Origin of the sequence: Acidovorax sp. SUPP1855, from assembly GCF_030158955.1 — a bacterium.
In the GTDB taxonomy this organism is placed as follows: domain Bacteria; phylum Pseudomonadota; class Gammaproteobacteria; order Burkholderiales; family Burkholderiaceae_C; genus Paracidovorax.
This window is the reverse complement of record NZ_BQXI01000004.1, coordinates 1-57,671: the sequence shown is the minus strand read 5'-3', so window position 1 is coordinate 57,671 and position 57,671 is coordinate 1. Positions and strand designations below refer to the sequence as shown.

Below are 57,671 nucleotides of genomic sequence, written 5' to 3'. Positions count from 1 at the left end.
GAGCTGTGCGTGACGCAAAGCGCCATCAGCCGCCACATCGCCTCGCTGGAGGACTACCTGGGCCAGAAGCTCTTCATCCGCCGCTCGTCGGGGCTGAAGCTGACCGATGCGGGCGCCACCTACCTCAACGCCACGCGCCCGGCCATCGCCGCGCTGGAATCGGCGACGGCCCAGCTCATGTCCTATGGGGGCGACGGCGGGGCGCTGAACCTCTCGGTGCCGCCCACGTTCGCGGCGCAGTGGCTGTTTCCGCGCCTGGGGCACTTCAAGCGCACGCTGCCGCAGGTGTCGCTGAACTTCGTGCGCTACCAGCACGCGCACGACTTCGCGGTGCCGCACGAGTTCGATGCCGCCATCCAGTACGGCTACGGCAACTGGCCCAGCGCCAACGCCCGCTACCTGATCGGGCAGGAGACCAGCATCGTCTGCAGCCCCCAGTTGCGCGACACGCTGCCGTTGCGCACCCAGGCCGACCTTCAGCACGCCACGCTGCTGCAGCACATCGAGGTGCCGCTGGCCTGGCACGACTGGATGGCGGCGAACGGCTGCGACACCGGCGGCAGCCGCTTCGGGCCGGGCTTCAACCTGTACTCGCTCATCATCCGGGCCGCCGTGTCGGGCTTCGGCGTGGGCATCGTGCCCACCTGCCTGGTGGAGGACGAACTGCAGGCCGGCACGCTGGTCGAGCCGCTGGGCCAGCGCTTTCAGAGCCCGCTGGGCTACTACCTGTGCGCGCCCACGGCCCGCACCAACCTGTCGGTGTACCGGCTGGTGAGCGGCTGGCTGGAGCACTGCTGCAGCCACGCGGCGGGCACCGATCCGGGCGGAGGCACCGCGCCCGCGGCCGGCTGCATCTTTTGCGCCAGCGGGTCAGCGGCGGCGGCCTGACTCAGGGGCATCGCCCTGCCCTGCGCCGCGGTGCTGGCAGTGACCCGCACCGCGCCGGTCAGGCCGCCCGGGCGCCGGGCCCGGCGAGGGACAGCACCGTGTTGCGCCCGGCCTGCTTGGCGGCATACAGCGCGGCGTCGGCGCTGGCCAGCAGGCCCTGGGCGTTGTCCGGCGCGCCGTCCGTCCAGTCGCAGCAGGCCAGGCCGCCGCTGACCGTCACGCACTCGAAGGGGCTTTGCGGGTGCGCGATCTGCAGCGCGCGCACCGCCGCGCGGGCTGCCGAGGCCACGAGGGCCGCGCCGGATGCGTCGGTCTCGGGCAGCACGATCACGAACTCCTCGCCGCCGTAGCGCGCCACCATGTCCTCCGGCCGGCGCACCGACGCCTCCAGCGCCTTGGCGACCTGGCGCAGGCATTCGTCGCCGCTGAGATGGCCGAAGAAGTCGTTGTACTTCTTGAAGAAATCCACATCGAACAGGACGACCGACACCGGCATGCGGCTGCGCCGGCAGCGGGCCATGGCGTTGGCGATGTGCTGGTCGTAGGCGCGGCGGTTGTACAGCCCCGTCAGGCCGTCGTGCTCGGCCAGGTGCTCCAGCTTGTCGTTGGCCAGCATCAGCGCATCGCGCGCCGCCGTCAGGTCGCGCTCGACGTCGCGGCGGTGCCGGATCGCCTGGATCACGCCGCCCCCCGCCAGCCCGATCACGACCACCAGCAGCAGGATGCCCAGGGCCTGCACCGAGGCCGAGCGGCGCCACTGGGCCAGCACCTCGTCTTCCGCGAGGGCCACGGTGACCAACAGGCCATTGTTGCGGGTGTGCTCGAAGCCCACCAGCCGGCGCACCCCGTCGATGGGCGATGGCGCGGTGGCGACGCCGGCGCGGCTTTGCATCAGCATCTGGAACAGCGGCGTGCCGCTCAGGCTGCGGCCCAGGTCCTCGGCGAAGAAGGGCCGCCGGGCCAGGACGGTGCCGTCGCCCAGCAGGAGCGCGATGGCGCCCTTGTCCCCGATCTGCAGGCCATTGAGCAGGCCGAGCACATAGTCCACGCGGATGGTGGCGAGCGCCACCCCTGCGAACTGCCCTTCGGCGTCGTCGATGCGCCGCGACACCGGAATGATCCACACGCCCGAGGACCGGCTGACGATGGGCTTGCCGATGGCGACGCGCGTACTTGGGCTGTCGCGGTGGTGGATGAAATAGGCGCGGTCCGCATTGTTGGCCTGGGGGTTCTGCACGGGCTGCGAATTGACCAGCCAGCGGCCATCCGGCCCGAAGACGAACATGCCGTGCAGGTGCTCCGACTGCGCCACGTGGGTGACCAGCAGGGGCTGCAGGCGTTCCAGGGCGTCGGGGGCCATCTCCGAGCGCTCCAGTTCGTACACCACGCTGCCGACCACGCGGCCGACCTCGGCGAACATGGCATCGGTCTGCTGGGCGACGGCATGCGTCAGGTTGCGCGCCGCATCGGCGGCCTGCTGCCACTCGGCATCGCGCGCCCGCCAGGCCAGCCACACGTTGGAGGCCACCAGCAGCAGCGCGACCAGCACGACGAACAGGACCGCCGACGCGACCGACCGGTCCTTGTCCGGCAGGTTCGGGGGGGCCGGGGTCGCCGGGGACCGGGGCAAGGCGGCAGGCATGCAGCAGGACTCCAGAGGGCAAGGGCAAGGGTCAGGTTAGCACCTGCCACCCCATCGGTGAAGCGGCTTTTCCCCCGCGTTCCGCGGCCCGGGCCCGCCGGGGCCGCGCCGGGTCAGGCGAACAGCCCCTTGTGCTGCTCGCGCAGCAGGTTCTTTTGCACCTTGCCCATGGCGTTGCGGGGCAGTTCGGGGGCGATGAAGCAGCGCTTGGGGATCTTGAAGTTGGCCAGCTGCGATTTGAGCCGCCCCACGATGGCGTCGCCATCGAGCTGCGCGCCGGGCTTGGGCGTGATGACGGCCACGCCGACCTCGCCGAAGTCCGGGTGCGGCACGCCGATGAGCGCGCTCTCGGCCACGCCGGGCATCTCGTTGATGTAGCCCTCGATCTCGGCCGGATAGACGTTGTAGCCCCCGCTGATGATGAGGTCCTTGCTGCGGCCCACGATGCTCACGTAGCCGCGTTCGTCCACGCGGCCCACGTCGCCGGTCTTGAACCAGCGGTGCCCGTTGGCATCGGTGCTGAACTCTTCCTGCGTCTTCTCGGGCATGCGCCAGTAGCCCTTGAACACGTTGGGCCCGCGCACCTGGATATTGCCGATCTCGCCCACGGGCAGCGGCGCGCCCGCATCGTCCACCACGCGCAGGCCCACGCCCGGCAGGGCAAAGCCCACGGTGCCGCCCCGGCGTTCGTCCTGGCCGCCGTGGCGCGGGTCGGCCGTGTAGGGGTTGGAGGTGAGCATGATGGTCTCGCTCATGCCATAGCGCTCCAGGATGGTGTGGCCCGTGCGCTGCTGCCATTCGCGGAAGGTCTCGATCAGCAGCGGCGCCGAGCCCGCGATGAACAGGCGCATGTTCCGCACCGCCTCGCGGGTGAGGCCCGGCTCGGCCAGCAGGCGCACGTACAGCGTAGGCACGCCCATGAAGACGGTGGCGCGCGGCATCGCGGCGACCACCGCGCGCGGGTCGAACCGCGCCAGCCAGATCATCTTGCTGCCGTTGAGCAGCGCCGCATGGATCGCCACGAACAGGCCGTGCACATGGAAGATGGGCAGCGCATGGATGAGCACGTCGTCCGGCCGAAAACCCCAGTATTCCTTGAGCACCTGCGCGTTGGACAGCAGGTTGCCGTGCGTGAGCATCGCCCCCTTGCTGCGGCCGGTGGTGCCGCTGGTGTACAGGATGGCGGCCAGGTCGTCGGCCGCCCGCGGCACGGGCAGGTGCGTGTCGCCGTGGTGCGCGGCACGCTCCAGCAGGGTGCCGGTGCGGTCGTCGCCCAACGTGAACACGTGCTGCGTGCCGGCCGTGAAGGCGATCTTGGACACCCAGCCGAAGTTGGCGGGAGAACACACCACCACTGCGGGCTCCGCATTGCCGACGAAGTATTCGATCTCGCCGCTCTGGTAGGCCGTGTTCAGCGGCAGGAAGGCATGCCCCGCGCGCAGCGTGGCCAGGTACAGCAGCAGGGCCTCGACTGACTTTTCGACCTGCACCGCGATGCGGCTGCCGTCCGGCAGGTCCAGCGACGCCAGCAGGTTGGCGATGCGCGCGCTGGCGCGGTCCAGGTCGCTCCAGGTGTAGTGCAGGGGCGTGCCGTCGGCCGCCGTGGTTTCGACGGCGACGGCATCCAGGTCGTCCGGAAAGGCCGCGCGCAGGGCGGTGTACAGGTTGTGTTGGCTCATACAAAAAAAAGGAAAACGGTCGGGTGTCAGAAGACGGGAGGACGTTTGGCCAGGAACGCCATGATGCCTTCGCGGTGCTCGGGGCTGTCCGCGTAGGCATAGGGATCGGGGTCGGCGAAGGGGCCCGGCCCCTGCCCCGGTGCGGTGGCCGCCGGGTCAATTGCTACATTATTCATAGCACCATGCCCTAGTGGAATATGCGCCGCAGGCCCTTTCAAGGCACGAAGCGTCTGCTTGTTCATGCGCGCCGCGGCGGGGGCGAGCGCGGCGATGCGCCGGGCGCTGGCCAGGGCTTCGGCGGCCAGCGCCTCGTCGGCCACCACGCGGTTCAGGAAGCCCCGCGCCGCCATGGCCTCGGCCCCGAAGGTGGCGGCCTCCAGCAGCATCTGCCGGGCGATCAGATCGCCCACCGCGCCGGCCACCAATTGCGCCTCGCGCGGGGCCATCGGAAAGCCCAGCCGCGCGATCGGCGCGCCGAAGCGGGCCCCCGCGCCGGCGATGCGCACGTCGCAGCAGCTGGCGATCTCCACGCCCGCGCCCATGCAGGCGCCGCGGATGCCGGCCACGATGGGCACGTCGCACGCCAGCATGGCCGCCAGGCCACCCCACACGTCGGTTTCGTGGAAGTCGCGCAGCGCCTCGCGGTCGAAGCGGAACGCCGGGTACTCGGAGATGTCGCCGCCCGCGCAGAAGGCATCGCCCTCGCCTTCGATGAGCACGCAGCGCGCGCCGGCATCGGCCTGCAGCTGCTCGAACACGGCGCGCAGCTGCCGCCACATGGCGCGGGACATGGCGTTGAGCCGCCCCGGGTGACGCAGCACCACGCGCACCACCCCGGGAGCGCCATCCGCCCCGTCGACCCGCTCCACCCCGATGTCACCCGCCATGTCCGCCTTCTCCACCATGTCCGCCGTTTCCACCGGCCGCATCGGCCGCCTTGCAGCCCCGCCCGGGGGCTCCGGTCAATCGAGCTTGGCGCCCGAATCCTTGACCACCTTCGCCCAGCGGCGAACCTCCGAGTGGACCATGGCGGCGAACTGCGTCTGGGACAGGCCGCCGTAGTCGGCGCCGTTCTTGGCCCACACGGCCTTCAGGTCCTCGGCCGTGCCCAGGCGCTGCGTCTCCTCGACGATGCGCGCCTGCAGGTCGGCCGGCGTGCCCTTGGGCGCCCACAGGCCGTACCAGGTGGTCACGGTGTAGTCGGGCAGGCCCACCTCGGCCGCGCAGGGCACGTCGGGGAAGGCCGGGTTGCGCCGGGCGCCGGCCACCATCAGCGCCTTGATCCGCCCGCCCTTGATGTGCGCGGCGGACGAGCCCAGCCCGTCGAACATCATGTCCACGTTGCCGCCGATCAGGTCCTGCAGCGCCGGGCCTGCGCCTCGGTAGGGAATGTGCGTGATGAAGGTGTTGGTCTGCAGCTTGAACAGCTCGCCCGCCAGGTGGTGCGAGGTGCCCGCGCCGGCCGAGGCGTAGTTGAGCTTGGCCGGGTTGCGCCGCAGGAAGTCCAGGAACTGCGGCATGGTGGTGGCCTGCACCGTGCGCGGGTTGACCACCAGCACCTGCGGCACGTTGGCCAGCAGCGCGAGCGGGATGAAGTCCTTCTCGATGTCGTAGTCGAGCTTGGGGTACATCGAGGGCGCGATCACGTGGTGCGTGCCGCCCATGAACAGCGTGTAGCCGTCGGGCTGCGCCTTGGCCGCGAAGCTGGCCCCGACGGTGCCGCCCGCGCCGCCACGGTTGTCGATGATCAGCATCTTGCCGGTGGACTTGGCGAACTGCGCCGCGAACGGCCGCGCGAAGGCGTCCGTGCCGCCGCCGGCCGGGAACGGCACGACGAGGTTCACCGGCTTGGCCGGCCAGGGGTCGGCCGCCAACACCCGGCCGGTGGCCAGCGCCAGGCCGGCCGCGGCCGCGCCACGCAGCACGCCGCGGCGCTGCAAAGGGGAATGGTTCATGGTGTCTGTCTCCTGTCGTTGTGGGTCTTTGTCATGCATGCAAGGAAGGCGCGCTCATGGCGCCGGTGCCATCTGACCCGCGGGGCGAAAAGGCTCGGGCGCTTTCATGGCGCGCACCGGCCTTTTTTCTTTCTGCCCCGCTCACACCGCCTCAGTCCCGGCACAGGCTCTCGATGTCTCCCGACATCGGCACGCGGCCCTGCGCCAGCAGGCCGCGGTGTTTGTCGATCCGCTTGAGATCGTAGAGATAGTTGACCATCAGGCCGAACGATTGCTTGAGGCCCTTGGACGACGGGTCGCCCGCCCAGTTCAGGCGCTCCACGCGCGCGCCGTTGCCCAGGTGAAAGCGCGCCACCGGGTCCACCGGCTTGCCCTCGTGCAGCTCGCGCCCCAGGTAGCGCGCGGCGCACTGCAGCAGCAGCTGGCGCACGGGCGACTTCGGGGGCAGCTCCAGCGCCTTGTCGGCCGCGGCCAGCACGTGGGCGGCCTGCGGCGGCTCGAACCCCACGGCCTTGCCCAGCTCGGCGCGGCGCTTGTCATCCAGCGCATCGAGCGCGGCGGCGCAGTGCTTGGACAGCCACGAACGGAACCCCGGGATCGGCGACAGCGTGGCGAAGGTGCGCAGGCGCGGAAACTCCGCGTTCAGCGTCTCCACCACGTGCTTGATGAGCGAATCGCCGAAGCTCACCCCGCGCAGCCCCGTCTGCGTGTTGCTGATCGAGTAGAAGATCGCCGTGGTCGCCTTCGACAGGTCGGACGGCGCCGCGCCCTCGTCCAGCAGCGGCGTGATGCTGCTGGACAGGTCGGCCACCAGCGCCACCTCCACGAAGATCAGCGGCTCGTTGGGCAGGCGCGGGTGGAAGAAGCCGTAGCAGCGCCGGTCGCTGTCCAGCCGGTTCTTCAGGTCCGCCCAGCTGCGGATGTCGTGCACCGCCTCGTACTTGATGAGCTTTTCGATCAGCGAGGCGGGCGAATCCCACGACAGGCGCTTCAGCTCCAGGAACGCCACGTCGAACCAGGTGGAAAACAGCTGCTCCAGCTCGGCATCGAGCGCGAGCAGCCGCTTGTCGCCCTTGAGCTGCGTCAGCAACTCGGCCCGCAGGTCGAGCAGAAAGCGCATGCCGTTCGGAAACACCGCAAAGCGCTGCAGCAGCCGCGTGCGCGGCGACACCAGCGCGCGGCGCAGGTGGATCTCGGCATGGGCTTCCTCGGCCGTGCCGGCCGCCGCCTCGTAGCGCTGGCGCGCCGACTTGAAGCGCGTGGCATCGGGCGCGAACTGCTCGCACAGCAACAGCCACATGTCGCGGCGCTCCTCGGGCTCGGCCGCGTGGTACCAGGCGGCGACGGCCTCGGCGCGGCGGCCGCCCTCGACCTCGCTCACCTGCGGCGCGCCCACCTCCTGCAGGTCGGCCAGCAGGCGCCGCAGCGCGCGTGGCGACAGCGCCTCCTGGCCGCGGCGCAGCGTGGCCTGCAGGCGTTCGTGCGTGGAGCGCGGCACCGGCGCCTTGGCCGGGCCGCTGCCCGCGCCGTCGGCCGATCCGGTGGTCTTGTCAGCGGGGCGCAGGCGGGAGACGCTGCGCGTGATCCATTCCGCAGTGGCATTCATGGCGTGATCCTCGATGGGGGGTTCCGGGCGATGTCGCGCAGCGCGGCGCGCTGGCGCACGAGGTGGGTGCGCATGGCCTCCTCGGCCACCTCGGGAGCGCGCAGCTTGATGGCATCGAACAGCTCCAGGTGCTCGGCCAGGCTCTGCTGCAGCCGCCCCGGGGCGCGCAATTGCTGCAGGCGGGCCAGCCGCAGGATCTTGCGCAGGTCGCCGATCACCTGGGCCAGCCAACGGTTGTCGGCCAGCGTGATGAGCGCCTCGTGGATGGCGTGGTTGGCCGCGTAGTACTCGCCGATGCGGCCGGCTGCGGCGTGCTCGCGCAGGCGCTCGTGCAGCACCTCCAGCGCAGCGAGGTCGGCCTCGCTGGCGCGCAGGGTGGCCTCGTGCGCGGCGCGGCCCTCCAGCAGGGCGATCACCGGGAAGATCTCGTCCAGGTCGCGCTCGGTCACCTCGGCCACGAAGCAGCCCCGGCGCGGCTCGTGGCGCAGCAGGCCCTCGGCCACCAGCACCTTGAGCGCCTCGCGCAGCGGGGTGCGCGAGATGGCCAGCCGGTCGCACAGCGCGATCTCGTCCACGAACCCACCCGGGGGCAGCTGCCCGGCAAAGATCAGCTCGCGGAGGCGCTCGGCCGCCTCGGAATGCAAGGACAGGGGGAGTGCGCGCGCGGTGGCGGGAAGGGAGGACATGAAAAAGAGCGGCGGTGGGCGGCGGTGAGTGGCTCGATCAACCTCGCAAGCGGTGGCAACGAAACGCAACCTGCCGGCATCGCGCGGCAATGTGCGTAATTTCACATAATTATGGCGATGGAGCCGCCACTTTCCCATCAGGGATTCCCTGGGCCGCGAAAACCCCCATGCGGTGGCGCCTGCGCGGCCGACTGGCTCCGCAGAAAGTGGCCGGATCTGTGCGATGGTTGTCATTGCAGCCACCGCCGCGCCGCGCGACACTGCAGCGCATGACCCCACCACGCCCCCGCCGCATCGCCTGCCTGCTGTACCCCGGCTTCATGAGCCTGGACGTGGTCGGCCCGCTGCAGGTCTTCGCCTCCGCCAATGTCGAGATGGAGCGCCAGGGCCGCGCGCCGGCCTACGCCCTGCAACTGGTGGCCGAGGCCGCCGGCCCGGTGGCGTGCTCCGCCGGCTTCGCCGTGGTGGCCGACGCGGCGCGTCGCGACGTGGCGCTCCCTGGCCTGGACACCCTGCTCGTGCCCGGCGGCATGGGCGTGGATGCCCAGCTGGACGACGCGGCCCTGCACGACTGGCTGCGGCAGGCCGAGCGCACCGCCCGGCGCGTGGGATCGGTGTGCTCGGGCGCGCTGCTGCTGGCCCGCGCCGGCCTGCTGGACGGGCGGCCCGCCACCACCCACTGGGACAGCGTGGACGGCCTGCGCCAGGGCCATCCGCAGGTGCGGGTGGCGGGCGACCGGCTGCACACCTACGACCCGGGCGGCATCGATGGCGATGGCCACGTCTTCACCTCGGCCGGCGTGACGGCGGGCATCGACCTGGCCCTGGCGCTGGTGGAGCACGACCTGGGCCGCGCCATGGCGCTGGCGGTGGCGCGCCGCCTGGTGATGTACCTGCGCCGGCCGGGCGGGCAGGCGCAGTTCAGCCCCCTGCTGGCGCCCGATGCGGCGCACGCGCCCCGCCTCACGCCGCTGCTGGAATGGATTCCCGGCCACCTGGGCGGCGACCTGTCGCTGGACGCGCTGGCCGCCCGCGCCTGCATGCCGCCGCGCACCCTGACTCGCGTATTCCAGCGCGAGCTGGGCACCACGCCCGCGCGCTACGTGGAGCGGGTGCGGGTGGAGGCGGCGTCGGCCCTGCTGGCCCACGCGCAGGCCTCGGTGTCCACCGTGGCGCGGCTGTGCGGGTTCCAGCATCCCGAGACGCTGCGGCGCGCCTTCCACAAGCACCGGGCCGTGAGCCCGCAGGCCTACGCCGAGCGCTTCGGCGCCGGGACGGCCGGCGCGGCCCGGCCGGGCTGACGCGGCGGCCGGCAGAGAAAGCCCCGGGTCGCTGAGGCCGGCCCATCGCACCGCGCCACGGCTCGGCCGCCCTTCCCTTTTCCGTTTTTCATCTCCCTCACAGGCCCTGCCATGCTGCTTCGCAACCCCGCCATCCGTCTGCTGTTCGCCGGCCAGGCGCTCTACTGGTCGTGCTCCATCATCGGCATCACCCTCACGTCCCTCGTCGGGCTGCGGCTATCGCCCTGGGGCGCGTTCGCCACCCTGCCGCTGGCGCTGCTGGTGCTGGGCAACCTGCTGGCGGTGTCGCCGCTGTCGCTGTTCATGCAGCGGCGCGGCCGGCGGCCGGGCCTGGTGCTGGGCGCCGCTTTCGGCGTGGCCGGGGGCCTGGTGTGCGCCCTGGCGGTGGCGGCGGGCAGCTTCGCGCTGCTGTGCGTGGGCACGGCCTGCATCGGTGTCTACCAGGCCTCAGCCGGCTACTACCGCTACGCCGCGCTGGAGGCCGTGGACCCGCGCCACAAGGGCCGGGCCGCGGCCTGCGTGGTAGGCGGGGGCCTGTGCGCCGCGCTGCTCGCGCCGGCCGTGGCGGTGGGCTCGCGCGATGCGCTGGCCACGCCGTTCGTGGGCTCCTACCTGGCCATCGCGGCCCTGGCGGCGCTGGGCGTCGCCGCCATGGCGCGGCTGCGCGAAGGCGTGGCGCCGCAGCCGGCCGCCGCCGGGCGCGCGATGCTGCTCGCGCTGCTGCGGCGCCCCGCCCTGCGCGCCGCCGTGGGCATGACGGCCATCGGCCACGGCCTGATGATCCTGGCCATGAACGCCACCCCGCTGGCCATGGATGGGTGCGGCTTCTCCACGGCCCAGGCGGCGCGGGTGATCCAGTGGCACGTGGTGGGCATGTTCCTGCCGGCGTTCTTCGCCGGCCCGCTGGTGGACCGCTGGGGCAGCCGGCGCGTGGCCGGCGCGGGCGCCCTGGCGCTGGTGGCCAGCGCGACGGTGGCGCTGTCGGGCCTGGGGTTCGCGCAGTTCCTGGCCAGCTCGCTGCTGCTGGGCGTGGGCTGGAACCTGATGCTGATCGCCGGCACCACGCTGCTGTCCGAAAACCATGCGGAGCACGAACGCGGCCCGGCCCAGGCGCTGATGGAGCTGTGCAACGGCGGCATGGCTGTGGCCATGTCGTTCGGCTCGGGCGCGCTGCTGTCGGGCATCGGATGGACCGCCATCAACGCGGCCATGCTGGTCCTGCTGGCCGTGGCGCTGGGCCTGCTGTGGTCGATGGCGCCGCGGCGCACGGCGGTCTGAGGCACCCCGGGTGCCAATTCGCCCCCAGGGCGTTTGCTATATTTTCAATAGCAACATGCCCTAGTATTTATTGTGCTGGAGGCCCCTGGGGCCTCAAGCCCTTTGCAGCACCGGCTGGCGCCGCGCCCACACCCACATGGCGATGCCGGCGACGATCATCGGCACGCACAGCCATTGGCCCATGCTCATGCCCAGCGAGAGGATGCCCAGGAACGCATCCGGCTCGCGGAAGTATTCGGCGATGAAGCGGAAGCTGCCGTAGCCCACCAGGAAGGCCGCGGCCACCTCGCCCTGGCGGCGCTCGCGGCGGGCATAGAGCCACAGCAGCACGAACAGCAGCACGCCCTCCAGCAGGAACTGGTACACCTGCGACGGGTGGCGCGGCAGCAGCGAGCCGCTTTGCGGGAACACCATGCCCCAGGGCAAGTCCGGACTGCTGAAGCGCCCCCACAGCTCGCCGTTGATGAAGTTGCCCACGCGCCCGGCCGCGAGCCCCGTCGGCACGCACGGCGCCACGAAGTCGGCCACCTGCAGCCAGGGCCGCTTGCGCGAATGCGCGAACCACACCATCGCGGCGATCACGCCCAGCAGCCCGCCGTGAAAGCTCATGCCGCCCTGCCAGATGTAGAAGATCTCCAGCGGGTTGGACAGGTAGTAGCCCGGCTTGTAGAACAGGCAGTAGCCCAGCCGCCCCCCCGCCACCACGCCCACCACGCCGAGAAAGAGGATGTCCTCCACGTCGCGCCGCGTCCAGGCACCCGGCCCGGTGATGGAGGCGAAGGGCTGGTGGCGCAGGCGCCGCACCCCGAGGAACATGAACAGCGCGAAGGCCGCCAGATAGGTCAGGCCGTACCAGTGGATGGCCAGCGGGCCCACTTGCAGGGCGATGGGGTCGATTTGGGGGTACATCAGCATGGTGGGCGGTATTGTGCCCGCCCGGCATGACGGTTCCGGCCGGCGCCCTGGAGCGGCGGCCGCTGCGGCGGCGGCGCGGCGCGCCGGCCGGCCAGGCGCCGCCGCAGTCCGCTCGGAGGACTTCGTCATCGCATTCCGCCGGGCGGGATATGGGCCGAATCGGGCCCATGCCGGCGTTTTGATTGCCTTCGACGCTATTTAATTGATAGCACCAATCCCACGCGCCCGGCCGACGACCCCGATCGGCCCGTGGTGGTGACTTCATAATTGATAACGCTTCTCATTCTTCTAACCGCTTTCCGCCGCCCGGCGGTCCTCTCCCGGCCTTTCACGGCCTCGCCATGGACCCCGGCCCGCCGGCCGCAAAGCCCGCTCCTGAACACCATGCACCGACACGCCAGCCGCGCAGAACCCCGATTCGCCCCCACCCCGCTCGCCCGCCTCGTCCGCCATTGCGTCGGCGCCGGCCTTCTCATCGCCGCCACCGGCGCCGGCGCGCAGACCGCCGCCCGGACGGCGCTCGACGAAGTGGTCGTATCCGACCAGGCCGAGGCCATCGGCGGCCTGCAAAAGACCTATTCGGGCGGGCAGTTCGCGCGTGGCGGCAACCTGGGCATCCTGGGCAACACCGACCTGATGAACGTCCCGTTCAGCACCACCAACTACACCTCGGAGCTGATCGACAACCAGCAGGCACGGACCGTGGCGGACGTGGTGATGAACGACGCCTCGGTGCGCACGCTCACCTCGCGCGGCGGCTTCGGCGACGACTTCCAGGTGCGGGGCTTCACCCTGTCCAACAGCGACATCAGCATGAACGGGCTGTTCGGCCTGGCGCCGTCCACCAGCATCCCGCTGGAGACCGTCGAGCGCGTCGAAGTGCTCAAGGGCCCCGGCGCGCTGACCAATGGCGTGGGCCCGAGCGGCAGCGTCGGCGGCAGCATCAACGTGGTGACCAAGCGCGCGGCGGACGTGCCGCTCACGCGGCTGACCACCACCTACATGGGCAAGGCGCAGTTCGGCACCCACCTGGACGTGGGCCGCCGCTTCGGCGAAGACAACCAGTGGGGCGTGCGCGTGAACGGCCTGGTGCGCGGCGGCGAGGGCAACATCGACGGCGGCAAGCAGAACCTGGGCCTGGGCTCGGTCGGCCTGGACTACGCCGGCGCCCGCACGCGCTGGTCGCTGGACGCCTTCGCCACGCGCGGCGAAACCAAGGAGTTCCGGCCCCAGATCAACTTCGCCGGCACGGCCACCTCGGTGCCGGCCGTGCCCGACGCGCGGCTCAACTTCTACCCCGGCACGAAGCTGCAGGACAACGTGAAGACGGTCATGTCGCGCCTGGAACACGACCTGAACGACCGCACCACCGTCTACGGCAGCCTGGGCTACATGGACATGGACTACGAGCAGACCTTCCCCAGCGGCCGGCCCGACGCGCTGGGCAACTTCCGGGTGTCGAACGCCTACTACGACCAGTACACGAAGTCCAAGGCCGCCGACGTCGGCCTGCGCACGCGCTTCAAGACCGGCAGCGTCGGCCACACGCTGGCCCTGGGCGCGAACTACCTGAACCAGGAAACGGGCTACTTCTACGCCACCTCGGCCACGACCAACGCCTCCAACCTGTACAACCCCTCGCCCCTGCCCGCCATGACCGTGGCGCGCGGCGCACCCGGCAAAAGCTCGGTCACCGACCAGTCGAGCCTGGCGCTGGCCGACACCATGGCCTTCCTCGACGACCGCCTGCTGGTGACCCTGGGCCTGCGCCACCAGACCATGGAGCAGGAAAACTTCACGCCCACCACCGGCGTCTCCACCAGCCGCTACGACAAGAGCGCCGTGACGCCGCTGGCGGGCGTGGTGTTCAAGCCCGCGAGGAACATCTCGGTCTATGCCAACTACACCGCAGGCCTCACCCGCGGTGCCACCGCCGGTGTCACCACCGCCAACGCCGGCGAGACCTTCGCCCCGCAAAAATCCAAGCAGCACGAAGTGGGCGTGAAAGTGGACTGGGGCCAGCTCACGACCCAGGCCGCCATCTACCAGATCAAGAAGCCCGGCGCGGTCACCGACCCGGTCACCAACGTGTACAGCTTCGGTGGCGAGCAACGCAACCGCGGCCTGGAGCTGACGGCCTACGGCGAAGTCCAGCGCGGCCTGCGCCTGATGGCCAGCGCCGCGTTCAACGACGCCAAGCTCACGCGCACCGCGGGCGGTCTGAACCAGGGCAACAACGCCGCCGGCGTGCCGGACCGCACCTTCAACCTGGGCCTGGATTGGGACACCCCCTGGGTGCAGGGCCTGAGCCTGAACGGCCGCGTCATCCACACCTCGCCGGTCTATGCCGACGCCGCCAACCGCCTGCGCGTGGGCAACTGGACGCGCCTGGACATCGGCGCCCGCTACGCCACCAAGGTTTCCGGCAAGCCCGTGGTGCTGCGCGCCAGCCTGGAAAACGCGTTCGACAAGAACTACTGGGTGGTCAGCAACTACGTGACCGTGGGCGCGCCACGCACGCTGATGCTGTCGGCGGCCATCGACTTCTGACGCGGCAGGGCGGCCGGCCGATGGCCAACCCACCGGTCAGTGCGCGGCGCCGCTGGCAGGCCCCTCGGCCCGGGGCTCCAGGCCCAGGTGCCTTTCATACACCCCGACGGTTCTGGCCATGCCTTCGACGGTCAACGCCAGCGCATCTTCAGGGCCCACGGGATTGCGCCCGCTGGAGAACACGGCGATCAACTGCTTTGGGCTGCTGGCCGGGGGAAGGCCCTGGCCCATCAAGACCCAGTCGCCCGCCAGCCGTGCCGTGCGGCCATTGGCATCGGGAAACGGGTGAATGCTGATCAGGCGCTGAACCGTGGCAGCGGCCCATTCCGCCGGACTGGACTCGCCGCGCTCGACGCGCCTGCCGGCCGCTTCGAACCAATCGTCGAAGTGCGCCATTTCCGCGCCGACCTCTCGCTCATCCACGACCGCAGCCCCCGCACGGCCTTGGGAAAAACCGGTCGACTGCCGGCGGAACGCGCCGAACCGGGCTCCGAATTTTTCGAAGGCCTCGGGGTCGTCGAAGGGCCAGGTGCCCTGCCCCAGCAGGGCATTGAGTCGCTTGAGGTGCTCCGTGTCCAGCGGCTCGTTCTGCGCGATCCATTCCCGGACCTGGCGATCGGCCGCATTCCAGTTGTCGCCCGCCAACGGCATGGACTCCGCGGTGCTGGACAACCCCATCCGGGCCCGGTCGATCTCCAGGCGGGCCGCCTGGGCCTGCCGCGCTGCGCCAGCCCCGCCCGCCTCCAGCCTTTCCCGGACGGCGCTCCAGCGCGCCCGAACTTGCTGGACCCGGCCTTCCTGCGCTGCACGAACCTGCGGATCGAGCGGCTGGCTCAGCACCCTGTCCATCAGCCGGATCTGGGTGCCGCGGGTGGCGATGTGCACGTGCTTGAAGTCGATGCCCTCGGGAAGGTGCTGCAGGCCCGGATTGCCGCTCACGTCCAGGGCTTTCAGCCTCGGCAGATGCCCCACGGCGGACGGAAGGCGTGACAGGGTGCATTGGTTCAGCATCAGGCGCTCGATGCGGGGGCTTTGGTCGATGGCATCGGGCAACCCGGTCAAACGGGGATTGTTGCCAAGGTCGATGTCCTTGATGGCGGGCCCCAGCCCACCCCTGGGCAGGCGAACCAGATCGCAGTCATGCGCCTGCAGCACCTGCAGCTCCGTCAACGCCGACATCGACTCGGGCAATGCCGCCAATCCCCGGTTGTTGCCGATCTCCAGCACCACCAGCTTCGCGGCCTGGCCCAGGTTCTCCGGCAAGCACTGGAGATCGCAATCATTGGCCTGGATCCGCAGCAATCCTGGCGCGTGGGCGAGATCGGACGGCAACTCCCGAAGCAAGGGATTGCTATTCAGGCTGATGTTGCCCAGGTGGGGCAGCAGAAAGAGTCCCTGCGGCAGGCTGCTCAGATCGGCCTTGTCGAGATTCAAGACAAAGTCATCCTTTCGATGCGCCTTGAGAATGCGGTCTTTCACCGTCTGCGGGCCCGCCCAATCCCTCAAAAAATCCTCGAGCATGGCCCTTTGCAGGGTTTTGCTTTCGGGGATCGGTGGCCCGATGTCCACCCCGAAGGCGGACGACATCCTGAGCGACGGCGACATCATGCGGTCCGCGCCGGGCTCGGCCAGGACCCTCGCGGCCGTTTCCGACATTCTCAGCCGGTCCATCGCCGGCCCACGGGGCTCCAAGGCAAAAGCCTGCCGAGGCGCAGAGGGGGCAAGGCGTGAACCACTGGCATCGGCCCGCGCAGGCATGTCAGGTGGGCGGCCGAGAGTGGGCCGACGCAATGCCGGCGGGCGGGTGGCGCCGGCACCACCCGCCCCGCCCCTCTCTCCTTCCCGCGGTTCGACGGAGGTGCGGCGCCGTGACGACGATTCAATGGACGAGGGCTTCATCGGGCGACCTGCGGTGCGCAAACCACACACCTTAAGACGCGGCGGAAAATCCCCCGCCCTTGGTGCGCAGCATTCGCGCAAATACCGAACCGGCAGCCCCATCGAGGCACCGCCAATCCGGCGGGTGCGCGCGCATATGGCCCGCACCACCAGCATCGTTCAGCGATGGAACAGGATCCGGCCTACTCCGGCCTTGCGGGCTTGGGATGCAGCAAAAGCTCCAGCCGTTCGCGCAGGGCCTCGGGTTTGCGCTCGCTGCCGTTAATGGGTTCGCAAGCGCCCACCGCTGATTCGCGCGGCCCGGCAGAGGCCTGCTGGTAGTGAAGCGTCTCGCAGTCGCACCGCAGCCGGGCCTTCAAGGCTTTCGTGCGCCGGTCCCGGACCTCAGCCACCCAGCACGCGTCGGCGCAGCCGCAGGAGCGGTAGGTGAGCGCTTCGCCCGCATGGGGCCAGTCCAGGGCATATGCGCCGGTCGCGCCGGCGTGGGCCGCCATGCCGGCCGTGAGCCAGCAGGCAGCCAAAAGATAGCAACGGACGCGCAGTACGAAGCGCTGCATGTTCATAAGGCGTGGCATGAGATCCGCAAAAGGGGTGATAAGCGGCGTACTGGGGCCGTGAGCGCCTGCATTGGCCAGGCAATCCAGTGACGACCGGTCAGGTGGGCCTTTCCGTCCATTCCTTGAAAGCCACTAGGCGGCGGTGCATGTCGCGTCGGTAAAACCAAGCGACGAGGGGCTCCACAAGCCAGGCGAGTGCGGCGGGCCTACATTGAAAATGGTAGATGAACCGAACTTCCGTATGGCGCTCAGCCAGGCTTTTGAAGCGCCAGGTTCCACCGAACTTGGAAAGGATCCAAGGCCCTTGCGTCATCTGGACAGCCGCATGCGTCGGCGGCTCAAAAGAGATGTACCGGGACTCCATGCCGGAGCCTGCTTTGCTCTTGCAAAACGATCGCACGCCGACCGCTGCCTCTGTCCGCCCGTCGAGTAAACACGCCTGCGCGAGATAGCTGTCCCATTCGAGCCGACGCGAATAGTCCTGTGAGTCCCAGAAAAGGCGCGCTATCGGCCTGTGGATCTCGATGGCGACACTGACTCTCATGAGGAGGGGGATATGGTGTTGGTGCTGGTCACCGAGCGCATCCATGGCGCAATGGCTTTTGGGTGCGGCAACAGCTCAGCCACGTTGGCGATGCTCCGTATTGTGGTCCATGCCCGGCGCCCCGGGCGCCTGCAGACAGCCCCGCCAACGCGAACGCTTCTGATCCCGGTACGCATGCAGAGCGCCGGCCGGGGGGCATTCACCCGCGGGCCGGGTGGCCGCGCGATACTCCTGCCCTGATTCCAAGGAAAACACATGCAGGGAAACCCACAGGTCATCGATTATTTCAAGGACCTGCTGCGCGGCGAACTGGCCGCGCGCGATCAATACTTCATCCATTCGCGCCTCTACGAAGACCAGGGCTTCGTGAAGCTCTACACGCGGATCGACCATGAGATGCAGGAAGAGACCCAGCACGCCGACGCGCTGCTGCGGCGCATTCTCTTCCTGGGCGGCATGCCCGACATGCGCCCGAAGGAATTCACCCCCGGCACCACGGTGCCCGAGATGCTGCGCAAGGACCTGGCCACCGAATACGAAGTGCGCGCCGCGCTGCAGCAAGGCATGGCCCTGTGCGAAAGCGTGCGGGACTACGTGAGCCGCGACCTGCTGCTCGCCCAGTTGCGCGACACCGAGGAAGACCACGCCTACTGGCTGGAAAAGCAGATCGGCCTGATCGACAAGGTCGGCCTGCAGAACTACCTGCAGACACAATCGGCCTCCGCGGACTGATCCTGCGCCCGGCCAAGGCGCGCACGCCAGGGCGGTGTGCGCGCCTTCTTTTTCCAAGCCGTTCAAGCCCCACGCCGGCGTTTTCATTGCCCCGGCAGCTATCCATTTGATAGCAAACCATCCCCACTCGACCGATCCGCTCCTTCGCCCGGCGCCGTGCCCTGGAGCGCCTGCACGAAAGCCACGAAGCGCAGCAGCGCCGGCCCGGCCGCGGGGGCGTTCCACACCAGCCGGGTTTCGCACTCGGGCAGCGCCGGCCCCGGCCGGCGCTGCGGCGTGGCCACGCGGCGGTAGACCACGCCGGTGCGCTGGAACTGCATCACGCTCTGCGGCACGAAGGCCAGCCCCAGGCCGGCCGCCACCAGGTTGACGATGGTCTGCATCTGGATGGCTTCCTGCGCCACCTGCGGTGAATGCCCGGCCGCGTGGTAAAGCGCGAAGATCGCGTCGTACACCGAAGGCAGGATGCGGCGTGGAAAGATCACCAGCGGCTCGGCCAGCACGGCGGCCAGTGGCGGGGCTTTCGCCTGCACCGCCAGGGGGTGCGCCGCCGGCAGCGCCAGCACCAGCGGCTCGCGCGCCACGCGCAGGCCGGCCAGGCCCGGCGGGGCAAACTGCGGTGAATGCAGCAGCAGGCCGGCATCGATCTCCCCGCGCTCCAGCAACTGCAGCTGCACGTCGCCCGTCGCCTCGACCAGTTCCAGCGACACCTGCGGGCAGGCGCTGCGAAAGGCGCGCACCCAGGCGGGCAACTGCTCGAAGCCCACGGTGGACACGAAGGCCAGCCGGATGCGCCCGACCTCGCCCTGCGCCGCGGCCCGGGCGCGCGCCGGCAGGGCCTGGGCACGCGCCAGCACTTCGCGCACGTCGGGCAGCAGCGCCTCGCCGGCCGGCGTGAGCGCGACGCGGCGGCGCGTTCGGTCGAACAGCAGCAGGCCCAGTGCGCGCTCCAGCTGGGCAATCGCCTGGGTGAGCGGGGGCTGGGTCATGTGCAGGCGCTGCGCGGCGCGGCCGAAGTGCAGCTCTTCCGCCACGGCCAGGAACTGGCGCCACACTCGCAGCTCGATCGATGCGTCATTCATATGCCAAGCATATCAATGACCCCTTGAAAACGGATTGGAACCAATCAATCAAACAGCGCATACTCCGCGCTGCCCCAAAAGCCGCCCGCCCACCCGAGGCTGGCCCGGCGACACGAAATTTCCTCCCACGAAGGACGCCCCATGGAAAACAAACCCCTGCAGATCAACCGCCGCAGCGCCAACATCACCGAAGGCAAATCGCGCGCGCCCAACCGCTCGATGTACTACGCGATGGGCTACGAAGAAGGCGACTTCAAGAAGCCCATGGTGGGCGTGGCCAACGGGCACAGCACGATCACGCCGTGCAACTCGGGTCTGCAGAAGCTGGCCGATGCGGCCATCCAGGGCATCGAGGAAGCCGGCGGCAACGCCCAGGTGTTCGGCACCCCGACCATCAGCGACGGCATGGCCATGGGCACCGAAGGCATGAAGTACAGCCTGGTGAGCCGCGAGGTCATCAGCGACTGCATCGAGACCTGCGTGCAGGGCCAGTGGATGGACGGCGTGGTCGTCGTGGGCGGCTGCGACAAGAACATGCCCGGCGGCCTGATGGGCATGCTGCGCGCCAACGTGCCGGCCATCTATGTGTACGGCGGCACCATCCTGCCGGGCAAGTACAAGGGCCAGGACCTGAACATCGTGAGCGTGTTCGAGGCCGTGGGCCAGAACGCCGCCGGCAACCTGAGCGACTTCGACCTCAAGGAGATCGAAAAGCGCGCCATTCCCGGCACCGGCTCGTGCGGCGGCATGTACACGGCCAACACCATGTCCAGCGCGTTCGAGGCGCTGGGCATCAGCCTGCCCTACTCCAGCACCATGGCCAACCCGCACGACGAGAAGCAGAACTCGGCCAAGGAATCGGCCAAGGTGCTGATCGAGGCGATCAAGAAGGACATCCGCCCGAGCGACATCGTGACCAAGAAGTCCATCGAGAACGCCGTGGCCGTGATCATGGCCACCGGCGGCTCGACCAATGCGGTGCTGCACTTCCTGGCCATCGCGCACGCGGCCGGCGTGGAATGGTCCATCGACGACTTCGAGCGCGTGCGCCAGAAGACGCCCGTGCTGTGCGACCTCAAGCCCAGCGGCAAGTACCTGGCCGTGGACCTGCACCAGGCCGGCGGCATTCCGCAGGTCATGAAGGTGCTGCTGAACGCCGGCCTGCTGCACGGCGACTGCCTCACCATCGAAGGCAAGACCATCGCCGAGGTGCTGAAGGACGTGCCAGACGCGCCCCGCGCTGACCAGGACGTGATTCGCCCCATCGACCGGTCCATGTACGAGCAGGGCCACCTAGCCATCCTCAAGGGCAACCTGAGCCCCGAGGGCGCGGTCGCCAAGATCACGGGCCTGAAGAACCCCGTCATCACCGGCCCGGCGCGCGTGTTCGACGACGAGCAGTCGGCCCTGAAGGCCATCCTGGACGGCAAGATCGTGGCGGGCGACGTGATGGTGCTGCGCTACCTGGGCCCCAAGGGCGGCCCCGGCATGCCCGAGATGCTGGCACCCACGGGCGCGCTGATCGGCGCGGGCCTGGGCGAGAGCGTGGGCCTCATCACCGACGGGCGCTTCTCCGGCGGCACCTGGGGCATGGTCGTGGGCCACGTGGCACCGGAAGCGGCGGCGGGCGGCACCATCGCGTTCGTGAACGAAGGCGATTCCATCACCATCGACGCGCACACGCTGCGGCTGGAACTGAACGTGCCCGAGGCCGAACTGGCCCGCCGCCGCGAAGGCTGGACGCCCCCCGCTCCGCGCTACACGCGCGGCGTGCAGGCCAAGTTCGCCTTCAATGCCGCCAGCGCCAGCAAGGGCGCGGTGCTGGACGCCTACTGATCCAGGCCGGCCGCGCGCCGGCCATTGCAAAAGACAAAGCCCGCGGCCGGTCAGGCGCGCGGGCTTTTGGTTGGAGGGGGCGGTGCCGATCGGGGCGGTGCGTTCAGCGGCGGTTGCGCGGCTGGATGCCCAGGGCTTCCTTGTTCTTGTTGATGCGGTCCTGCTTGCGCTGGTCCATCCGTTCCATCGCGCGGCGCTTGGTGTAGCCGGTGGCGTCGGCCCAGGCCCACCAGACGAAGGCCACGGCGAAGGGGGACAGAACCCACCACCACGACCACAGGGCCACGGGCCCGATCTCAAGGTATTTGAGCAGCACAAGAAGCACTCCCAGACCCAGCGCGTACATGGCGATCTCCTGTGCGGTACGGACTTTACGTGCCGGGGGTCAACCCCCGCCACTACAATTTCATTGAGCCGGATACTAACCCACAACCCACAGGAAACCCCCGATGAAGCGCACCCTGATCACCCTCGCGATGGCCCTGTCGGTGGCCGTGCCGGCCCTGGCCGACCAGGCCCTCGCCACCTCGAAAAACTGCATGGCCTGCCATGCGGTGGACAAGAAGCTGGTGGGCCCGTCGTACAAGGATGTGGCCGCCAAATACGCCGGCCAGAAGGATGCGGTGGACAAGCTGGCCGCCAAGATCATGAAGGGCGGATCGGGCGTGTGGGGCCCGGTGCCCATGCCGGCGAATGCCCAGGTGAACGATGCCGACGCCAAGAAGCTGGCCGCCTGGGTGCTGTCGCTGAAGTAAATCCATCCATCGCGCCGCCGATCAGCGCCAACGAAAACGCCGCGCTGCACGGGTTCCCGTGCAGCGCGGCGTTCGTTTTGGAGGGTCGGCAGGCAAGCTGTGCCGCCGACGCATCACCACATCAGATCGGGTCGATGCGTGAATCGACGCGCGGGGTGCCTCGCAGCTGGTGTTCGAGCTGGCCCACGTAGGCCGCCGTGGTGTTGTCCGATTCCTGGGCGCGCTGGGCCAGGTGCAGTTCCAGCGCATCGATGCGCGCGATCAGGGCGGAATGGGATTGCAGGTTCTGGTTTTCGAGAAACGCGCGCAATTCGGTGAAGCGGGAGGCTTCGGCCTTGTCGGCCAGGTCGCGCTGGGCCGTCATTTCCTTGGCGTGGCGGCGCGTCTCCAGCAGCACCGAGCCCTGCAGCGACAGCACGTAGGCGATGAAGAAAATGCCCAGCAACACGGTCAGCCCCAGCATGAGCAGGCCCAGCGGGGCCTCGAAGGAGGTCAACCCCAGCGAGATGACGGATGGGGTGGCCAGCGTGGTCCAGTTGAGCGCGGCCAGCACGGCCATGGCGGCCACGATGAGCAGCAGCGCGATGGTTCTGAAATTCATGTCAATCTCCCGGAAGGTGTCGAAATCCGCAGCCTGGCAGGTGCGGTTGGGGGACGTTTTTAACCTGTGCGGGGGCGGTTATCGCTGGCTGGAAATTGAAACCGGCACTGTCCTACAGCGCGGGGCGGGCGTGAAAAAACCACCGGACGCAAGCGTGCGGTGGTTTTGAAAGCATAAAAACAGAGGCGCCGTACTGACGGTGAGGGGATTTTGCCGTCACTCACATCGCCTGCGGCGATATGAGTGCCGGCAAACCCTGCGAAGCGCTTCGCGCCGGGCCGCCCTGCGGCGGCCCCCTGGATCCATTGGTTTCAGCCAATTGATCCAGGATCGCAGGGTTTTGGTGAGCACATCACGCCGCCGCGCGGCATGAGTGCTCCCCAAATCCGGCAGCAGCTTCGCTGCGCGCCGATGGCGCTTTCTGATCAGTTGGTCTGCGACAACTGATCCAGAATGGCCGGATTCTCCAAGGTGCTCGTGTCCTGCGTGATCTGCTCGCCCTTGGCGATGGAACGCAGCAGGCGGCGCATGATCTTGCCGCTGCGGGTCTTGGGCAGGTTGTCGCCGAAGCGGATGTCCTTGGGCTTGGCGATGGGGCCGATCTCCTTGGCGACCCAGTCGCGCAGTTCCTTGGCGATGGCCTTGGCCTCGTCGCCGGTGGGGCGTGAGCGCTTGAGCACGACGAAGGCGCAGATCGCCTCGCCCGTCACGTCGTCGGGCCGGCCCACCACGGCGGCCTCGGCGACCAGATCGGTCTTGGACACCAGGGCCGATTCGATCTCCATCGTGCCCATGCGATGGCCCGAGACGTTCAGCACGTCGTCGATGCGGCCCGTGATGCGGAAGTAGCCGCGGTCGGCAGAACGAACGGCACCATCGCCCGCCAGGTAGTAGCCCTTGAGCTCTTCGGGAAAGTAGCTTTTCTTGAAGCGCTCGGGGTCGTTCCAGATGGTGCGGATCATGCTGGGCCAGGGCTTCTTGATGACCAGGATGCCGCCCGTGCCATTGGCGATGTCGTTGCCCACCTCGTCCACGATGGCGGCCGCGATGCCCGGCAGCGGCAAGGTGCAGCTGCCCGGCACCAGCGGCGTCGCGCCCGGCAGCGGGGTGATGACGTGCCCGCCGGTCTCGGTCTGCCAGAAGGTGTCCACGATGGGGCAGCGCTCGCCGCCCACATTCTTGTAGTACCACATCCAGGCTTCGGGGTTGATGGGCTCGCCCACGCTGCCCAGGATGCGCAGGCTCGACAGGTCGGAGCGCGCGGGGTGCACGGCGGCATCGCCTTCGGCCGCCTTGATGAGCGAGCGGATCGCCGTGGGCGCGGTGTAGAAGATCGTGCAGCGGTGGCGCTCGATCATCTGCCAGAAGCGGCCGGCGTTCGGGAAGGTGGGAATGCCCTCGAAGATGATCTGCGTGGCGCCCGCAGCCAGCGGTCCGTAGGCCACGTAGGTGTGGCCGGTGATCCAGCCGATGTCGGCCGTGCACCAGAACACGTCGTCCGGGCGCAGGTCGAACGTCCAGTCCATGGTGAGCTTGGCCCACAGCAGGTAGCCGCCGGTGGCGTGCTGCACGCCTTTGGGCTTACCGGTGGAGCCGCTGGTGTACAGGATGAACAGCGGGTGCTCGGCGCCCACGGGCACGGGCGGGCAGTCGCTGCTCTGGCCCTGCAGCGCCTCGGCGAAGGTCTTGTCGCGGCCCGCCACCATGGCGCAGGCGGTGGCCGTGCGCTGGTACACGAGGATGCTGCGGATCGTGTCGCAGCCGCCCATGGCCAGGGCCTCGTCCACGATGGCCTTGAGCGGCAGCTCCTTGCCGCCGCGCATCTGGTAGTTGGCGGTGATGACGGCCACCGCGCCCGCGTCGATGATCCGCTCCTGCAGCGCCTTGGCCGAAAAGCCCCCGAACACCACGCTGTGCGTGGCGCCGATGCGCGCGCACGCCTGCATGGCGATCACGCCCTCGACCGTCATGGGCATGTAGATGAGCACGCGGTCGCCCTGCTGCACGCCGTTGGCCTTGAGCGCGTTGGCGAACTGCCCCACGCGGGCCAGCAATTCCTTGTAGGTGACCCGGGTGACGGTGCCGTCGTCGGCCTCGAAAATGATGGCGGTCTTGTTTTCGACCGGGGTGCCGATGTGCCGGTCCAGGCAGTTGGCGCTGGCGTTCAGCTGGCCGTCGGCGAACCATTCGTAGAACGGCGCCTTGGAGGCATCGAGCGTGCGCGTGAAAGGCTTGTCCCACTGCAGGTTCTCGCGCGCCAGGCGGGCCCAGAACCCTTCGAAATCCTGCTCGGCCTCGGCGCACAGCGCGTCGTAGCCGGCCATGCCGGAAATGCGCGCGGCCTTCTGCAGGGCTTCGGAGGGCGGGAAAACGCGGTTTTCCACCAGCACGGATTCAATCGTGGACGAGGACGCACTCATGGGTTTTGTCTCCTGGAGTCAACATAATTTGGCGGTACTTTCAGGGGCCGCACTTACATGCCACTGACGGATGCCGGCGGCCGCCAAAGGCTCCGATGCTACGCCTGTGCAGGCGGCGGGTTTCTGTCACAAGGCAAGCGGCCGGTGCTTCTAGAATCGCGCGAGCTTCATTTCTATCGATTTTCAAGAAAACCCTCCCATGGCCTTCCCGCAACCCCCCGCTTCCCGCAACGGCAGCAAGTCCCTCACCCCGCTGGCCTCGCTGATCTTCGCCAGCCGCTGGCTGCAACTGCCGCTCTACCTGGGACTGATCGCCGCCCAGGGCGTGTACGTGTGGCACTTTCTCGTGGAGCTGTGGCACCTGATCGAGGCCGCGTTCGGCCACCAGGGCGCGCTGCAGTCGCTGGTCACCAGCATCGGCTACAAGCCGGGCGTGGAGGTCACGGCGCTCAACGAGACGGTGATCATGCTGGTCGTGCTGGCGCTCATCGACGTGGTGATGATCTCCAACCTGCTCATCATGGTGATCGTGGGCGGCTACGAGACCTTCGTGAGCCGGCTCAACCTGCAAAGCCACCCCGACCAGCCGGAATGGCTGGGCCACGTGAACGCCTCGGTGCTCAAGGTCAAGCTGGGCCTGTCGATCATCGGGATCAGCTCCATCCACCTGCTCAAGACCTTCATCAACGCCGCCAACTACGACGAGAAGGTGCTGATGTGGCAGACGATCATCCACGTGGTGTTCCTGCTGAGCGCCATCGCCATTGCCTACACTGACAAATTGCTGAACGTTTCGCACGAAAAGCACTGAGCGCCCACGCCCTCTCCCACCGAGCCCCGGCAAGGCCCCGAAACAGGGGTCTTTGGGGGCTCTTGCCTTAGTACTCATTGGTCTGATTGCTATTAAAAATATAGCAAACCGGTATCCACCCGGCTCCGCTGCTGCGCCCGCGATTAACACATCGGGCAAACCCGGGTCTTTTGACACAAAAACACCCAATAACTATACTTTTGGAGTGTTTTACAACCTGCAATGCAGGTAATCCGCTCTTTCCGGCCCGCAACGCGGCGCTTTCACCGGAGCGGATCCCGCCAGGAAAACGGCGGCCCGGCCCCAGGCCCGGTCGCTGCCACCCTGGCCCATGGCCGACCCATTCGGCCCTGATGCCCCAAGGCGCCCGCCCGTTCGTCGGGCTCGGCGCCGCGTGATCCCCGGGAGTCCTCCGACCGACCTCTCCCGGCACGCCCCAGGCCCTTGCGCACCGCCTCGCGTGCCATTCGGGCCGATCCCGGTCACCTCGGTGCCCACCCTTTCGCTGCTGTTCCCGCGCGCCCTGGGCGTCCGGGTTCGGCTGCCGCATCAGGGTCTCGAATGCCCAGGCCTTCGCAGCCCCGCCCGCCTTCAGGCGGCCGGGGCGTGTTCAACCCGTTCCAACCGAGGGAGGACCCCCACCGTGGCCAAACAAATCACCATCGAACATGTGTTCAAGGTTTTCGGCGATGCGCCGCAAGCCGCGCTCGAACTCGCCAGCCAGGGCCTGAGCAAGCAGGACATCCTGGCGCGCACCGGCCATTCCATCGGCGTGTTCGACGCCAGCTTCACCATCGAGGCGGGCGAGATCTTCGTCGTGATGGGGCTGTCGGGCTCGGGCAAATCGACCCTGGTGCGCATGCTCAACCGGCTGATCGAGCCCACGGCGGGCCGCATCCTGGTGGACGGCCAGGACATCAACGCGCTGTCCGACCGGCAACTGCGCGCGCTGCGCCGCAAGGACATCAGCATGGTGTTCCAGTCGTTCGCGCTCATGCCCCATCTCACGGTGCTGGACAACACGGCGTTCGGCCTCGAATTGGCGGGCGTGGCCCGGCCCGAACGCCAGCGCCAGGCCGCACTGGCGCTGGAGCAGGTGGGCCTGGCCGGCTGGGCCGAGAGCTACCCCGACGAACTGTCGGGCGGCATGCAGCAACGCGTGGGCCTGGCCCGGGCGCTGGCGTCGGACCCGTCCATCCTGCTGATGGACGAGGCGTTCTCCGCGCTGGACCCGATCATCCGCACCGAGATGCAGAGCGAGCTGCTGCGCCTGCAGCAGATCCAGCGCCGCACCATCGTCTTCATCTCGCACGACCTGGACGAGGCCATGCGCATCGGTGACCGCATCGCCATCATGAAGGACGGCTACGTGGTGCAGGTGGGCACGCCCGACGAGATCCTGCGCAACCCGGCCAACGACTACGTGCGCAGCTTCGTGCGCGGCGTGGACGCGGCGGCCGTCTTCAAGGCCGGCGACATCGCCCGGCGCCCGCTCACCGTGGTGTCGGAGCAGCGCGACCGGGGCTCGCGCGCCGCGCTGCAGCAGCTGGAGGAGCAGGACCGCGACTTCGCCTACGTGGTGAGCCCGGCGCGGATGTACCTGGGCACGGTCTCGGCCGACTCGCTGCGCGCAGCGCTGCAGGGCCACGTGGGCCCGCTGGGCCTGCAGCACGCCTATCTGGACGGCGTGGTGCCCATTCCCGTAGACGCTCCGGTGGCGGACCTGTTCGGCCAGGTGGCGCAGGCGCCCTGCCCGCTGCCGGTGGTGGAGGACGGCGGCCGCTTTCGCGGCGCGATCAGCAAGACCACGCTGCTGCGCTTTCTCGACCGCGACACGCCGCCCGTGCCGCCGGACCCGTTGCCGCCCGCGCCCGCGCCCGCGCCCGTACCCGCACCCGCACCCGCGCCCGCACCCGCGCCCGCCATCGCCAACCCGCCCGCCAATGAACCATCCGAAAGGAGCCCGGCATGACCCAGTCCACCGCCCCAGCGCTCGATTCCACCACCAACCCCACGGCCGGCGAGTCCACCCCCTGGACGCCGGCCGCGGAGGCACCGCCCGCGGCTTCGGCCTCGCCCTGGGATAGCCCGGCTGCCGCGGCGCAGCAGGCGCCCGCCCCCGAGGCGGCGGCCGATCCCTGGGCCGCGTCCACCGCGCCCAGCGATGCCGGCAACACCGATTGGCTGAACGCCCCCGCCAGCGCCACGCCCGGCGACGCCGCCGCGGGCTTCGACCCCACGGCCGGCGGCTTTCACCTGCACCAGCTCTGGGACGGCAGCCTGCCCGTGGAGTCGTGGATCAACCACGGCCTGTCGTGGGTGGTCGCGCATTTCCGGCCGTTCTTCCAGACCGTGCGCGCGCCCATCGACGGCACGCTGGCCTGGGTGGAAGGCCTGCTCACCAGCGTGCCCACGCTGGCCATGATCGCGCTGATCGGCGTGCTCGCCTGGCAGTTCGCGGGGCGCGCGCTGGCCGTGGGCACGGTGGTCTCGCTGCTGCTCGTGGCCATGCTGGGCATCTGGCCCGAAGCCATGGTGACGCTGTCGCTGGTGCTGACCTCGCTGGCCTTCTGCCTGGTGATCGGGCTGCCGCTGGGCATCCTGCTGGCCAGCAGCGACCGGGCCCAGCGCGTGATGCGGCCGGTGCTCGATGCCATGCAAACCACGCCGGCCTTCGTGTACCTGGTGCCGGTGGTGATGCTGTTCGGCATCGGCAACGTGCCGGGCGTGGTGGTGACCATCGTGTTCGCGCTACCGCCGCTGGTGCGCCTGACCAACCTGGGCATCCGCCAGGTGCGGCCCGACCTGATCGAGGCCGCCCGGGCCTACGGGGCCTCGCCGCTGCAGTTGCTGGCCAAGGTGCAGCTGCCGCTGTCCATGCCGTCCATCATGGCGGGCATCAACCAGTCGCTGATGCTGTCGCTGTCGATGGTGGTGATCGCCTCGATGATCGCCGTGGGCGGCCTGGGCCAGATGGTGCTGCGCGGCATCGGCCGGCTGGACATGGGCCTGGCGACCGTGGGTGGCCTGGGTATCGTGCTGCTGGCCATCACTCTGGACCGCATCACCCAGTCCATGGGCCAGCCGCGCCGCGGCGTGCGCCACTGGTGGCAGACCGGCCCGGCCGGCCTGGTGTGGCGCCTCGCTGCGCGGCGCGACCACGCCGCCCCGGCGACCCCCGCAGCCGATGCGGCAACGCCCCAGCCTGCCGCGCAAGGCGCCTCCGGCGCCGCCCCGCAATGGGCCACCGCCGGCCGCTGAGCCCCGCCCATCCCCTTTCAGAAACAAGGACGACGACATGACCTGCATCACCCCTTCCCTCCGCCCCTCGCGCTCCCTCGCCCGCACCTGGCTGGCCGCCAGCGCCCTGGCCGTCGGCCTGGCCGGCACCGCCGCTGCGCAGCCCCTGCCGGGCCAGGGCGTGCGCGTGCAGCCGCTGCAAAGCTCCATCGCGGAAGAGACCTTCCAGACCCTGCTGGTCGGCCGCGCGCTGCAAAAGCTGGGCTACGACGTGCAGCCCATCAAGGAGATCGAGTACGCCACCGCCCACGTGGCGATCGCCAACGGCGACGCCACCTTCATGGCGGACCACTGGGACCCGCTGCACGCGGACTTCTACAAGAACGCCGGCGGCGATGCCAGGCTGTGGCGCCAAGGCACCTATTCGCAGAACGCCGCGCAGGGCTACCTGATCGACCGCAAGACGGCCGAGAAGTACCGCATCACCCACATCGACCAGCTCAAGGACCCGGAGCTCGCCAAGCTCTTCGACACCAACGGCGATGGCAAGGCCGACCTCACGGGCTGCAATCCCGGCTGGGGCTGCGAGGGCGTGATCGAGCACCAGCTGAAGGCCTTCGGCCTGGGCGCCACCGTCACGCACGTGCAGGGCAGCTACTCCGCGCTGATCGCCGACACCATCGCGCGCTTCAAGCAGGGCCAGCCCATCCTCTACTACACCTGGACGCCCTACTGGGTGAGCGGCGTGCTGCGCCCAGGCCAGGACGTGGTGTGGCTGCAGGTGCCGCGGTCCTCGCTGCCGGGCGCACAGGCCGGGCAGGACACCGCCCTGCCCGACGGCAAGAACTACGGCTTCGTGCTGAACACTCAGCGCATCGTGGCCAACAAGGCCTTCGCCGAGAAGAACCCCGCCGCCGCGCGGCTGTTCGAGGTGATGCAGCTGCCCGTGGGCGACATCAACGCCCAGAACCTGGCGATGAAGAACGGCCAGAACCAGCCGGCCGACGTGGCGCGCCACACCGACGGCTGGATCAAGGCCCACCAGAAGACCTTCGACGGCTGGATCCAGCAGGCACTCGCCGCGGCCAGGCCCTGAGGCGGCGGGTAGGCCCCGGGCACGCGCTGCCCGAGGGCGTCACGCCGCGCCATCGGCCTGCGCCTGGAAGGCGCGCGTGAAGTCGCAGCACGACTGCGCCAGCATGATGATCGAGGCGGCCAGCGCGCTGCGGTGCTCGCCCTTGTGCATGGCCACGTAGGGCACGCTGGGCAGCGCGGGCACCACGTCGATCACGGCCAGCATGCCCGCCGCGATCAGCGGCGCCAGGCAGTGCCGGGGCAGGTAGGCCACGCCCAGGCCCGACACGGTGAGGCCCGTGAGCGCGACGAGGTTGCTCACCACAATGGCGTCGGCCAGTTCCACTCCGCGCTCCTTCATCCACGCGTCGTAGAGCCGCCCGGTGCCCGAGGCATTGCCCTGCACCAGCAGGCGATGGCGCGCCAGTTCGTGCAACCGCACCGTGCCGGCCGGCACCAGCCCGGGCTTGCACATCCACGCACTTTCCACTTGGCCGATGGCCTTGGCCGGCAGGCGCGCATCGGCGAAGGCATCGGGCACGATGATGAGGTCCAGCTCGTCGGCCAGCAGCTTGTCGCGCAGGGGCAGGCTGCCGTCCACATCGGGCTCCAGCTTCACCTTGGGGTAGTGCTGCTGCACCAGGGCGACCAGCCGGGGCAGCCAGGTCATCGCGGTGAGTTCGGTCACGCCGATGCGCAGGCGCCGCTCGATCACGCCGGGCTTGCCGAACTGCTCCACCGCCGCATCGCGCTGGCGCAGCAGCTTGCGGGCGAGCACGAACATCTCCTCGCCCTTCTCGGTCAGCCGCGCCGTGCGCTGGCTGCGGTCGAACAGCGGCGTGTCGAAGAGCAGTTCCAGCTCGTGCACCCGTTTGGACACGGCCGACTGCGAGGTATGCAGCTTCTGGGCCGCCTGCGCGAAGCCGCCGAGCTGGCCGATCCAGTACAGCGCTTCGAGTTGCTTGAAGGTCATCATGGCGGGGATTTCAGAACACTTTTATTCATCCGATTCGAGCACAAAAAATCGCTTTTTCAAAAGCATCGGCGCTTTGAGAATGCCTTTCAGCCCCTCGTCACCGCGAGGTCCCCTGCGCCCTCTCCCGAAAGCCCGCCATGCACCGCCTGCCCCGCCCCCTTGCCTTCGCCCTGCGCCGCACCCTGCCCCTGGCGGTCTGCGCCGCCCTGCTGTCCAACGTGGCCAGCGCCCAGGAGATCGACACCCTGCGCAAGATCAAGGAGAGCGGCACGCTCATCATCGGCAGCCGCGACAGCTCCATTCCGTTTTCGTACAAGCCCACCGGCAGCGGCGATCCCATCGGCTTTTCCAACGACATCTGCCTGAAGATCGCCGAGGCGGTGAAGGCCAAGCTCGGCCTGCCCACGCTGCGCGTGCAGTACACCCTGCTCAACTCGCTCAACCGCATTCCATTGCTGCAAAACGGCACCGTTGACCTGGACTGCGCCACCACCACCAATTCGGTCGTGCGCCAGCAGCACGTGAACTTCGCGCCCAGCCATTTCGTGACCAACATCACCGTGGCGGTGAAGAAGAACTCCGGCATCCAGTCGCTGGCCGACCTGGCCGGCAAGACGGTGGCCACCGTGGCGGGCAGCACGTCGATCCAGCTGCTGCGCACCTACAAGCGCGCCGAGAACCTGGAGGTGCAGGAAATCTCAGGCAAGGACACGGCCGATGCCTTCCTGCTGCTGGCCAGCGACCGCGCCGCCGCCTACGTGCTGGACGACGTGCAACTGGCCGGCCTGATCGCCACCGCGCCCAACCCGGGCGACTTCCGCATCCTCAAGGACGTGGTGCTGCGCCAGGAGCCCTACGGGATCATGCTGCGCAAGAACGACCCGCAGTTCCAGGCTCTGGTGGACCAGACGGTGACCGGCCTGATGCGCTCCGGCGAAATGGAGCGCCTGTACGCGCGCTGGTTCACCCAGCCCATCCCGCCGAGCAACGTGAACCTGAACTTCCCCATGTCCGACGCCGTGCGCGAGGCCTTCCGCAACCCCAGCAACAAGGGCGTGTGATGGCAGACCACAGCAACACCACGCACTGCCCGCAGGGCCGCCTCTTCTCCGACGCCCTGATGCGCGAGGTGCGCGAGCGCTTCCTGCAGGTGGAGCGCGACCACCACGGCCACGAGCGGCTGTATTTCGACAACGCGGGCGGCTCGTTCCGGCTGAAGGCGGCGGTGGAACGCTTCGCGCAGATCGATGCCGTGCCGGACAACACCGAGCGCATCCACGCCACGGCGCGCGAGCTGCAGGATATCCAGGCCGCCGGCGTGGCCGATGTACGCCTGCTGCTCAACGCCACGGGCGGCAGCGTGTACGCCGCGCTCACCGCCTCGGGCGCCATGTTCGAGATGGTGCGGGCCGTGGCGCAGAACGTGCCGGGCACCAACATGGTCACCACCGTGCTGGAGCACCCCTCGTCGTACGACGCCATGGAGCGCTACGCCCGCGAAATGGGCCGCGAGCTGCGCGTGGCGCCCAGCAACCGCGCCACCGGCGGCGTGGACGTGGACGCCATCGTGGCCCTGGTGGACGAGGGCACCAGCGTGCTCAACGTGATCCACGCCTCCAACATCTCCGGCGCCAAGCTGGACCTGGAGGCCATCGTGCGCCGGGCCCGCGCCATCCGGCCCGACCTGTACATCCTGGTGGACGCGGTGCAGCACGCGCCGCACGGCCTCATCGACCTGCAGAAGACGCCGGTGGACGGCATCAACATCGCGCCCTACAAGTTCTTCGGCTGCCGGGGCTCCGGCTTCGCCTGGCTGTCCGACCGCGCGGCCGCCCTTCCGCACCACAAGCTGTCGGCCAAGCCCGCCGATTTCTGGGACCTGGGCAGCACCGCGCCCTGGCAGTTCGCCGTGGTGACGGAGATCGTGGACTACGTGTGCTGGCTCGGCGCGCAGGCGCCCGAGGGCGGGCCCGCCGGCGATGCGGCCCCTGGCGACCGGCGGGCGCGCTTCGAAGCCGGCATCGAGGCCATCGAGCTGCACGAACGCGCGCTGCTGTCGCGCCTGCTGAACGGCGGCGACGGTGACGGCGACAGCGCAGTGCCCGGGCTGCGCGCCATGCCGGGCGTGGAGGTGTTCCTGGACCACCCCGACCTCACCCGGCGCGACCTGATCGTCGGCATCGGCTTTCCGCACCTGGACTGCACCAGCGCCGTGCGCGAGTACGGCGCACGCGGCGTGACGGTGTACGAGCGCTCGGCCAGCAGCCTGTATTCGCGCCGCATGCTGGAGTCGTTCGGCCTCGCGGGCGCGGTGCGCGTGTCGCCGCTGCACTGCCATTCGGTGGCCGACGTGGACCGGTTCCTCGCGGTGACGCAGGACATCGCCCAGGCGTTTGCCGCGGCGTGAGCGGCGCCCCGGCCGGGGCGGGCCGGCCACGCTGGAGGCGAAAAAGGCCTCCAGCGCATGGACTACTAGGGCATTTCGCTATTAAAACAATAGCACTATACACCGACCCGCCTGCGGGGGAGAAAGGCGTGCACCGCCTCAATTTCTCCTCAATTGGATTGCAAAGTTCCTCCATCCCCAACGAAGGAAAAGGAGAGGAACCATGAACACATCCACCCCACTGGCCACCGCGGCCGCTGACATCGCAGCGTCCACTGCGGACAAGCGGCGGCGCCTGGCACTCGGCACCCTCGGCTCCCTGGGCATCGCCACCCTGCTGGGCTGCGGCGGAGGCGGCTCCGACGCCGTGGCCGACAGTTCGGGCACGGGGACAGGCACCGGGACGGGCACTGGAACCGGGACAGGAACGGGCACCGGCACCGGCACCGGCACGGGTACGGGAACTGGCACCGGAACGGGAACCGGCACGGACACCACCTGCTCCGTCGTCCCCGAGGAAACCGCCGGCCCCTACCCCGCCGACGGCTCCAACGCCAGCAACTCCAACTACAACGTGCTCGCGCTCAGCGGCATCGTGCGCCAGGACATCCGCAGCAACATCGGCGCGTCCACCACCGTGGGCGGCGTGCCGCTCACCATCACCATCACGCTCACCAACACGCGTGCCAGTTGCGCGGCGCTGCAGGGCTATGCCATCTACCTGTGGCATTGCTCGCAGGGCGGCGACTACTCGGTCTACACCGAGCGCAGCATCGCCGCCAACTACCTGCGCGGCGTGCAGGCCACCGATGCGAGCGGCACCGTGACCTTCACCACCATCGTGCCGGGCTGCTACGCCGGGCGCATGCCCCACATGCACCTGGAGGTGTATCCCAGCCTGTCGGTGGCCACCACGGCCAGCAACAAGGTCAAGACCACCCAGCTCGCTTTCCCCACGGACACCCTGCGCTCCATCTACACGGCCAATTCGGGCTACAGCGCCAGCGTGTCCAACCTGGCGGCGATCACCTTCGCCACCGACAACGTGTTCAGCGACGGCACCGACCTCGAGATGGTGACCATGCAAAGCAACGGCAGCGGCGGCTACACCGCCGCCATCACGATCTCGATCGCCGCCTGAGCGCCACCGGGGCCGTTGCCCCGGTGTGTTCCCTGCCCCTGGGCCCGGCCCCGGGCCTTCTTCCCTCCGCAACAAAGGCACGCGCCACCATGCTCCCCCCCCGCCACACGACCATCACCCTCGCCGGCCTCTGCCTGGGCCTGTCCCTCGCCGCCTTCACCTGCGGCGCCCTGGCCCAGGGCGCGCCGGGCGGGCAGCCCCCCGGCCCGCCGCCCGAGGCCTACACCGCCTGCAAGGGCCAGACCGAAGGCGCCTCGGTCACGCTGACCATGCCGGACGGCAAGACCCTGCCCGGCACATGCCGCACAATGAACGGCACCCTCGTGGCCATGCCGGCCGGCGGCCCCCCTCCAGGCGCTGGCGGCCCGCCCCCCTCCCGCTGACCCCCGACCAGCCGCCCATGCCCCGCCTCACGCTGCAAAGCAAAGTCTTCCTCGCGCTCACCCTGTTGCTGGCCGTTCTGCTGCTGCTTTTCGTGGGGTTCTCGCGCCTGGGGCTGCAGCGCGGGCTGGGCCCGTACGTGGCCGAGATCGAGCTGGCCCGCATGGACTGGCTGGCCGCGCGGCTGCAGCGCATGCACCTGCTGCATGGCGGCTGGCAGACGCTGCGCACCCAGCCCGAGCTGTGGCGCGAGATGCGCCGCCCCGGCGACAGTCCCGCGCTGCGCAGCAGCGCCCAGGGCGCGGCCAGCCCGAACGGCCGCAGCGGCGACAACACCACCGCCGGCAACGAGGGCCGCAGCGGCGGCTTTCGGGAGCGCCCACCGCCGCCGCCCGACTTCGGCGAACCCGGCGAAGGCCCGCCGCCCGACGGCTATTCGCCCGATCGCACCGCCTCCGATGGCCGCGACCGCCCCCCACCGCCGCCCGGTTCCATGCTGTCGCAGCGGCTCGGCGTGCTCGATGCCCAGGGCCGCCTGGTGGCCGGCGTGCGCCCCGCGCCCGATGCCGCCCGCCTGCCGCTGCGCGGCAGCGACGGCACCCCCATCGGCGAGCTGGTGCTGAGCCCGCCCTCGCACATGGAGACCGAGGCTGACCGTGCCTTCATCGCCCGGCAACTGGGCTTCGTGGTGTGGACCGGCATTGCCGGCCTGGCGCTCGCGCTGCTGCTGTCCTGGGCGCTGGCCCGCCGCTGGCTCGCCCCCATCGGCGCGCTGGTGGACGGCGCGCGCGGCGTGGCGGCGGGCCGGTTGGACACGCGCGTGGCCGTGCACGGCGACGACGAACTGGCTCGGCTGGCACTCACCTTCAACGACATGGCCGAGCAGCTGGGCGGCATGGAAGCCTCGCGCCGGCAATGGATCGGCGACGTGGCGCACGAGTTGCGCACCCCGCTGGCGGCGATGCGCGCCGAGATCGAGGCCGTGCAGGACGGCGTGCGCCCGTTCGACGACAAGACCGCGCTGCGCCTGCACCGTCAGGTGATGCGGCTCATCCAGCTGGTGGGCGACCTGCGCGCCAGCCTGGATGCCGCCGCGGGCAGCGCGCCCTCCGCGCTCGTGCCCGTGCACCCGCTGTCGCTGCTGGCCGAGGCCGTGGCCTCCATGCAGCCGCGCTTCGACCAGGCCGAGCTCGCGGTGGACACGCACGGGCTGGCCGCGCTCGCCCGCCTGTCGCCCCCGCCGCTGGTGCGCGGCGACGCGCAGCAGCTTCACCGCGTGTTCCTGAACCTGCTGGAAAACACCGTGCGCTACACCGATCCCGGCGGCCGGCTGGAAATCCAGGCGCAGACCGAGCGCAGCGGGCCCGCGCCCTCGCTCGTGCTGCAGTTCGACGACACCGCGCCCGGCGTGGCCGAGCACGACCTGCCGCGCCTGTTCGACCGCCTGTACCGCGCCGAGGCGTCGCGCACCCGCGCCACCGGCGATCTGGGCGGATCGGGCCTGGGCCTGGCGATCTGCCGGGCCATCGTGCAGTCGCACGGCGGCCGCATCACCGCGCAGCCCTCGCCGCTCGGCGGGCTGCGCACTACCCTCACCCTGCCCTTGCTGGAGAACCCTTCATGACAGCGCGCATCCTCGTGGTCGAGGACGAGACCGACATCGCCCACATCGTGCTCGACTATCTGCGCCACGCCGGCTACGAGGCAGAGCATGTGGCCGACGGCCCCGGCGCCCTGGCCCGGCTCACCGGCCCCACGCCGCCCGACCTCACCCTGCTGGACGTGATGCTGCCGGGGCTCGACGGCCTGTCGGTGCTGCGCCAGGCGCGCCGCCACACGGACAAGCCCATCATCATGCTCACCGCCCGCGTCGAGGAGGTGGACCGCCTGATCGGCCTGGAGCTGGGCGCGGACGACTACATCTGCAAGCCGTTCTCCCCGCGCGAGGTGGTGGCGCGGGTCAAGACCGTACTGCGGCGCGGCATGGCCCAGGCGCCGGCCACGGTCGGCCCGCCGGTGCTGGCGCTGGACGAGGCGCACTGGCAGGTCACGCTGCGCGGCGCCCACGTGGCGCTCACGCCGCGCGAGTTCCGCCTGCTGCAGGCGCTGGCACGGCAGAGCGGGCGCATCTTCTCGCGCGCGCAATTGCTCGACCTGGCCTACGGCGACACGCTGGACGTGAACGAACGGGCCATCGACAGCCACATCAAGAACCTGCGCAAGAAGCTCAAGGCCGCCAGCGGCGACGGCGTGGAGTGGATCCGGTCGGTGTACGGCGTGGGCTTCGCGTTCGACGAGGATGCGGGCGACACGGGCGCAGCCGCCCCCTCCAGCGCCGCGTACTAAGCGGGTCGCGATGAAGACGCAGTTGCGCCCTCGGGCGGCGGCGCGGCGCCAGCGAAGCGAAGCAGTGCTTTTTCGTAGTGGTGGCGATTGGAGTGGTAACCCAGGAATTTTCCGAATACCTTGGCCTCCGAAGGCTTCGGCGGCTGGGAATCGACCCCGTCGTCGTTCTTGAGCCCCAGCGCGAGACGAACCAGCCCCTTGGGCTGGTAGCCCAGATAGCGCAGGTTATCCACCAGGTTCTTGCGTGGCTTTTTTTCGTAGTCCAAGGTGATGATCAGTCCCTCGACCGGCCGCTTCTGCGGGGGCCGCACGGTCCCTTTGACTACATGCCGGGCCTGGGCCTGGCTGAGCACCGCGGGGTCCAGAAGAATGAGCGAGGGAGGCGCATCCAAGGCGATGTGCCCCTGCAAGGCCTTGGTGAACATCTGGGCGGAACCGCCCCCGATGGACAGGCCGCAAACCTGGACGATTTCCACATCCGGCGCGGATGCCGACCCGGCCCTCTCCTGAAGGATTGCCGCCACGAGTTGTCCCGCCTCGCAGGCTTTGCGGTAGACGTCGCCGATCCCCCCAAGAACGACCCGCTTGACTTGTTTGTTAGCCCGGTCGGGAATGCCGTCGAAATAAAAGCTCACCTCGACTTTCTTTTGCTGCGTAATGGGATCGACGGTTTCCCGCTCGCGCAGCCAAAGGTGCGTTTTTTCCGCCAAGTATTGCAAGAGCTCGCGATTTCCGCTGGCGGCGCCCTGCACCAGCGCGGAATCCTTGATGCGCTTATTTTCCTGAACGCTGTCGTATTTCGTGAAGACGTCGTCGAGCCTCAACCCTTGCAGCCGGTGGGCCACCGCCTGCGCGGTCGATGCCGCAGCTTGCGCATCGGACAGCGCATCGACGGGCGCGCCGTGCAGTCCCAGCGCCTGGGCCAGCGCCGAGAGCTGGGCCGGAGGCAGGACGGAAACGTGGGTATCCGGCTGCCGGACCAAGTCGATCTTCTTTGCGATCATGTCTTTGCTTCGGCGCGAGGGTTGCGGCGCATTCGCCGGGGTGTCAGGGGTTGCAGGGCCATCGGCCCCGTGCCCGGCGGCGACGGCGGCCCGTACCACGCCGTGCGCGGCGTCCACCGGCAAAGCCGATCCACCGGGCCCTGCGGGCCGTGCCTGCCCGTCGTCTGTGGGCACGATCTCGATCTCGCTCCCTGGCGCTGCGTCCTCGGTACCTAGCCGCGCCTGGGCGCCAGACACAGGGCTGTCCCCGGTGCCATCGCTGGCGTCGCGTCCCAAAAGCGCCTGCTCATTCTGAATCGCCTCGCTTGTGGCATCGTGGCGCATCAGCGCCGCCAACGGGCCCCGGCTGCCCTGGGGAAGCGCCTGCCCCACGGGAGGCGACATCAATTGCGCGAGCGGCCCCTGCGTGCCGGTGGGCAAGGAGAGCCAGGCAGACCGCAGTTCGGCCGAGCCGCGCTCGGGCAGCACCGCGTTCTGGCGCCGCAGCGATGGCTGCGGGAAGGGGGGATCCACCGACGGGGCAAGGGTTTCACCACGGCGCGCAGACAACCCGGGAGGCGTGGCGCCGGCCGGCCCGGGCCGGGAAGCCGTCGACGCAGGCCTGGCAGGCGGCTCCGCCGCGGGGCGGGTCGAAGGAGTCTTGCCTGTGAACAGCGAGCGAAGGCTTGACAGTTTCATGGGCATTCCGCGCTGCCGCGCCGGCCGGTGCACGTTGGAAAGGGAGCGATACAAGCCGATGGCATACCGGCCAGAGCTTACTCACTGGCGACCGAATTCCCCGAACTGACCCGAAGCCGTTGGCGCAGGGCCGAAGAAGTACCTGCCGATCGGGTAAAGACGGCTTTTTTCGGGGCAAAGCCGTGCCGAAACCCACCAATTGGTCAAATAGTAAAAGCGAATCACTATCATTTGCAGTTTTTAGAGGAAACTGCTTTCATGATCTTGCCGTCTTCGCTCCGCCCCCAGCCCCTGTCCCTCGCGATCGCCCTGGCGCTGAGCGCCGGTGCCCACGCCCAGACCGCCCCGCCGTCCGAATCGCAACCTGCGCAACCTGCGCAGGCCGCCCTGTCCACCGTGGTGGTCACGGCCTCGGGCACGGCCGTGGACATCAAAGAGGCGCCTGCCAGCATCAGCGTGATCACCCGCGAAGACATCGAGCGCAAGCCCGTCACCAGCCTCGGCGAGCTGCTGTCCACCATTCCCGGCGTGACCGGCGGGCTGTCGGGCACGGGCGCGCAGTCCAAGATCCGCCTGCGCGGCCTGCCCGAGAAATACACGCTCATCCTCGTGGACGGCAAGCGCCAGGGCAATTCGGCCGGCGTGAACTACCGCGACGACCTGGGCCAGCAGGACCTGGACTGGATCTCGCCCGAGATGATCGAGCGCATCGAGGTGGTGCGCGGCCCGATGTCGTCGCTGTACGGCTCGGACGCCATGGGCGGAGTGATCAACATCATCACCCGCAAGATCGGCCTGCGCTGGGGCGGCTCCGCCACGGTCAACTACTCCAGGCCCTCCGATTCGGAGCGCGGCGACACGCGGCAGACGGGCTTCACCGTCAGCGGCCCGGTGACCGACCGCATCGGCCTGCGCGTGTCGGGCAACTACACCGAGCGCGATGCCGATGAAGGCACGGGCGGGCATGCGGGCACCTACCTGTCCACGGCCGGCGCGCGCAACCAGGGCCTGAACGCGCTGCTGAACTGGCAGCTCACGCCCGACCAGTCGGTGTCGCTCGAGGCGGCCCAGGCCACGCAGCGCGCCACCGGCTCGGATGCGCGCACCGCCAGCGGCGGGCAGGTCGTCAGCCCCTGGGGCCTGAGCCGGCTGCGTCACACCTCGTTCGGCCTGGGGCACGACGGCCGATGGGGCGACGTGCGCTCCAAGATCAACCTGTCGCGCCACGAGTACGAGGACCTGGGCGACACCATCGGCAACCACTCGCGCGATACCACGCTGGACGGCCGCGTGGACATGCCGCTGAAGCTCCTGGGCTTCGACCAGATGCTGACCACCGGGCTGCAATGGAAGCAGGAAGAACTGGACAACCGCGACACCATCGGCCTCGCCCCCATCGACTACAGCGGGCGGCCGGTGTCGGGATCGTCCCTGTCGGCCACCACCTGGGCGCTGTTCGGCGAGGACCAGATCTTCCTGCGCGAGAACCTGGCGCTCACGCTCGGCCTGCGCATGGACCACCACGAAAAGTACGGCAACAACTGGAGCCCGCGCGCCTATTTCGTCTACCACCCGGCGTCGGCGTGGACGGTGCGCACCGGCGTGTCGCGCGGCTTCCGGGCACCGGGCCTGAAAGAGAACTCGCCCAATGCCGCCACGCAGTCCGGCGGCAACGGCTGCCGCAGCCTGGCGGGCCTGGGCTGGACCAGCACCCGCGTGAATGCCGACGGCACGCGCGGCTGCTACATGGCCGGCAACCCCGACCTGCAGCCCGAGACCAGCACCAACTTCGAGCTGGGCACGGGCTACGAGCAGGGCGGCTGGGCCTTCGGCGCCACCTACTTCCACACCGACTTCAAGAACAAGATCGACTACCAGCCCCTGGGCCTGTACAACGGCTTCTGGTGGACGCGCATGGCCAACGCCCAGCGCGCCCGCACGCGCGGGCTGGAGGCCAACGCCACCGTGCCGCTGGCGCCGTCGCTCGACTGGCGCACCAATGCCACGAAGATGTTCGAGTCCAAAAACCTCACCACCGGCGCCTCGCTGCTGTCCGTGCCGCGCCTGACCGTGTATTCGTCGCTGCAGTGGCGCATCGCCCCGGCTTGGACCGCCGACGCCAGCGCCCGCTACGTGGGCAAGGAACTCGTCGTCACCGGCGCGGCCACCACCTTCGCCAAGGCCTACACCACCGTGGACCTGACCACCAGCTACCGGTTGAACGAAACCTTCACCCTGCGGGCCGGCATCCTCAACGTGGCGGACAAGCAGACGCGGGAGCTGGGCAGCAACTACGACAACGGCGGGCGCACCTATTTCGTGGGGGCCACGGCGCGGTTCTGAGGCCCGGGCGATGCATGCGGCGGCGCGGCAGCCACCGCTGCACCCGCCGCTGCATCGACCTCGAATGCTATATTTTTCATAGCGCAATGCCCTAGTGGATATTGCACTGCAGGCCATTTTTACCCATGGGCCGCGGCGTGAGCGTCCAACGGACCGACGCGGCGCGGATGCACTCCCACCGGCGCAGCGGGCTGCCTCCTACAGCCGGCCCGCGCCGGCTGGGCTGAGATCGGGGGGCGCGCTTCGCGCCCCCTTTTTGCCGCACCGCCTGCCTTCCCATATGCCACGCACCGCAACCGCCCCTGCCGCCGCTTCACCGGCCCGCCCGCCCGCCACCCGCCTGGCCCGTGGACTGCGCTACGTCAACCCCGAGATGCCGGGCCTGAGCCGCGAGCGCAAGGGCGAGGGCTTTCGCTACCGCCAGCCCGACGGCCAATGGCTGACCGACCCGGACGAGATCACCCGCATCCAGCGCCTGGCCATCCCGCCCGCCTACACCGAGGTGTGGATCTGCCCGCTGCCCAACGGCCATCTGCAGGCCACGGGGCTGGATGCGCGCGGCCGGCGCCAGTACCGCTACCACGCCGACTGGCGCCTGCAGCGCGACGAGGCCAAGTTCGAACGCATGCAGGCCTTCGGCCGCGCCCTGCCCCGCATCCGCGCCCGGGTGGCGCGCGACCTGCGGGCCAAGTCGGGCCCCACCCTGTCCCGCGAGCGGGTGCTCGCCACGCTGGTGCGCCTGCTGGACACCACCTACCTGCGCGTGGGCAACGAGGAATACGCCAGCACCAACCGCTCCTACGGCCTGACCACCTTGCGCACCCGCCATGCGGCGCTGCGCGGCAGCCAGCTGCAGCTGCGGTTTCGCGGCAAGAGCGGCGTGCAGCAGGAGGCCACGCTCGACGACCCGCGCGTGGCCCGCGTGGTGCGCCGCTGCCAGCAGCTGCCGGGCCAGGAACTGTTCCAGTACGAGGGAGAAGACGGCGCGCTGCATGCCGTCGATTCCGGCGACGTGAACGACTACCTGCGCGAGATCACCGGCACGCAGGAGGGCGAGCACTTCACCGCCAAGGACTTCCGCACCTGGCACGGCACTGTACAGGCGCTGGAGCTGACGCGGCTGGCCTGCTCGCACCAGCCCGGCGCGCCCGCGGTGACGGCCAAGCACATCCTGATCGAGGTGGCACGGCAACTGGGCAACACGCCGGCCGTGTGCAAGAAGTCGTACGTGCACCCCTCGGTGCTGGCGCTGGGGTCGCGGCTCACGTCCGACGCCGGGCCGGACATGCAGGTGCTGTGGGAGCGCATCGGCGGCACGAACACGCCGCGCGCGCTGCAGGCCGCCGAGCGGCGGCTGCTGGCGTTCCTGCGGCACCAGGACCGCTCGGTGCGGGCTCCGCGCGCGCGCAAGACCACGCACTGAGCCGGCGGGCGACGGGGCGCTGGCGCCTTTTCAGAGCCCGCTCAGCGGCCGGCCTTCAGCGGCCGACCATGTTCCCCGGAACGACCCATTGGTCGAACTGCTCGCCCGTCACATGGCCCGAAGCCACGGCCGCCTCGCGCAGGCTGGTGCCTTCCTTGTGCGCCTTCTTGGCGATGAAGGCCGCCTTGTCGTAGCCGATGTGCGTGTTGAGCGCGGTCACCAGCATCAGCGAGCGGTCCACCAGCTCGGTGATGCGGTCGCGGTTGGGCTCGATGCCCACGGCGCAGTGGTCGTTGAAGCTCACCATGCCGTCGGCCAGCAGGCGCACGCTCTGCAGGAAGTTGTGGGCCACCATGGGGCGGAACACGTTCAGCTCGAAATTGCCCGAGGCACCGCCGAAGTTGATGGCCACGTCGTTGCCGAACACCTGGGCGGCCAGCATGGTCACCGCCTCGCTCTGCGTGGGGTTGACCTTGCCCGGCATGATCGACGAGCCGGGCTCGTTCTCGGGAATGCTCAGCTCGCCGATGCCGCTGCGCGGGCCGCTGGCCAGCCAGCGCACGTCGTTGGCGATCTTCATCAGGCTGGCGGCCAGTGTCTTGAGCGCGCCGTGCGCATGCACCAGGGCATCGACCGAGGCCAGGGCCTCGAACTTGTTGGGCGCCGTGACGAACGGCAGCTCGGTCAGGCGCGCCAGTTCAGCCGCGGCCTGCTCGGCGTAGCCCTTGGGGGCGTTCAGGCCTGTGCCCACGGCGGTGCCGCCCAGGGCCAGTTCGCACAGGTGCGGCAGCGCGGCGCGCACGTGGCGCTCGCCGTGATCGAGCTGCGCCACGTAGCCCGAGAACTCCTGGCCCAGCGTGAGCGGGGTGGCGTCCTGCAGGTGGGTGCGGCCGATCTTCACGATGCCGTCGAAGTCCTCGGCCTTTTGCGCCAGCGTGGCGCGCAGCTTGGCCAGGGCGGGCAGCAGCCGGTGCGTGAGCGCTTCCACCGCCGCCACGTGCATGGCGGTGGGGAACACGTCGTTGCTCGACTGGCTGCGGTTCACGTCGTCGTTGGGGTGCACCAGGCGGGCCTCGCCGCGCTCGCCGCCCAGGATCTCGCTGGCGCGGTTGGCCAGCACCTCGTTGACGTTCATGTTGGTCTGCGTGCCCGAGCCCGTCTGCCAGACCACGAGCGGGAACTCGCCGGGGTGCCGGCCGGCGATCACCTCGTCGGCCGCGGCCACGATGGCGTCGGTCTTCTTCGCGTCCTGCAGGCCCAGCGCCTGGTTGACCACGGCCGAGGCGCGCTTGACCTGCGCCAGGGCCCGGATGATCTCGCGCGGCTGCTGCTCGCCGGAGATGTCGAAGTTCTGCAGCGATCGCTGCGTCTGCGCGCCCCAGAGCTGATGGGCCGGCACCTCGATGGGGCCGAAGGTGTCGCGTTCGATGCGGGAGGTCATGTCTGGCGGGTCCGGTGGTGAAGAAACGAAGGGCGCACAAGGGTGCGCATCGTCCAAAAGCATAACGCGAAACAAAACCATTCTCATCGGTGGGGACCGCGTGGCGCAGAGACCCTCCCGGCCCCCGGGAGAGCCTGCGGTGGATACACTTGGACACCTTTGGCGCCCGCTGCCGCCGCACCTTCCATGCCCTCCCCGCTCGCCCCACCGTTGACCGGCTTCCTGCCGTCGCACCACGATCCGCTGGTGGTGGCGGCGTCGTTCGCCTTGGCGTTGCTGGCCTCGTACGTCACGCTGAACTTGGCCCGCCGCGTGCGCACCTCCCAAAGCCGCATCGGACTGGCCTGGTGGGCCGCGGGTTCGCTGGTGATGGGCACGGGCATCTGGTCCATGCATTTCCTGGGCATGCTGGCGTTCGAGTTGCCCATCGCCCTGGGCTTCACCCCCGCGATCACCGCCCTGTCCTGGCTGGCCGCCGTGGCGGCATCGGCCGTCGCGCTGGGCCTGGCCAGCATGGAGCGCGTTCGGCGCCGGCACCTGGCCGTCGGGGCGCTTGCCATGGGCGCGGGCATCAGCGCGATGCACTACATCGGCATGCGCGCCATGCACCTGTCCATCGGCATCGTGTGGAACGGCTTCTACGTCGCCCTGTCGGTGGCCGTCGCGGTGCTGGCCTCGGCCACGGCGCTTTACCTGTTCCAGGCACTGCGGGGCATGCACGGCAACCGGCGCAGGGTGTTCCAGGCCGCGGCTTCGCTGGTGATGGCGCTGGCCATCTGCGGCATGCACTACCTCGGCATGGCCGCCGCCCAGTTCCCGCAGGGCACCGTGTGCCTGAGCGCCAATTCGCTGGGCGGCTCGGGGCTGGCCGCCATGGTGGCGATCTTCACGCTGCTGCTGATGCTCAGCACGCTGTTCATCTCCATCCTCGATGCGCGGCTGCAGAACGTCGCGCGCCGGCTCACCCGCTCGCTGCAGGACAGCAACGCCAAGCTGCAGCAGGCCAATGCCGAGCTGCAAAAGCGCGCGTTCGCCGATGCGCTCACCGGCCTGCCCAACCGCCTGCTGTTCGAAGACCGCCTCGCCCACGCGCTGCTGCGCCTGGAGCGCACCAACCACCACCGCGTGCTGGACCGCCTGGCCGTGCTGCTCGTGGACCTGGACGGCTTCAAGCCCATCAACGACTCCTTCGGCCATGCCGCGGGCGACGCCATCCTGTCGGAAGCCGCCCAGCGCCTGCGCGCCGAGGCGCGCGAAAGCGACACGTTGGCCCGCGTGGGCGGCGACGAATTCCTGCTGCTGCTGGAAGACGTGGGCAACACGGCCGACTGCATCGTGGTGGCCAACCGCATCCTGGCAGCGCTCGCCCTGCCCTTCCAGGTGGCGGGCCGACAGGTGCAGATCGGCTGCTCCATCGGCGTGGTGCTGCACCCCGACCACGGCGACCGCGACAAGCTGGTCGCCAATGCCGATGCCGCCATGTATGCCGCCAAGCGCGCGGGCGGCAACGGCTACGCCATGTTCGAGCCCCACATGGGCTCCGACGCATCCGACCAGCTGGAGCTGCAGAACGACCTGCGCCACGCCCTGGCGCGCGGCGAACTCGCCCTGCACTACCAGCCCAAGATCGACGGCAAGCGCGGCCGCATCAACGGCGTGGAAGCCCTGCTGCGCTGGCACCACCCGAAGCGCGGCATGGTGAGCCCGCTGGTGTTCATCGGCCTGGCCGAGCGCTTCGGGCTGATCGGCCAGCTGGGCGCCTGGGTCATCGAAGAGGCTTGCCGGCAGATGGCCGACTGGGCGCGCAGCGGCCTGCGCATGCGCGTGGCGATCAACCTGTCGGTGCACCAGCTGCGCGAAAGCGGCCTGGCCGAGCGCATCGAGCACGCCCTGCAGTTCCATGGCCTGGATTCCTCGCAACTGCTGTGCGAAATCACCGAATCGGTGGCCATGGAGGACACCAAGGCCACGCAGCGCACCTTCGAAGGCCTGGCGCGCATCGGCGTGTTCCTGTCCATCGACGACTTCGGCACCGGCTATTCGAGCCTGAACTACCTGCGCCAGCTGCCGGCCCAGCAGCTCAAGATCGACCGCAGTTTCGTGAACGACCTCGAACACGAAGAAGACGCCCGCGCCGTGGTCGATGCCGTGGTGCGGCTGGCCCACGCCCTGGGCCTGCGCGTGGTGGCCGAGGGCGTGGAAACCAGCGGCCAGCGCGACATCCTCCTGGCCATGCGTTGCGACGAGCTGCAGGGCTTTTTCTACGCCCGCCCCATGCCGGCGGACGTGCTGCTGGCCTGGGCCCAGGGCGACAAGCCGGAAGGCTCGGCGGATTTCGCGCCTTCCGTGATCGGCGGGCTCGAGGCGCTCGAAAGCCTGCCGTTCGACGCCGCCCCCCGCGGCTGACCGCCGCCAGCGCCGTCCGGAGCGGGCGGCGATAATTGCGCGGTTCGTTCTTTCCCCAAAAACACACCCCACCATGACCACGACCATCCGGTACCACGACCTCGTGGAGTCCGTTGCTGCGTCCCTGCAGTACATCAGCTACTACCACCCCGCCGACTTCATCGCCCACCTGGCGCGCGCCTACGAGCGCGAGCAAAGCCCGGCGGCCAAGGACGCGATGGCGCAGATCCTCACCAACAGCAAGATGAGCGCGACCGGCCAGCGCCCCATCTGTCAGGACACCGGCATCGTCAACGTGTTCCTGAAGATCGGCATGGACGTGCGCTGGGAAGGTTTTCCCGGCGGCCTGGAAGACGCCATCAACGAAGGCGTGCGCCGCGGCTACAACCACCCCGACAACACGCTGCGCGCCAGCGTCGTGGCCGACCCGCAGTTCGCCCGCAAGAACACCAAGGACAACACGCCCGCGGTGATCTTCACGCAGATCGTGCCGGGCGACACCGTGGACATCACCGTCGCGGCCAAGGGCGGCGGCAGCGAGAACAAGTCCAAGATGGTCATGATGAACCCCAGCGACAACCTGGTGGACTGGGTGCTCAAGACCGTGCCCACGATGGGCGCCGGCTGGTGCCCGCCCGGCATGCTGGGCATCGGCATCGGCGGCACGGCGGAAAAAGCCGTGCTGCTGGCCAAGGAAAGCCTGATGGACGACCTGAACATGTACGAGCTGCAGGCCAAGGCCGCGCGCGGCGAAAAGCTCGATCAGGTCGAGGAACTGCGCCTGGAGCTGTACGAGAAGGTCAACGCCCTGGGCATCGGCGCGCAGGGCCTGGGCGGCCTGAGCACCGTGCTGGACATCAAGGTCAAGATGTACCCCACGCACGCCGCCTCCAAGCCCGTGGCGATGATCCCCAACTGCGCCGCCACGCGCCACGCGCACTTCGTGCTGGACGGCTCCGGCCCTGCCTATCTGGAGGCGCCTTCGCTCGACCTGTGGCCCAAGATCGACTGGGCGCCCGACTACAACAAGAGCCGCCGCGTCAACCTGGACACCCTCACCAAGGAAGAAGTGGCGAGCTGGAAGCCGGGCGACACGCTGCTGCTCAACGGCAAGATGCTGACCGGCCGCGATGCCGCGCACAAGCGCATCCAGGACATGCTGGCCAAGGGCGAGAAGCTGCCCGTGGACTTCACCAACCGCGTCATCTACTACGTGGGCCCCGTGGACCCGGTCAAGGACGAGGCCGTGGGCCCCGCCGGCCCGACCACCGCCACGCGCATGGACAAGTTCACCGAGATGATGCTGGCCGAAACGGGCCTGATCTCGATGATCGGCAAGTCCGAGCGCGGCCCGGTCGCCATCGAAGCCATCAAGAAGCACCAGAGCGCCTACCTGATGGCCGTGGGCGGCGCCGCCTACCTGGTCAGCAAGGCCATCAAGGAAGCCAAGGTCGTCGGCTTTGCCGATCTGGGCATGGAAGCCATCTACGAGTTCACCGTGGTGGACATGCCCGTGACCGTGGCCGTGGACGCGGGCGGCACCAGCGCCCACATCACGGGCCCGGCGGAGTGGCAAAAGCGCATCGCCACGGGCGAGTTCAAGTCCATCGACCTCGTCGCCGCTTGAACTCCCTCTCCGGCCTTGGCGGCGGCTCCAGGCGTCGCCTGGTGGCGGCCCCGGACCGCGGATCGGCCCAGCAGCCGCTGGGGCCGCCGGAGTTGTCTGATTTTTCCGTTCACATGGCACCAAGGCACGCATGACGCCCACCTCGCAGCAACGCCCCATCGGTGTGTTCGACAGCGGCATCGGCGGCCTGAGCGTGCTGCGCGCGCTGCAGGCCGAACTGCCGCACGAGCGCTTCGTATACCTGGCGGACAGCGGCCACGCGCCCTACGGCGAGCGGGGCGACGCCTATGTCGCCGCGCGCACCCACGCCATCACCCGCTACCTGCAGGCGGTGCACGGCATCAAGGCCCTGGTCGTCGCCTGCAACACGGCCACCGCCGCCGCCATCCACGAGGTCCGGACCCAATGCCCGGACCTGCCCCTCGTCGGCCTGGAGCCGGCCATCAAGCCCGCGGTGGCGCTCAGTCAGACCGGGCGCATCGGCGTCATCGGCACGCGGGGCACGCTCACCAGCGGCAAGTTCGCGTTGCTGCTGGGGTCGCTGCAGTCGCAGGCCGAATTCGTGGTGCAGCCCTGCGACGGGCTGGCCTACGCCATCGAACGCAGCACTGAACATGCGGTGCCTGACGCCGCCGAATCCTCCGAGGTGCGCGAACTGTGCACGCGCTACATCGCCGCCATGGGTGCGTTCGGCACCACGGCAGGCCACATCGACACCCTGGTGCTGGGCTGCACTCACTATGTGTTCGCCGAAGAAGAATTGCGCGCCCTCATCGGCCCGGCGGTGCGCCTGGTGGACACCGGCGAGCCGGTCGCCAGGCAAACCCGCCGCCTGCTGCAGGCGACCGGCCTCCTCGCGGACCCCGGCGACGAGATCCCCGCCGCATGCGACCGCATGCAACTGATCACCACAGGCTCGCTGCTGCCCCTGCAGGCCGCAGCCCAGCGCTGGCTGCAGCTACCGGCCCGATGCTGCAGCACGGCCACCGTGCCGGCGGATGGTGCAGGTGCAATGGCTCATGAAGCCAATCGGGCTCTGGCGCAATAAATTTCCCGGCGTCTAGCTACAAAAAAAATAGCAGACGCAACAGCCATCAGACGCCCCAGAGGCGCTCACCCGCATGCTCGATGTGGGTCAGATACAAACGCGTATCGAACTCATACTGGTGGTAGCGGGGCTCCATGTGCTCGCACAACTGGTAGAAGGCCTTGTCGTGGTCCTTCTCGCGCAAGTGGGCCAATTCGTGCACGACGATCATGCGAAGAAACTCTTCCGGTGCCTGCTTGAACATGGAGGCGATGCGGATCTCGTGCCGTGCCGTCAGGCGCCCGCCCTGCACGCGCGCCGACGAGGTGTGCAGCCCCAGCGCGTGCCGCACCACATGGATCTTGCTGTCGAACACCACTTTCTGCACCGTATCGGCCTTGCGCAGATGCTGCGCCTTCAGGTCGGCGGCGTATTGGTACAGCGCCTTGTCGGTGCGCACGGCATGCGCCTGGGGATAGCGCCGCTGCAGCAGGGCCGCCAGGCCCCCTTCGGCGATGAGCGTGCGCACCTGATCCTGCAAGGCATCCGGGTACGCACGAAGGTAAGGCAGTTCGATCGCCATCGGTCCCGACCCGCTGGCCGCCTCTGGATGAGAGGCCACCGGGTCTTTCGAGAAGATGCGTGCGCTCTCAGTGCAGATGGCGGGGGCGGCGCCCGCCACTGCCACCATGGCCACCGCCGGAACCGCCGCTGCCGCGTGGCGGCTTGCCGATCTCCAGCGAGTTCACCAGGGCATCGAAACGCTGCGAGAACAGCTTGTCGATCTCGGCCACCACGCCGCCCAGTTCGGCGCCGTCGAAGTGGCGCTCCATCATGTTCACGACATCCTGCACGAGCAGATCGCGCTGCACTTGCATGATGGCCGCGGGGGTCGGCCCCACGAACAGCATGAGGAAGTCGTCACGCGCTTCGGTGCCGTCATCCTCTTCGTCCTCGTCGAAGTCGGTGTCGTAGAACGTGACCTCGATGGCCGCGCCCTGCTCCGACAACTCGTTGAGACTCATGCACATCTCGTCGAGCGACTGGCGGAAGTCTTCGTCGCCACGCACCGTCCAGCAGATTTGCAGGGTGTGCTCCTTGGCGTCGAACTGGATGCCGGGCTCTTCCTCATAGGCGCTCGCCGCACCATCGGCCAAGGAACGGGCCCCGGCGTACTTCCAGAGCGGCTTCAAGGCCTCTTGCAACTGGTCGAACCCCGTATCGGCCCGCAACTGCACCTGGCCGTGGACATGGATTTCAAAGGGAGCGTTGTAACTTGACATGATCGAATCGTAGTGGTGCCCCGAGCCGGGGTCGAACCGGCACGCCCCTTTTCAGGAAGCGGCGGATTTTAAGTCCGCAGTGTCTACCAATTTCACCATCGGGGCGCCGGCTGCGCGGCGCGCACCTTGCATTCAAGCGTAACCCGGGCCACGCAGGTGCGCAACGCTGCCAATGCGGATCGGCCAATCCAAAGAACAACCGATTCGCACAATAAAAAAGGGAAGCCTAAGCCTCCCTTGCAAATCGGAGCGGGAAACGAGATGCTCGCTTCCGCCCTAACTCCTTGATCCATAAGAGGCTTGTCAGACAACCCTCCGTTGGAAGAACGCTATTATGTACTACTTTTGAAGACTTGGCAAAGCCGGGAGCGAAAAAAGCGCGAAGACGAGGCTTCCGATGATGAGATGCCGCCCTCCAACAACCCAGGGCTTGGCTCATGCGCTGCCAGCCACACAGTCCGTTCCTTCGTGACTCCTGAACTTGACAGCTGGACCGGTCGCAACCAACCAAGAGCCTTTATTTGCCCATCCGTCGCGGACAACCGCTTCGCAGCGATTGCCGTCTTCCACCTCATGAAGTCGGGCTCACGCTCTGGGGGACCTAAAGCCGGCGTCCGCTCACCGGTCAATTCGCAATCAGCGATAACTGCTGTCTAGGGTGAAGCAGACCTACGGACGGTCGGGGGCCGCAGGCCCAGCCGGCGCGCAGTGAACCTCGGCAGCTGACGGCGTCGAACTGGCGCCTGCGAACCGTAGTTGAGATCGCACAAGTCCAGATGAGGTGCCGAGAGGATGACGGTTAACGTCCCAGTTCAGCGAGCTCCGGAGGCGACGCGGCCCGATTGCTGAAGACTACGCCGCATATCGCGGCCGGTGCGGGAACCGCCACCGACCAAAAATGGCGACAAGCAGAACATTGATGGCTAGCAGCACCCCCACCAAGACATCCGATGCATCTTTCGGAACGCTGGTATTGTTGAAGCGGTAGCCGTTGATATTGATCGCTCCTGGCAACCACGTCTCAACGAGGAGGATTTCGCCAAACACTGAGCAGGGGTACTAGCCCCAGATGCAACAGCTATTCCCCTTACAGAAGGGAACCGCCGTTGGAGATACTTGTCCCGGTGCTAGGCGGTTTGCCAAGAACAAGTCGGCGAGATTTAATGGAGGAGAGATTTCGTGGTACCCCAGTATTTCGAAAACGGTGACGGCGCCCGTCCGTACCGCCACAAGCAGATAGGCCACTTGCTGGATCTGCTGCGCGACAACGGAATTCAAGACCAGCAGAGCCTGCGTGAATGGATCGGCGGGCGTTCGGTCATCAAGCACAACGACGCCGAGTTCCAAGTTGTCACCGCTCAGGATCTCGGACTAGACGAAGAGAACCGGTGGTACCCGCCGGAGTTCAAGATTCGGGAGGTAATCGTTGACTGCGAAGAGGTACTCCTCCAGAACAGCTCCAACATCATCATCAGGGACTGCGCGTTCCTGGGTTCACTGATCATTGGGAACAAGACCGGCCGCCCCCTCAGCCTAAGCCTGGATACGGTGGTCGTCGGCGATAGGCTGATCGTCTACGGCAATGATTTCACGGTGTCTCCTGCGAGCCTGACGGATGTTCGCTCGCCCCTGCTCAGATTTGACAATTTTCAGTGCGATGACTTGCACTTGAGTGGTTGTGCCTTCGCCTCCACCCAGTTGACGCGACTCACCTGTGATGTGCTGTCAGTGGCATACAACCAGCTCGGCACGCTGGAAGTCACCGATGGCAAGTTCAAGTCGGTTCGGTTCCCACCCGGGCAGGTGGACTTGCCTTCGCTCCTCCACCGCCCCAAGTCATGGACGTGGCTGCGCCGTGGCTCCGCTGCATTCAGACCTTTCAGCATTCCCCCGCGACGCTCGTTTGACGAGGCGGCTGATGAGATCAGTCGCGGCGAGGCTGTGCGGCGCCTCGCCGAGACCTTGAATTTCTTGCAGGAACATTCCGAGGACCGCTTCAGCCGACGGGATGCGGCGGAGCTAAAGTACCTGCGCGCGCGCGCCGAAAGTCCCGGCCACTTGAGCACTGTATTGATCTTCCTGACGGGAGCCTTGGTCAAGCCCATACGTGTCGTAGGCTTAGCCGCAGCCACGATCATCCTTTTTGCCTTCGCGTACCTATACGGCGAGCTGAAGTACGACGGGAAGAACGTTGAGACTGTATTGGAAGCCCTCTACTTTTCGGGCCTGACGTTCACGACGATTGGATACGGAGACATCACGCCGATGGGTTTCGCGCGATTCCTCGCGGTGCTCGAGGGTCTGCTTGGGATCGTCCTGTCCAGCGCCTTCGTCGTCAGCCTCGTGCGTCGCCACATCGAGTAGCTCCGGCCGCGTCGCGGATGGAATGTCAAATAGTTCACTGCGTTAGCGAATGCGCACGTGACGCTCGCCAGGTTGCCCGCAAGTCGCGGAAATCGCGGCTTGCGGCGGCCAACATTTGGTCATGAACGAATGAGGGAGTTCAAAGACGATGCCCAATCGACTGGCCAAAAGAGCCCAACAACCGTCGATAGAGATCCGCAGACCTCCGGTCCGCTTGGGCGGACCGGCTCGTAAGCCACCGCGTCTGGGGCGCTTACACCTTGCGCAGGCGCTGGCGCGCTGCAGCCAGGTGGCGCAGTCGAAGTTCGATGAGGCCGAGCCGGTCTTCGAACAAATCCAGGCGGCACTCAAACACTTCGACAAGGCGTTGGCTGAGGCCGCGACGCAGCATGCGGCGATGAGCGACACGCGTGACGCGGCGATAAAGGAGGCCATCGCACCTCTGGTGACCGAGAAGCGCGACCGAATTCGCAGCCGCTTCTATGATTTGCGCGCGGCACACCATCAGCGACGCCTAGACCTGAACGAGTTCACGGTTATGTTTTTTGGTAAGACCATGGCCGGCAAGTCGACGACGATCGAGGCGCTCACCGCCGGCGATGGCAGCACCATTGGTGCCGGCGATCCAGATTTCACCCGCGATGTGCGTGGCGAGCGCTGGGACGGCATCACCCTGATCGATACGCCAGGCCTGCTGGGCTTCAGGGAGGACCTCTACGGGGTCGCCCAGGCATACGTTGATCGGGCCGACCTGATCTGCATGGTCGTCACCGATGACTCCATCGAGCCGGAGTTGTTTCTGCGCATGCGCGAGGTGCGAGGGCAGAACAAACACCTCGTGGTGCTGCTGAACGTGAAGGGGGCGAACAACCTGATTTTGTCGGGAGAGGCAGAGGACGCTTTCGACCCGCAGGAGATGGAGCAGCGGATTACGTTCATCCGCGAACGGTTGAGGGAGGTGTTCCCCAACGACCCGGCTGTGGTTATCCCGTTCTGTGCGAACGCGGCGTTCGAGGCTCAGCGCGCCGCAGACCCGACGGAGCGAGAGTACCTCTGGCGAGAGAGTCGCGTCGACGAGGTTATCGGCTACATCGCCAGCATCATCGACCAGCGCGGCGTTTCGATCCGCGCCACGGCGGCGTTCGATTCGCTGCAATATTACGCGCAAAGCATTGCCGCGGAACTGGAGGCCGAGTTGCCGGCGATCGAGCGGCAGCTTGTGGAGTTGACCCGCAAGCGCGAAGAGGCTGGTCGTCTTTTCAGCCGAGTGGTTCAGGATTCTCAGCGGGACTTGGAGGGGTTCAAGGATCATTTCCGCAAGGTCCACGAAGACCTTCATGAGCTAGCTTGGGCGTTCGCCCGGGAAGACCGCACGGGCTCGGTCAGTCAGGCATACAAGCATGCTTGTCGCTGGGACGAAGTGGAGAAGCGCTGCAAGGAGTTCAAACGGGACGTGATCGACCGTGCGCGGCGCAACTTGGAGTACTTCCGGGACTCGCTGGGGCAGGACCTGAGCGCGGCTGTGTCGCTCGCAGCGGTAGACGACCAGGGCGACTTCGGACTCGCTGACGCCGAGTTGGACACCGGTGCCTGGAAACTGCGCTTGGGCAAGGGCATTCGCACGGTAGGCTCCGCGGCGGCCAGCCTTGGTGGCGCCTGGGCGGGCGCGCAACTCGGCGGAGCTGCAGGTACTGCGATTGGCGGTCCAGTTGGTGGCGCCATCGGAGGCCTGCTTGGCCTGCTGGGCGGGGTGATCGGTGGTTACGTCGCGAGCCGTGTGACGAGCAAGGCCGGCGACCTTGTGACATCCAGCGGCTTGAATGATCGAAAGGGCGCCCAGCGTGGGCTGCGCGAGCAGATGCGCCAGAACTTGTGGGAACGCCACCGGACACTTCATGACGAGTTGGTCACCTGGGTGCATGACCTCGTGCGACCCACGCGAGACGAGGTGGAGCAATTGCTGGACGCCTACTCGCAGGCGCTGCAGTCTGTTTCACAGCAAGGTCGGGCGCTCGTGGGCGAGCTGCACCGCGCACGTCATGCGCTCTCCCGACAGTCATTTGACGCATTGCTGCGCTCTATGCACCCTGCCTTCCAGGATGGGCGGGCCACGCTGGTGGACGCATCGCAATGGATGCAGTACCGCGCCAAGATTTTGGTGCGGGGCGACGGACGACGCCCTGTCATGGGACTGGTGCTGGGGCGTGGTGGAGAGTTCATCCGCACGCTGCGCGAACACACTGGCTTTCCGGTGGACGTCATTGAAGAAGACGTTGGCGGGCTGTCTCCGCGCATGGTTTGCGAGGCGCTGGCTCCCGGCAGGGCACCGCTCAATGGAGTCGAAGTTGCATCCGGCATTGGCGTGCGAGTAACGCTCCCGCATCGCGAAGCGGGTGCTGTCTACGGCCGCCATCGTCGCAACGTGATGCTTGCAGAAGAAGTCCTCGGCACGTCCATCGTCATACGTGCCCGGGAAGTAAATACTCGAGGATCCAAATGACCGAAATCCGCTTTCAACAAACCAGGCAGGCCGCGCGCACCTTGAAGGCCCGCGCCATCGAAACGCTGGGTGCCGCCGGCGCCGAGTTCTCGGACCTGAAGGGCGCTGTCGAGGCGCGCGTGACCGTTGACTCTCAGCGGCTCACGTTGGCGCTCGCAGGCGTGTATGAGGTTGGCAAGAGCAGCCTGATCGAAGCACTGACGGGGCTGGAAGTTCCCACAGGCGGCGGAGTGACCACCACGGAAGTGCGTGAGTATCCGTATGGCGACTTGCTCCTAGTGGACATGCCGGGCACGCTGTCCGGAGAAGCTGGCCACGACCAGATCGCCAAGCAGGCAATCACCGATGCGGATCTGCTGCTCTTCGTGATTTCCAACGAGCTTTTCAATACTGAAAGCCTGCCGTACTTCATGCATGCCGCGGTCGACCTAGACAAGCGTCGGCAGATGCTCCTGGTTGTCAACAAGTTCGATCGTTTCAACCTGGCGGGACGCACGCCGGAGGAGGCTGTGCAGTTTATCTCGGGCGTGCTGGCCGAGGAGATTAAGCCACTTCCGGTTGATGGCTTCGGCCCGGTCGTCGTCTCCACACGCGACTACTTGGCGTCGCGCAAGGCAGAGGATCCGCAGAAGGTCACACGTCGATTGGCCTCATCGCGCTTTAAGGAGCTGATCGCGGCCATCGACCAGTTTTGCGCCCGCAACGGTGTCATGGCGCAGCAGGTGCGCCCGCTTCAACAACTACTGGACGTCCTAAACGAGGCTGTCAACCGAGCGCTTGTCGACGACGGCTCGCGCTCGCGTGCCATGGATCTGGTTCGACGCCAGATGTTCGCCTTGAACGAGGAGCGCGGGCGGGCTCGCACCGAGTTGGGCCACCTGCGCAGCGAGGCTCACTCGCTTCTCGTGCAGCCGGCCGAGAAGCTGTTGAAACTGCTCGATGACCGGGCCAGCACGGAAGAGATGGATCTCGCGGCGGCCGACGTTGAGCGGGCGTTGCAGCTCATCGTGCAGGACATCAGCGACAAGCTCGGCGTTCTTCATGGGCAGCTGGCCCGGGACCTGATGACGCGGCTTAACGAGATTGATGGCTCGGCACTGGCGCAGCGGGTGCGCGCGGAGTTTGAGGTCGATCTCAAGCGGCCAGAACTCGGCAATCAGGGGGCGGGCCTGTCGTCCAAGACACGGAAGGCCGTCGCCGAGGGCGCGCGAAAGGCCGCCAAAGCGGTCACGGAAAACTCCAAGCAGGTGACGGAGGTGTTGGCCGGCATCTTTAAGTTCTTCGGCGGCAAGTTCAAGCCGTGGGGGAAGGTCAAGCTCGATGGTTGGGTGAGAGCCGGGGGCAAGGTGGCAGGCCCGCTGGTGACAATCGCCGAGGCTTACTTCAACTACCGTGAGGAGGAGGCGAAGGAGAAGGTCGAGCAGCAGCTCCGCACTTTGCGTGCCGACATGCGAGCCAGCTTCGCCGACATCGCCCGGCAGTTCGATACCGTGCTTCAAGAGCAGAGTAACGCGCTGCTGACCCAGCTCTACGATAACCCTCTCGAGGACGCCTCAGCACTGTCCCGCGAGATCGTGGCTGGCGGAGACCACAGGACGGCTCTCGCTCAGCAATTGAGTGGGCTGGTAGAGGACGTGCGTCTGCAGCTCGAGGTCGCGGTGCGCTGATGACCGCGGCGTCAGGCGCGCGCCTCGCGTCAGCGCCACATACAGGTGTGCTGCCGTCATGGCCTGCGGCTCAAGCACCACGGCAACGTCGGCCTCCAGTTCTTTGAGCAACAGGGTGCTGCCAACAGACCGTCGAGAAACCGGCCTGCTCACTCATGTGACGTTGACGCTCACGCGCCTGGAGTGCTGCAGCGTGCTAAGTGGAGGTGCCGCGAGCGGCGACCTGCATGGCAGCTTGGCAGCAGCGCAGCACTTCGGGACGGTACACATGAGTCCCCGGCTACCTAGCGAAGGCCTGCAGCAAACGAGAAGCCTCCGCGATGCTGGGACCTTGAGCAAACGCCAAGGCCGCAGCCTCGATCGGCGTCGGTGGATTGCGAGACCTGCCATGTTGCAGAACGCGGACGCGCTCCAGTAGCGCGGCCGCCCCCACGCCGGGCATCAGACTCGCGGGAAACTCGACCACTTGCCCCAGCGGATTGGCGCCAGCTGGGTCAAAGTGGGCTTCCCCCGGTTTCCCGGACGGTTTGCCTAGCCCATTAAGCGCTGCCGCTCTTCGAATTGAACCGGGCTGAGGTAGTCCAATTTGGAGTGTTTTCTGAACGGGTTGTAGAACCGCTCGATATA

46 protein-coding genes and 1 tRNA gene (1 of these 47 running past the window's edge) are annotated in these 57,671 nt (G+C 68.3%); 25 read left to right on the top strand and 22 right to left on the bottom strand.

Annotated elements, in window-relative coordinates:
• Positions 1-888: the 3' portion of a LysR substrate-binding domain-containing protein gene (locus AVMA1855_RS04765; protein ID WP_284424810.1), read on the top strand. Its footprint begins 84 nt before the window's first position; only the last 888 of its 972 coding nucleotides appear in the window; its start codon lies beyond the left edge, outside the window; its stop codon occupies positions 886-888.
• 58 nt (positions 889-946) lie between these two features.
• Here the strand turns inward: AVMA1855_RS04765 and AVMA1855_RS04760 are convergent, their stop codons facing one another.
• The 6 genes from AVMA1855_RS04760 to AVMA1855_RS04735 all read right to left on the bottom strand — a co-directional run bounded on the left by AVMA1855_RS04760 (position 947) and on the right by AVMA1855_RS04735 (position 8,456).
• Positions 947-2,530 (bottom strand): sensor domain-containing diguanylate cyclase, encoded by a 1,584-nt coding sequence (locus tag AVMA1855_RS04760; RefSeq protein WP_284424809.1) that lies wholly within the window; start codon positions 2,528-2,530, stop codon positions 947-949.
• 113 nt (positions 2,531-2,643) lie between these two features.
• Positions 2,644-4,209 (bottom strand): malonate--CoA ligase, encoded by a 1,566-nt coding sequence (locus AVMA1855_RS04755; protein ID WP_284424808.1) that lies wholly within the window; start codon positions 4,207-4,209, stop codon positions 2,644-2,646.
• A gap of 26 nt (positions 4,210-4,235) precedes the next feature.
• Positions 4,236-5,096 (bottom strand): enoyl-CoA hydratase/isomerase family protein, encoded by an 861-nt coding sequence (locus AVMA1855_RS04750; protein ID WP_284424939.1) that lies wholly within the window; start codon positions 5,094-5,096, stop codon positions 4,236-4,238.
• Between the two features lie 75 nt (positions 5,097-5,171).
• Positions 5,172-6,164, bottom strand: a complete 993-nt coding sequence (locus AVMA1855_RS04745; RefSeq protein ID WP_272564166.1) for a Bug family tripartite tricarboxylate transporter substrate binding protein — start codon at positions 6,162-6,164, stop codon at positions 5,172-5,174.
• Between the two features lie 151 nt (positions 6,165-6,315).
• A complete protein-coding gene (locus tag AVMA1855_RS04740) occupies positions 6,316-7,770 on the bottom strand; it encodes a malonyl-CoA decarboxylase (protein WP_284424807.1) in 1,455 nt (484 codons plus the stop codon).
• Positions 7,767-8,456, bottom strand: a complete 690-nt coding sequence (locus AVMA1855_RS04735) for a GntR family transcriptional regulator (RefSeq protein WP_284424806.1) — start codon at positions 8,454-8,456, stop codon at positions 7,767-7,769. The genes AVMA1855_RS04740 and AVMA1855_RS04735 overlap by 4 nt, the downstream gene beginning before the upstream one ends.
• A 269-nt stretch (positions 8,457-8,725) precedes the next feature.
• On the opposite strand from AVMA1855_RS04735, the gene AVMA1855_RS04730 reads away from it, so the two are divergent.
• Positions 8,726-9,757 (top strand): GlxA family transcriptional regulator, encoded by a 1,032-nt coding sequence (locus AVMA1855_RS04730; protein ID WP_284424805.1) that lies wholly within the window; start codon positions 8,726-8,728, stop codon positions 9,755-9,757.
• A 111-nt stretch (positions 9,758-9,868) separates the two neighbouring features.
• Positions 9,869-11,035 (top strand): MFS transporter, encoded by a 1,167-nt coding sequence (locus AVMA1855_RS04725; protein WP_284424804.1) that lies wholly within the window; start codon positions 9,869-9,871, stop codon positions 11,033-11,035.
• A gap of 93 nt (positions 11,036-11,128) precedes the next feature.
• Here AVMA1855_RS04725 and lgt read toward each other — a convergent pair whose 3' ends face one another.
• Positions 11,129-11,950, bottom strand: coding sequence for a prolipoprotein diacylglyceryl transferase (lgt, locus tag AVMA1855_RS04720; RefSeq protein WP_284424803.1), 822 nt, complete (start codon positions 11,948-11,950; stop codon positions 11,129-11,131).
• 384 nt (positions 11,951-12,334) lie between these two features.
• Between lgt and AVMA1855_RS04715 the strand changes: the two genes are divergently transcribed.
• Entirely contained in the window at positions 12,335-14,500 is a 2,166-nt protein-coding gene (locus AVMA1855_RS04715) for a TonB-dependent receptor (RefSeq protein WP_284424802.1), read from the top strand.
• Positions 14,501-14,536: 36 nt separating this feature from the next.
• On the opposite strand, the gene AVMA1855_RS04710 is transcribed toward AVMA1855_RS04715, so the two are convergent.
• From AVMA1855_RS04710 to AVMA1855_RS04700, 3 genes are all read right to left on the bottom strand, one after another.
• Positions 14,537-16,555, bottom strand: a complete 2,019-nt coding sequence (locus AVMA1855_RS04710) for a Fic family protein (RefSeq protein WP_284424801.1) — start codon at positions 16,553-16,555, stop codon at positions 14,537-14,539.
• A gap of 26 nt (positions 16,556-16,581) precedes the next feature.
• Positions 16,582-16,962 carry a hypothetical protein gene (locus AVMA1855_RS04705; protein WP_284424800.1) on the bottom strand — a complete coding sequence of 127 codons (381 nt, stop codon included), beginning with the start codon at positions 16,960-16,962 and terminating at the stop codon, positions 16,582-16,584.
• Between the two features lie 91 nt (positions 16,963-17,053).
• The gene (locus AVMA1855_RS04700; RefSeq protein WP_502870261.1) at positions 17,054-17,545 is read right to left on the bottom strand and encodes an SRPBCC family protein; all 492 of its coding nucleotides are present in this window, start codon (positions 17,543-17,545) and stop codon (positions 17,054-17,056) included.
• A gap of 210 nt (positions 17,546-17,755) precedes the next feature.
• On the opposite strand from AVMA1855_RS04700, the gene bfr reads away from it, so the two are divergent.
• Positions 17,756-18,232, top strand: a complete 477-nt coding sequence (gene bfr / locus AVMA1855_RS04695; protein WP_272548335.1) for a bacterioferritin — start codon at positions 17,756-17,758, stop codon at positions 18,230-18,232.
• Between the two features lie 98 nt (positions 18,233-18,330).
• On the opposite strand, the gene AVMA1855_RS04690 is transcribed toward bfr, so the two are convergent.
• Complete coding sequence (locus AVMA1855_RS04690; RefSeq protein ID WP_284424799.1) at positions 18,331-19,314, bottom strand: LysR family transcriptional regulator; 984 nt, start codon at positions 19,312-19,314, stop codon at positions 18,331-18,333.
• A 141-nt stretch (positions 19,315-19,455) separates the two neighbouring features.
• On the opposite strand from AVMA1855_RS04690, the gene ilvD reads away from it, so the two are divergent.
• Complete coding sequence (gene ilvD / locus AVMA1855_RS04685; protein WP_284424798.1) at positions 19,456-21,150, top strand: dihydroxy-acid dehydratase; 1,695 nt, start codon at positions 19,456-19,458, stop codon at positions 21,148-21,150.
• A 103-nt stretch (positions 21,151-21,253) separates the two neighbouring features.
• Here ilvD and AVMA1855_RS04680 read toward each other — a convergent pair whose 3' ends face one another.
• The gene (locus tag AVMA1855_RS04680; RefSeq protein WP_284399149.1) at positions 21,254-21,496 is read right to left on the bottom strand and encodes a TIGR04438 family Trp-rich protein; all 243 of its coding nucleotides are present in this window, start codon (positions 21,494-21,496) and stop codon (positions 21,254-21,256) included.
• A 103-nt stretch (positions 21,497-21,599) separates the two neighbouring features.
• On the opposite strand from AVMA1855_RS04680, the gene AVMA1855_RS04675 reads away from it, so the two are divergent.
• Positions 21,600-21,905 carry a c-type cytochrome gene (locus AVMA1855_RS04675; RefSeq protein WP_272564181.1) on the top strand — a complete coding sequence of 102 codons (306 nt, stop codon included), beginning with the start codon at positions 21,600-21,602 and terminating at the stop codon, positions 21,903-21,905.
• A 121-nt stretch (positions 21,906-22,026) separates the two neighbouring features.
• On the opposite strand, the gene AVMA1855_RS04670 is transcribed toward AVMA1855_RS04675, so the two are convergent.
• Both AVMA1855_RS04670 and acs read right to left on the bottom strand, forming a co-directional pair.
• A complete protein-coding gene (locus tag AVMA1855_RS04670; RefSeq protein WP_272564182.1) occupies positions 22,027-22,506 on the bottom strand; it encodes a LapA family protein in 480 nt (159 codons plus the stop codon).
• Between the two features lie 425 nt (positions 22,507-22,931).
• Positions 22,932-24,926, bottom strand: a complete 1,995-nt coding sequence (gene acs, locus AVMA1855_RS04665; protein ID WP_284424797.1) for an acetate--CoA ligase — start codon at positions 24,924-24,926, stop codon at positions 22,932-22,934.
• A gap of 199 nt (positions 24,927-25,125) precedes the next feature.
• Between acs and AVMA1855_RS04660 the strand changes: the two genes are divergently transcribed.
• From AVMA1855_RS04660 to proX, 4 genes are all read left to right on the top strand, one after another.
• The gene (locus AVMA1855_RS04660) at positions 25,126-25,737 is read left to right on the top strand and encodes a TIGR00645 family protein (protein ID WP_272548342.1); all 612 of its coding nucleotides are present in this window, start codon (positions 25,126-25,128) and stop codon (positions 25,735-25,737) included.
• A 643-nt stretch (positions 25,738-26,380) separates the two neighbouring features.
• Positions 26,381-27,709 (top strand): glycine betaine/L-proline ABC transporter ATP-binding protein ProV, encoded by a 1,329-nt coding sequence (gene proV / locus AVMA1855_RS04655; RefSeq protein ID WP_284424796.1) that lies wholly within the window; start codon positions 26,381-26,383, stop codon positions 27,707-27,709.
• Positions 27,706-28,998 carry a glycine betaine/L-proline ABC transporter permease ProW gene (gene proW, locus AVMA1855_RS04650; protein ID WP_284424795.1) on the top strand — a complete coding sequence of 431 codons (1,293 nt, stop codon included), beginning with the start codon at positions 27,706-27,708 and terminating at the stop codon, positions 28,996-28,998. The genes proV and proW overlap by 4 nt, the downstream gene beginning before the upstream one ends.
• A 37-nt stretch (positions 28,999-29,035) precedes the next feature.
• Positions 29,036-30,073 (top strand): glycine betaine/L-proline ABC transporter substrate-binding protein ProX, encoded by a 1,038-nt coding sequence (gene proX / locus AVMA1855_RS04645; RefSeq protein WP_284424794.1) that lies wholly within the window; start codon positions 29,036-29,038, stop codon positions 30,071-30,073.
• 39 nt (positions 30,074-30,112) lie between these two features.
• Here the strand turns inward: proX and AVMA1855_RS04640 are convergent, their stop codons facing one another.
• Positions 30,113-31,024 (bottom strand): LysR family transcriptional regulator, encoded by a 912-nt coding sequence (locus tag AVMA1855_RS04640; protein WP_284424937.1) that lies wholly within the window; start codon positions 31,022-31,024, stop codon positions 30,113-30,115.
• Positions 31,025-31,164: 140 nt separating this feature from the next.
• Here AVMA1855_RS04640 and AVMA1855_RS04635 point away from each other — a divergent pair, with 140 nt between their 5' ends.
• The 6 genes from AVMA1855_RS04635 to AVMA1855_RS04610 all read left to right on the top strand — a co-directional run bounded on the left by AVMA1855_RS04635 (position 31,165) and on the right by AVMA1855_RS04610 (position 37,281).
• Positions 31,165-32,088 carry an amino acid ABC transporter substrate-binding protein gene (locus AVMA1855_RS04635; RefSeq protein WP_284424793.1) on the top strand — a complete coding sequence of 308 codons (924 nt, stop codon included), beginning with the start codon at positions 31,165-31,167 and terminating at the stop codon, positions 32,086-32,088.
• Positions 32,088-33,434 carry an aminotransferase class V-fold PLP-dependent enzyme gene (locus AVMA1855_RS04630; RefSeq protein WP_284424792.1) on the top strand — a complete coding sequence of 449 codons (1,347 nt, stop codon included), beginning with the start codon at positions 32,088-32,090 and terminating at the stop codon, positions 33,432-33,434. Before AVMA1855_RS04635 ends, AVMA1855_RS04630 begins: the two co-directional genes overlap by 1 nt.
• Positions 33,435-33,636: 202 nt before the next feature.
• Positions 33,637-34,554 carry a dioxygenase family protein gene (locus AVMA1855_RS04625; protein WP_284424791.1) on the top strand — a complete coding sequence of 306 codons (918 nt, stop codon included), beginning with the start codon at positions 33,637-33,639 and terminating at the stop codon, positions 34,552-34,554.
• A gap of 89 nt (positions 34,555-34,643) precedes the next feature.
• Positions 34,644-34,937 carry a hypothetical protein gene (locus tag AVMA1855_RS04620; protein ID WP_284424790.1) on the top strand — a complete coding sequence of 98 codons (294 nt, stop codon included), beginning with the start codon at positions 34,644-34,646 and terminating at the stop codon, positions 34,935-34,937.
• Positions 34,938-34,954: 17 nt separating this feature from the next.
• Positions 34,955-36,559, top strand: coding sequence for an ATP-binding protein (locus tag AVMA1855_RS04615; RefSeq protein ID WP_284424789.1), 1,605 nt, complete (start codon positions 34,955-34,957; stop codon positions 36,557-36,559).
• On the top strand, positions 36,556-37,281 hold the full coding sequence (locus AVMA1855_RS04610; RefSeq protein WP_284424788.1) for a response regulator: 726 nt from the start codon (positions 36,556-36,558) through the stop codon (positions 37,279-37,281). The genes AVMA1855_RS04615 and AVMA1855_RS04610 overlap by 4 nt, the downstream gene beginning before the upstream one ends.
• Here AVMA1855_RS04610 and AVMA1855_RS04605 read toward each other — a convergent pair.
• Entirely contained in the window at positions 37,278-38,798 is a 1,521-nt protein-coding gene (locus tag AVMA1855_RS04605; protein ID WP_284424787.1) for a hypothetical protein, read from the bottom strand. The genes AVMA1855_RS04610 and AVMA1855_RS04605 overlap by 4 nt on opposite strands.
• A 423-nt stretch (positions 38,799-39,221) precedes the next feature.
• On the opposite strand from AVMA1855_RS04605, the gene AVMA1855_RS04600 reads away from it, so the two are divergent.
• On the top strand, positions 39,222-41,306 hold the full coding sequence (locus AVMA1855_RS04600) for a TonB-dependent receptor domain-containing protein (RefSeq protein ID WP_284424786.1): 2,085 nt from the start codon (positions 39,222-39,224) through the stop codon (positions 41,304-41,306).
• 280 nt (positions 41,307-41,586) lie between these two features.
• Positions 41,587-42,729, top strand: a complete 1,143-nt coding sequence (locus tag AVMA1855_RS04595; protein ID WP_284424785.1) for a DNA topoisomerase IB — start codon at positions 41,587-41,589, stop codon at positions 42,727-42,729.
• A gap of 55 nt (positions 42,730-42,784) precedes the next feature.
• On the opposite strand, the gene fumC is transcribed toward AVMA1855_RS04595, so the two are convergent.
• Complete coding sequence (gene fumC, locus AVMA1855_RS04590; protein WP_284424784.1) at positions 42,785-44,170, bottom strand: class II fumarate hydratase; 1,386 nt, start codon at positions 44,168-44,170, stop codon at positions 42,785-42,787.
• 186 nt (positions 44,171-44,356) lie between these two features.
• On the opposite strand from fumC, the gene AVMA1855_RS04585 reads away from it, so the two are divergent.
• The 3 genes from AVMA1855_RS04585 (at position 44,357) to murI (ending at position 49,251) form a co-directional block, all read left to right on the top strand.
• Positions 44,357-46,576, top strand: a complete 2,220-nt coding sequence (locus AVMA1855_RS04585; RefSeq protein ID WP_284424783.1) for a putative bifunctional diguanylate cyclase/phosphodiesterase — start codon at positions 44,357-44,359, stop codon at positions 46,574-46,576.
• A 73-nt stretch (positions 46,577-46,649) separates the two neighbouring features.
• Positions 46,650-48,203, top strand: coding sequence for a fumarate hydratase (locus AVMA1855_RS04580; protein WP_272564198.1), 1,554 nt, complete (start codon positions 46,650-46,652; stop codon positions 48,201-48,203).
• Positions 48,204-48,333: 130 nt separating this feature from the next.
• Complete coding sequence (gene murI, locus AVMA1855_RS04575) at positions 48,334-49,251, top strand: glutamate racemase (protein WP_284424782.1); 918 nt, start codon at positions 48,334-48,336, stop codon at positions 49,249-49,251.
• Positions 49,252-49,297: 46 nt separating this feature from the next.
• Here murI and AVMA1855_RS04570 read toward each other — a convergent pair whose 3' ends face one another.
• From AVMA1855_RS04570 to AVMA1855_RS04555, 4 genes are all read right to left on the bottom strand, one after another.
• Positions 49,298-49,813: a M48 metallopeptidase family protein gene (locus AVMA1855_RS04570; protein ID WP_284408838.1), complete on the bottom strand. Its 516-nt coding sequence runs from the start codon at positions 49,811-49,813 to the stop codon at positions 49,298-49,300.
• Between the two features lie 67 nt (positions 49,814-49,880).
• Entirely contained in the window at positions 49,881-50,513 is a 633-nt protein-coding gene (locus tag AVMA1855_RS04565) for a DUF6806 family protein (RefSeq protein ID WP_272564201.1), read from the bottom strand.
• 13 nt (positions 50,514-50,526) lie between these two features.
• Positions 50,527-50,618, bottom strand: a tRNA-Leu gene (locus AVMA1855_RS04560).
• Between the two features lie 747 nt (positions 50,619-51,365).
• On the bottom strand, positions 51,366-51,560 hold the full coding sequence (locus AVMA1855_RS04555; protein WP_284424781.1) for a hypothetical protein: 195 nt from the start codon (positions 51,558-51,560) through the stop codon (positions 51,366-51,368).
• Positions 51,561-51,692: 132 nt separating this feature from the next.
• On the opposite strand from AVMA1855_RS04555, the gene AVMA1855_RS04550 reads away from it, so the two are divergent.
• From AVMA1855_RS04550 to AVMA1855_RS04540, 3 genes are all read left to right on the top strand, one after another.
• Positions 51,693-52,877, top strand: a complete 1,185-nt coding sequence (locus AVMA1855_RS04550) for a potassium channel family protein (RefSeq protein ID WP_284424780.1) — start codon at positions 51,693-51,695, stop codon at positions 52,875-52,877.
• A gap of 148 nt (positions 52,878-53,025) precedes the next feature.
• Entirely contained in the window at positions 53,026-55,377 is a 2,352-nt protein-coding gene (locus AVMA1855_RS04545) for a GTPase (RefSeq protein WP_284424779.1), read from the top strand.
• A complete protein-coding gene (locus tag AVMA1855_RS04540; RefSeq protein WP_284424778.1) occupies positions 55,374-57,044 on the top strand; it encodes a GTPase in 1,671 nt (556 codons plus the stop codon). The genes AVMA1855_RS04545 and AVMA1855_RS04540 overlap by 4 nt, the downstream gene beginning before the upstream one ends.
• A 531-nt stretch (positions 57,045-57,575) precedes the next feature.
• Here AVMA1855_RS04540 and AVMA1855_RS26595 read toward each other — a convergent pair.
• On the bottom strand, positions 57,576-57,671 hold a 96-nt coding region (locus AVMA1855_RS26595), incomplete at its 5' end, for an IS3 family transposase (RefSeq protein WP_349817088.1).

Coding starts and splice junctions, on each gene's coding strand:
- AVMA1855_RS04760 (WP_284424809.1), bottom strand. CDS start 2,530: ATGCCTGCCGCCTTGCCCCGGTCCCCGGCGACCCCGGCCCCCCCGAAC.
- AVMA1855_RS04755 (WP_284424808.1), bottom strand. CDS start 4,209: ATGAGCCAACACAACCTGTACACCGCCCTGCGCGCGGCCTTTCCGGAC.
- AVMA1855_RS04750 (WP_284424939.1), bottom strand. CDS start 5,096: ATGGCGGGTGACATCGGGGTGGAGCGGGTCGACGGGGCGGATGGCGCT.
- AVMA1855_RS04745 (WP_272564166.1), bottom strand. CDS start 6,164: ATGAACCATTCCCCTTTGCAGCGCCGCGGCGTGCTGCGTGGCGCGGCC.
- AVMA1855_RS04740 (WP_284424807.1), bottom strand. CDS start 7,770: ATGAATGCCACTGCGGAATGGATCACGCGCAGCGTCTCCCGCCTGCGC.
- AVMA1855_RS04735 (WP_284424806.1), bottom strand. CDS start 8,456: ATGTCCTCCCTTCCCGCCACCGCGCGCGCACTCCCCCTGTCCTTGCAT.
- AVMA1855_RS04730 (WP_284424805.1), top strand. CDS start 8,726: ATGACCCCACCACGCCCCCGCCGCATCGCCTGCCTGCTGTACCCCGGC.
- AVMA1855_RS04725 (WP_284424804.1), top strand. CDS start 9,869: ATGCTGCTTCGCAACCCCGCCATCCGTCTGCTGTTCGCCGGCCAGGCG.
- lgt (WP_284424803.1), bottom strand. CDS start 11,950: ATGCTGATGTACCCCCAAATCGACCCCATCGCCCTGCAAGTGGGCCCG.
- AVMA1855_RS04715 (WP_284424802.1), top strand. CDS start 12,335: ATGCACCGACACGCCAGCCGCGCAGAACCCCGATTCGCCCCCACCCCG.
- AVMA1855_RS04710 (WP_284424801.1), bottom strand. CDS start 16,555: ATGCTGGTGGTGCGGGCCATATGCGCGCGCACCCGCCGGATTGGCGGT.
- AVMA1855_RS04705 (WP_284424800.1), bottom strand. CDS start 16,962: ATGAACATGCAGCGCTTCGTACTGCGCGTCCGTTGCTATCTTTTGGCT.
- AVMA1855_RS04700 (WP_502870261.1), bottom strand. CDS start 17,545: ATGGATGCGCTCGGTGACCAGCACCAACACCATATCCCCCTCCTCATG.
- bfr (WP_272548335.1), top strand. CDS start 17,756: ATGCAGGGAAACCCACAGGTCATCGATTATTTCAAGGACCTGCTGCGC.
- AVMA1855_RS04690 (WP_284424799.1), bottom strand. CDS start 19,314: ATGAATGACGCATCGATCGAGCTGCGAGTGTGGCGCCAGTTCCTGGCC.
- ilvD (WP_284424798.1), top strand. CDS start 19,456: ATGGAAAACAAACCCCTGCAGATCAACCGCCGCAGCGCCAACATCACC.
- AVMA1855_RS04680 (WP_284399149.1), bottom strand. CDS start 21,496: ATGTACGCGCTGGGTCTGGGAGTGCTTCTTGTGCTGCTCAAATACCTT.
- AVMA1855_RS04675 (WP_272564181.1), top strand. CDS start 21,600: ATGAAGCGCACCCTGATCACCCTCGCGATGGCCCTGTCGGTGGCCGTG.
- AVMA1855_RS04670 (WP_272564182.1), bottom strand. CDS start 22,506: ATGAATTTCAGAACCATCGCGCTGCTGCTCATCGTGGCCGCCATGGCC.
- acs (WP_284424797.1), bottom strand. CDS start 24,926: ATGAGTGCGTCCTCGTCCACGATTGAATCCGTGCTGGTGGAAAACCGC.
- AVMA1855_RS04660 (WP_272548342.1), top strand. CDS start 25,126: ATGGCCTTCCCGCAACCCCCCGCTTCCCGCAACGGCAGCAAGTCCCTC.
- proW (WP_284424795.1), top strand. CDS start 27,706: ATGACCCAGTCCACCGCCCCAGCGCTCGATTCCACCACCAACCCCACG.
- proX (WP_284424794.1), top strand. CDS start 29,036: ATGACCTGCATCACCCCTTCCCTCCGCCCCTCGCGCTCCCTCGCCCGC.
- AVMA1855_RS04640 (WP_284424937.1), bottom strand. CDS start 31,024: ATGACCTTCAAGCAACTCGAAGCGCTGTACTGGATCGGCCAGCTCGGC.
- AVMA1855_RS04635 (WP_284424793.1), top strand. CDS start 31,165: ATGCACCGCCTGCCCCGCCCCCTTGCCTTCGCCCTGCGCCGCACCCTG.
- AVMA1855_RS04630 (WP_284424792.1), top strand. CDS start 32,088: ATGGCAGACCACAGCAACACCACGCACTGCCCGCAGGGCCGCCTCTTC.
- AVMA1855_RS04625 (WP_284424791.1), top strand. CDS start 33,637: ATGAACACATCCACCCCACTGGCCACCGCGGCCGCTGACATCGCAGCG.
- AVMA1855_RS04620 (WP_284424790.1), top strand. CDS start 34,644: ATGCTCCCCCCCCGCCACACGACCATCACCCTCGCCGGCCTCTGCCTG.
- AVMA1855_RS04615 (WP_284424789.1), top strand. CDS start 34,955: ATGCCCCGCCTCACGCTGCAAAGCAAAGTCTTCCTCGCGCTCACCCTG.
- AVMA1855_RS04610 (WP_284424788.1), top strand. CDS start 36,556: ATGACAGCGCGCATCCTCGTGGTCGAGGACGAGACCGACATCGCCCAC.
- AVMA1855_RS04600 (WP_284424786.1), top strand. CDS start 39,222: ATGATCTTGCCGTCTTCGCTCCGCCCCCAGCCCCTGTCCCTCGCGATC.
- AVMA1855_RS04595 (WP_284424785.1), top strand. CDS start 41,587: ATGCCACGCACCGCAACCGCCCCTGCCGCCGCTTCACCGGCCCGCCCG.
- fumC (WP_284424784.1), bottom strand. CDS start 44,170: ATGACCTCCCGCATCGAACGCGACACCTTCGGCCCCATCGAGGTGCCG.
- AVMA1855_RS04585 (WP_284424783.1), top strand. CDS start 44,357: ATGCCCTCCCCGCTCGCCCCACCGTTGACCGGCTTCCTGCCGTCGCAC.
- AVMA1855_RS04580 (WP_272564198.1), top strand. CDS start 46,650: ATGACCACGACCATCCGGTACCACGACCTCGTGGAGTCCGTTGCTGCG.
- murI (WP_284424782.1), top strand. CDS start 48,334: ATGACGCCCACCTCGCAGCAACGCCCCATCGGTGTGTTCGACAGCGGC.
- AVMA1855_RS04570 (WP_284408838.1), bottom strand. CDS start 49,813: ATGGCGATCGAACTGCCTTACCTTCGTGCGTACCCGGATGCCTTGCAG.
- AVMA1855_RS04565 (WP_272564201.1), bottom strand. CDS start 50,513: ATGTCAAGTTACAACGCTCCCTTTGAAATCCATGTCCACGGCCAGGTG.
- AVMA1855_RS04545 (WP_284424779.1), top strand. CDS start 53,026: ATGCCCAATCGACTGGCCAAAAGAGCCCAACAACCGTCGATAGAGATC.
- AVMA1855_RS04540 (WP_284424778.1), top strand. CDS start 55,374: ATGACCGAAATCCGCTTTCAACAAACCAGGCAGGCCGCGCGCACCTTG.